The sequence below is a fragment of the Variovorax sp. 770b2 genome, assembly GCF_900115685.1.
In the GTDB taxonomy this organism is placed as follows: Bacteria; Pseudomonadota; Gammaproteobacteria; order Burkholderiales; family Burkholderiaceae_C; genus Variovorax.
Genome location: NZ_FOXJ01000007.1, coordinates 1 through 56928 on the forward strand (window position 1 = coordinate 1; position 56928 = coordinate 56928).

Sequence of the window (56928 nt, forward strand, 5' to 3'; positions counted from 1 at the left end):
AGACCGACCTGATCGTGCTGCACTCGATCAGCCTGCCACCCGGCGAATACGGCGGCGATGCGGTGCAGCGGCTCTTCACCAACCAACTCGACTGGGATGCGCACCCCTACTTCCAGTCGATCCGCGGCATCGAGGTGTCCTCGCATTTCTACGTGCGCCGCAATGGAGACCTTTGGCAATTCGTGAGCTGCGACGAACGCGCGTGGCATGCGGGCGTGTCGTCGTGGCGCGGCCGCGGCAACTGCAACGACGACTCGATCGGCATCGAGCTCGAGGGCCTCGAGGGCCAGACCTTCGAAGCCGCGCAGTACGAGACGCTGGCCAGCCTGTGCCCCGCGATCGCGCAGCACTACGCCATCGCGCATATCGCCGGTCACGAGCACATCGCACCGGGCCGGAAACAGGACCCCGGCGCGGGCTTCGATTGGCGATTGCTGCACGCGCAACTGGGCTGGAAATCACAGATGTTTCCCCCATCTGTGATGGAGCGCTAATTTTTTCAATCGCGTGACGCCTCGCGATGCCCTGCCCTTCGGCCGCATCGCTCTCGAGAATGCAAATGTGAACCGCAGCAACCATGCGCCTTGCAGGCTCAAAAGAGCTCGCAAGCCACGTCCCATGCGGGTTGCGCGACCATAGGCCAGTATTCACGCGGCATCGCCAGCCATGGCCTATGCCTAGAGAGATACCCGCAGTAGGTGAACCACTCACAAAACACTACCTGTAGTGGCTTGTAGACCCCTGGCACCCTAGATATAGTGTCTTCCGTCCGGTCAACAACGCCGGCGCGGCGCCCAGCCAAGGCGTCGCCACCCAACAAGAATTGCCAACCGAGAGGAAGCGAATGCAAACAGCCCTGAACACCCCATCGACCCCGCGTGCCGTTCCCTCGACGCCACCGCAGCAGCAGCGAGACACCGCTGGCTCGCCCACTGGCCAGAACCTCGCGCACTACCAGATCATCCGCCGCAACGGCGCCGTCGTTCCCTTCGAGCCGAACAAGATCGCCATCGCGATGATGAAGGCCTTCCTGGCCGTGCACGGCACCCAGGGCGCGGCTTCGGCCAGCGTGCGCGAGACGGTCGACGTGCTCACGCAAGGCGTGATCCGCGCCATGGTGCGTTCGCGTCCGGGCGGCGGCACCTTCCACATCGAAGACGTGCAGGACCAGGTCGAGCTCGGCCTGATGCGCGGCGGCCACCATGAAATCGCCCGCGCCTACGTGCTGTACCGCGAACGCCGCACGCAGGAGCGTTCCAAGCAGGGCGAACACGAAATGCCCGCCGTGCAGACGCTGCACGTGCTGGACAACGGCGAGCGCGTCGAGCTCGACCTGAACCAGTTGAAGGGCCTGATCGAATCGGCCTGCGAAAACCTGGGCGACAGCATCACTGCCGCGCCCATCGTCGCCGAGACGATGCGCAACCTGTACGACGGCGTGCCGCTCGACGAGGTCTACAAGGCCTCGATCCTGGCGGCCCGCACGCTGATCGAGAAAGACCCCGACTACACCTTCGCCACCGCGCGCCTCTTGCTGCACACGATCTTCAAGGAGATCGTCGGCCGCGAAGTGATGCCGGTGGACCGTGCCACGGCCTATGCCGACTACTTCCCGCAGTTCATCAAGAAGGGCGTCGAGAACGAACTGCTCGACGAGAAGCTGCTGCAGTACGACCTGCCCCGCCTGGGCGCCGCGCTCAAGGCCGAGCGCGACCTGCAGTTCGACTACCTCGGCCTGCAGACGCTGTACGACCGCTACTTCCTGCACGTGCGCAAGGCCCGCATCGAACTGCCGCAGGCGTTCTTCATGCGCGTGGCCATGGGCCTGTCGCTCGGCGAAATCGACCGCGAAGCGCGTGCCATCGAGTTCTACGAAGTGCTGTCGTCGTTCGACTTCATGTCGAGCACGCCGACCCTCTTCAACGCCGGCACGCTGCGCTCGCAACTGTCCAGCTGCTACCTCACCACCGTGCCCGACGACCTGGACGGCATCTACGAGTCGATCAAGGAAAACGCGCTGCTCTCCAAGTTCGCGGGCGGCCTGGGCAACGACTGGACCCGCGTGCGCGCGCTCGGCAGCCACATCAAGGGCACCAACGGCGAATCGCAGGGCGTGGTGCCGTTCCTGAAGGTGGTGAACGACACCGCCGTGGCGGTGAACCAGGGCGGCAAGCGCAAGGGCGCGGTCTGCACGTACCTGGAATCGTGGCACCTGGACATCGAGGAGTTCCTGGAACTGCGCAAGAACACCGGCGACGACCGCCGCCGCACGCACGACATGAACACGGCCAACTGGATCCCCGACCTGTTCATGCGCCGCGTGATGGAAAAGGGCACCTGGACGCTGTTCTCGCCCTCCAACGTGCCTGACCTGCACGACCTGTTCGGCGCCGACTTCGAGAAGGCCTACGTCGCCTACGAAGAGAAGGCCGCCCGCGGCGAGATCAAGCCCGCGCGCACCATCCAGGCCTCGGACCTGTGGCGCAAGATGCTCACGATGCTGTTCGAAACCGGGCATCCGTGGATCACGTTCAAGGACGCCTGCAACGTGCGCTCGCCGCAGCAGCACGCGGGCGTCGTGCACTCGTCGAACCTGTGCACCGAGATCACGCTGAACACCAGCGACACCGAAACGGCCGTCTGCAACCTGGGTTCGGTGAACCTGCTGCAGCATCTGAAGGACGGCAAGGTCGACCAGGAGAAGCTCAAGCGGACGATCTCGACCGCGATGCGCATGCTGGACAACGTGATCGACATCAACTACTACGCCGTGAAGAAGGCGCGCGACTCGAACCTGCGCCACCGTCCGGTGGGCCTGGGCCTCATGGGCTTCCAGGACGCGCTGTACGAACTGCGCATTCCCTACGCCTCGCAGGAAGCCGTGCAGTTCGCCGACGAGTCGATGGAAGCCATCTGCTACCACGCCTACTGGGCCTCGACCGACCTGGCCAAGGAACGCGGCAAGTACTCCAGCTACAAGGGCTCGCTGTGGGACAAGGGCATCCTGCCGATCGACACGCTCGACCTGCTCGAGCAGGCACGCGGCGGCTACGTCGAGGTGGACCGCTCGGCCACGCTCGACTGGGACGCGCTGCGCCAGAAGATCAAGGCCGACGGCATGCGCAATTCGAACTGCGTGGCCATCGCACCGACGGCGACCATCTCGAACATCATCGGCGTGGACGCCTCGATCGAGCCGTGCTTCGGCAATCTCTCGGTCAAGTCGAACCTGTCGGGCGAATTCACCGTGATCAACCACTACCTGGTGCGCGACCTGAAGCGCCTGGGCCTGTGGGACGACGTGATGGTGATGGACCTGAAGCACTTCGACGGATCGCTGCGTCCCATCGACCGCGTGCCGCAGGACGTGAAGGCGCTCTACGCCACCGCGTTCGAAGTGGAAACCACGTGGCTGGTCGAAGCCGCCTCGCGTCGCCAGAAGTGGATCGACCAGGCGCAGTCGCTCAACATCTACATGGCTGGCGCATCGGGCAAGAAGCTGGACGACACCTACAAGCTCGCATGGCTGCGCGGCCTGAAGACCACGTACTACCTGCGCACGCAGAGCGCGACGCACGCCGAGAAGTCGACGGTGCAATCGGGCCGTCTCAACGCGGTGTCGTCGGGCAACGACGCACCCTCGGGCATGAGCGCACTCGAAGCCGCCGCTGCTGCAGCGAAGGCACAGATGAGCGCGATGCCCGCCACCGACATCGCCTTCTGCGGTGTGGACGATCCGACCTGTGAAGCGTGCCAGTGACACGCCGGTGCTCGCGACAAGAAAGAGTCAGTTGAGTCAGTGAGGTGCATGCGAAAGTCGTGCGACGTTCAAGCAATGAAGCCATTGACTGACATCGCGCGATGCATGCGAGCAACATAACAACCACATAAATGGAGCGCGATGTGAACGAGCACTTTGCAACTCACATCGTTACTCCGATAATTTGAGCATTGGATTTTTCTATGTTGACCTGGGACGAAGAAGTCAAGCCCTCCTTACCAAAGGATATGCAACAAGGATTGCAGCACCACAACGCATCGACCAGCGGCTTGCCCGCAGGCCGTTCGGTGGACGCTCCGACTTCGTCGATTGCACAACCCGCATCGTCTGCCCCGCGCACGCTCGATGACGGCGCCGCCGCACCGCTGCGTCAGGTTGCTCCCGCTTCGGTTCCCGTCGTGGCGCAACGCGTCAAGGCCTCCGACAAGCGCATCATCAACGGCCAGACCGACGTCAACCAGCTGGTGCCGTTCAAGTACAAGTGGGCCTGGGAAAAATACCTCGCCACCTGCGCCAACCACTGGATGCCGCAGGAAGTGAACATGACGCGCGACATCGCGTTGTGGAAAGACCCGAACGGCCTGACCGAAGACGAACGCCGCATCGTCAAGCGCAACCTCGGCTTCTTCGTGACCGCCGACTCGCTGGCCGCCAACAACATCGTGCTGGGCACCTACCGCCACATCACGGCCCCCGAATGCCGCCAGTTCCTGCTGCGCCAGGCCTTCGAGGAAGCGATCCACACGCACGCGTACCAGTACATCGTCGAGTCGCTCGGCCTGGACGAGAGCGAGATCTTCAACGCCTACAACGAAGTGCAGTCGATCCGCGAGAAGGACCAGTTCCTGCTCCCGTTCATCGACGCCATCAGCGACCCGCACTTCAAGACCGGCACGCACGAGACCGACCAGACGCTGCTCAAGTCGCTCATCGTGTTCGCCTGCCTGATGGAAGGCCTCTTCTTCTACGTCGGCTTCACGCAGATCCTTGCGCTCGGCCGCCAGAACAAGATGACCGGCGCCGCCGAGCAGTACCAGTACATCCTGCGCGACGAGTCGATGCACTGCAATTTCGGCATCGACCTGATCAACCAGCTCAAGCTCGAGAATCCCGGCCTCTGGACCTCCGAGTTCAAGGCCGAGATCAAGGACCTCTTCATGAAGGCCGTCGAGCTCGAATACAAATACGCCGAAGACACCATGCCGCGCGGTGTCCTGGGCATGAACGCCTCCATGTTCAAGGGCTACCTGCGGTACATCGCCAACCGGCGTGCACAGCAGATCGGCCTCGAAACGCTCTTCCCGAACGAAGAAAATCCGTTCCCCTGGATGAGCGAAATGATTGACCTGAAGAAAGAGCGCAACTTTTTCGAAACCCGCGTGATCGAGTACCAGTCGGGTGGTGCGCTCTCCTGGGATTGAATCTTTCCGATAAGAATTAATGAATTCAAGAATTGCCCTTGCCACCGATCGCGCCGAAGAGCGCGACATGGACTGGGGCTCAGGTGTTCATGGTGCTGGGGCTCAGATTCCAACGCCATGAATCGCTTCACGCTCCCAACGTGCGTGGAGTGCTTCAATAGGTTGATTTTTTCAACTTGATCAAGGAGAAATAGAAATGGCAACTGCAAAGAAAGCGCCGGCTAAGAAAGCCGCTGCAAAGAAGGCTCCGGCAAAGAAGGTCGCGGCCAAGAAGGCTCCGGCGAAGAAGGTAGCAGCGAAGAAGGCTCCGGCCAAGAAGGTTGCTGCCAAGAAGGCTCCGGCCAAGAAGGTAGCAGCGAAGAAGGCAGCTCCGGCCAAGAAGGCCGCTGCGAAGAAGGCTCCGGCGAAGAAGGCCGCTGCCAAGAAGGCGCCTGCCAAGAAGGCTGCGGCGAAGAAGGCTCCTGCCAAGAAGGCAGCTGCCAAGAAGGCCCCTGCAAAGAAGGCCGCCGCCAAGAAGGCTCCTGCGAAAAAGGCTGCGGCCAAGAAAGCCGCGAAAAAGCCCGCTGCCAAGCCTGCCGCTGCTGCCAAGAAGCCTGCTGCAAAGAAGGCTGCCAAGGCACCCGCCAAGGCTGCTGTAGCGCCTGCCCCTGCCGCGCAAACGACGCTGAATCCCCAGGCAGCCTGGCCGTTTCCTACGGCCAGCAAGCCCTGAGTTTCCAAGCGCCCTTGACGGCAAAAAACCCGGCACCTCACGGTGTCGGGTTTTTTTATGCGCGCTCGAAAAAGAGGCTTCTTACAGGCCCAGGGCCTTGCGGTCGACCTGGTAGTTCTGCGGGCCGCGCTGCGCGATCTTGAGCGCGCCGACGCGATTGCCCAGTGCCGCGCATTGCGCGAGCGGCCATTCCTTTTCCAGACCGAACAGCAGCGCGCCGCGCCATGCGTCGCCGCAACCCGTGGGCTCGACCACGGCGGTGGGCGTCACGCCCGGCACATGTTCGCGCTCGCCATCGATCCAGACTTCACAACCCTCGGCGGCCAGCGTGACCACCAGGCCGCGCACGCGCCTGGAGATCTCGGCCAGGCTCCAGCCGGTGCGCTGCGACAGCATCTTTCCTTCGTAGTCGTTGACCACGACCCAGCTCGCGAGATCGACGAAGTGCTTGAGCGCATCGCCGTCGAACATCGGCAGGCCTTGGCCCGGATCGAACACGAACGGAATGCCGGCGGCGGCAAATTGCTCGGCGTGCTGCAGCATCGCCTCGCGGCCATCGGGCGCGATGATGCCGACCTTGATGTCATCGCGCGCAGCCACCTTGGTGATGTGCGCCTGCTGCATCGCACCGGGGTGGAACGCGGTGATCTGGTTGTTGTCAACGTCGTTCATGATCATCGCCTGAGCGGTGAAGGTGTCGTCCAGCTGGCGCACGAACTCGGTGTCGATGCCCAGCGTGCGCATGCGCTCCAGGTAGTCGGCGCCGTCGCTGCCCAGCGTGGCCATCGGCAATGCCGTGCCGCCCAGCGCGTTCAGGCTGTAGGCGATGTTGCCGGCGCAGCCGCCGAAATCGCGGCGCAGGCTCGGCACGAGGAACGACACGTTCAGGATGTGCAACTGGTCGGGAAGGATCTGATCGGCGAACCGTCCCTCGAAAGTCATGATGGTGTCGAACGCGAGGGAACCGCAAATCACTGCTGCCATGGGTGGACCGTTTTCGTTGAGAGAAGATGGATGAAGGAAGGACGAGTGCTTGCGTGCAGGCGTCCGGCTAGGGATAGAAGGCTTCCACGCGGTAGCCCGCAATGGGCGGCAGTGCGGCCGCTTCGTTCGGCGACAGCGTCAACGGCAATGAAGCCGCGCGATCGGCGCGCGCCGCGAGCACCGACGGCGCGCCATAGTCCGCGGGCGTCAGCACGCGCCGCACCACGGCGCGCTCCTGCGTGTCGAGCAGCGACAGCTCGACGGCCGGCATCGCGAGCGGCACGGTGGCGCCGTTGCGCAAGGTGAAGCTCAGGCGGTAGTCGTTGCCGCCGCTCTTCTCGCGCGCGAAGGCGGCGCCCTCGATCATGATGTCGCCGATCTGGCGCAAGGCCGAGAGTTCGCAGCCGGTGTACTGGCACAGCGCCGCCATCGCAGGACGCAGGCCCGGCTGTCGCGCGACGATGCCATCGCGCTCATGGCGAACGATCTGCACGGCGAGCACGAGAACGGCCAGCACCGCCAGCAGGACGAGCAAGCGCCGAACGCCCTTGCGCTGCCAGAAGCCGGGCGCGTGGGCGTCGTGTTCCTCGTCGTCGGAGAAAACATGGTCCTCCTCGCGCTCCGCGAACATCGGCGGCAGCGAGGCGGCGTTCTCCGGCTCGCTCGCCTCCCGGACCATCGAGGACGACGCGGCCCTGGCCGCGGCCCTCGCTTCGCGCGACTTGTTGGCGCTCGCGATCTTGGCCGACTTGATGCGTGCCCGGCGCAGCGCCTTCTGCATCTGCACCTGGTCGTGGTCCTCTTCTTTTTCTGCTTTTTCTTCAGCGCCGTCGTCGAGGGTGGGCTCGACCAGTCCGTGCACCTTGGCGCGCGGCACGGGCAGCGGGGGCACCGGAGGAGGCGGAGACGGCGGCGGCGGCGCGAGATTCAGGTCGATGTTCGGGAACGGCGGCAGCGAACTCGCCGGCGGTCGCCACGCGGGCTCGCTGACATCCAGGTCGGACCACGGTTCGTCCGCGACGATGCCGTGCGCGGGCAGCGAGAGCGCCGGGGGCGGTGGGGATGATGGTGCGGGCGGCGGCGCGGCTGCGACTTCCACAGCCTCGGGCTCTTGCGGTGCGGGCGGCCGATGCGCCCCTTCGGCCTGGGCGTGCTCCTCAGGCTCGTCATCGAAGAAGTCCGCATCTTCGGAGGCCTGGGAAGGCTGCGACGGCGCAGGCGGTGCATCGACCCGGCTCTCGGAGGAAGGCTCGACCAGCGCGGGCGAATAGGCTGTCGCCGACGACGGCGCGGGCGCCCCGTCGGACGATTCATGCAGGTCGAGCGTCGCATCGAACACGTGGCTGCAGCGGCCGCAGCGCACCCAACCGTCCGAAATGCGAAGCTGGTCGCGCACCACCTTGAAGGTGGTGGTGCAGGCGGGGCAACGCGTGACGAGGCTCATGACCGGGCGATTGTAGGGGTGGGCCCCCGCCGCACGAATGGCGCGAACGGTGCGCGGCAGCGCGAAAACCCGGCCGCGCTGCTCAGCAGCGTGCCGTCATGAGGATCCAGCCGTCCTCGCTGTCGCTGACTTCCAGGGCCGCATACGGTGCGTAGGCCCCTTTCAGCTCATCGGCCTGGCGCTCCAGGATGCCGGCCATCACCAGCGATCCGCCCGGCGCCACGTGGTTGCGCAGCAGCGGTGCGAGCACCTTGAGCGGCGTGGCCAGGATATTGGCGAGCACGGTGTCGTAGGTGCCCTTGGCCGCTTCCGGCTGGCCCGCGTTCAGGCTGACGCCGTTGGCTTCGGCATTCAACCGGGTCGAGGAGACCGCGGCTTCGTCGATGTCGACGGCATCGATGTCGAGTGCGCCGAACTTCGCCGCGCCGATCGCCAGGATGCCGGAGCCGCAGCCGTAGTCGAGTACGCGCTGCTTGCCGAAGGCGCCTTCGCCCTGCCTTGCGATCCAGCGCAGGCACATGCGCGTGGTGGGATGCGTGCCGGTCCCGAAGGCCAGACCCGGGTCCAGACGGATCACCTGCCTGGCCTGCGCCGGCGGCTCGTGCCAGGTCGGCACGATCCAGAACTCGGGCGTGATCTCGACCGGCGTGAACTGCGATTGCGTGAGCCGCACCCAGTCCTGCTCGGGCACCGGCGCGACGCCGAGCACCGCGCAGCCATCGAAGAAATCCTGCAGCGCGAGCACCGACGCGGCTTCGTTCGCGAGCGCCTCGTCGGGGAACAGCGCGATCACGCGCGAGCGCTGCCAGCCCTCCTTGGGCGGCGGCATGCCGGGCTCGCCGAACAGCGCCTGCTCGGCATCGGTCTGCGCATCGGCATCCTCGACAGAGACGCTCAGCGCATCGAGTGCATCGAGCGCGTCGCCGAGCATCTCGACCCGGTCTTCCGGTGCCATCAAACGAAGTTCAAACATCACAAGGTCCCTCTTCATAAGGAACACCGAGGAACCGGCTCTGCCGGGCCTCAGGTGTTGCCCCCTGCAAGGGGGTTGGCGCGCGCGACACGAAGTGCGCAAAGCCTGGGGGGTGTTCAGCGCTTGTGCGCCGCGAGCCACTCTTCCAGATAGTGGATGTTCGTGCCGCCGTTCATGAACTTGGCGTCGACCATCAGCTCGCGGTGCAGCGGGATGTTGGTCTGGATGCCTTCGATCACGGTCTCGTTCAGCGCCGTGCGCATGCGCGCCATGGCCTGTTCGCGCGTGTCGCCGTACACGATGATCTTGCCGATCATCGAGTCGTAGTTCGGGGGCACGAAGTAGTTCGTGTAGGCGTGCGAATCGACGCGCACACCGGGGCCGCCCGGGGGATGCCACATCGTGATGCGGCCCGGCGACGGCGTGAACTTCCACGCATCTTCGGCGTTGATGCGCACCTCGATGGCGTGGCCGCGCATCTCGATCTGGCGCTGGGTGAATGGCAGCTTTTCGCCGGCCGCCACCATGATCTGCGTCTTCACGATGTCGATGCCGGTGGTGAACTCGGTCACCGGATGCTCCACCTGCACGCGCGTGTTCATCTCGATGAAGTAGAACTCGCCGTTCTCATAGAGGAACTCGAAGGTGCCGGCACCGCGGTAGCCGATCTTCTTGCAGGCCGCGGCGCAGCGCTCGCCGATCTTCTCGATCAGCTTGCGCGGAATGCCGGGAGCCGGCGATTCCTCGATCACCTTCTGGTGGCGGCGCTGCATGGAGCAGTCGCGCTCGCCCAGGTAGACCGCGTTCTTGTGCTTGTCGGCGAGGATCTGGATCTCGATGTGGCGCGGGTTCTGGAGAAACTTCTCCATGTACACGGCCGGATTGCTGAAGGCCGCGCCGGCCTCCGCCTTGGTCATCTGGATCGCGTTGACCAGCGCCGCCTCGGTGTGCACCACGCGCATGCCACGGCCACCGCCGCCGCCCGCCGCCTTGATGATGACCGGGTAGCCGATCGCACGGGCAATGCGCTTGTTGGTGGCAGCGTCGTCCGAGAGCTCGCCCTCCGAGCCGGGCACGCAGGGCACGCCGGCCTTGATCATGGACTGCTTGGCCGAGACCTTGTCGCCCATCGTGCGGATGTTGTCGGGCGTCGGGCCGATGAACTGGAAACCGCTCTGCTCCACGCGTTCGGCGAAGTTGGCGTTCTCGCTCAGGAAGCCGTAGCCGGGGTGGATGGCTTCGGCATCGGTCACCTCGGCGGCCGAAATGATCGCCGGCATGTTGAGATAGCTCAGCGCCGAGGGCGCCGGGCCGATGCAGACCGCTTCCTGCGCCAGCTTGACGTATTTGGCGTCGCGATCGGCTTCGGAATAGACCATCACGGCCTTGATGCCCATCTCGCTGCAGGCGCGCTGAATCCGGAGGGCAATCTCCCCCCGGTTTGCAACCAGGATCTTCTTGAACATGGTCACTCGATGATGAACAGCGGCTGGCCGTATTCGACCGCCTGCCCGTTTTCGCCGAGGATCTGGGTGATCGTGCCGGACTTGTCCGCTTCGATTTCGTTGAGGATCTTCATCGCTTCGATGATGCAGATCGTGTCGCCCTCGTTCACCTTGCTGCCGATTTCGACGAAGGCGGCGGCACCGGGGCTGGACGAACGGTAGAACGTGCCGACCATCGGCGACTTGACCGCGTGGCCAGCCGGTGCGGCTTCGACGGCGGGGGCGCTTGCGGCGGCCGGCGCAGCGGCTGCGCCGGCGACCGGGGCGGCAGCGGGCGGCGCTGCCAGGGTTTGCACATACTGCACCGGGGCGGCGCCGCCGCCCTTCACGATGCGAACCTTGCCTTCGGTTTCGGTGATCTCCAGTTCGGAAATATTCGATTCGGACACCAGATCGATCAGTGTCTTGAGTTTGCGCAGATCCATGGGACTCCAGTGCCGGCTTTGCCGGTCATTCGGATATAACTTGGCTGAAAATCGGCGATTTTCAGCGTTTGGTGGCTAACGCCAGCTTGGGCGGCCGATTCTAACCATGAACAAGTTCACGCCGCCAAGTCTCCAGATCGGCGGTTTCGAGCTTGCCCATTTTACGAGCTGCAACCGAACCGTTACCGTTGAGGACCAATGTGAACGGCAATCCGCCGCCGGTGTTGCCGAGATTCTTGACCAGTTCGGTGCCTTGCAGGCCTGCCAAGCCGGTCGGATAGGTGACCGGCGTGCGCTGCAGGAACTTGCGCACTGCACTGGGCTGATCGATAGCCAATCCAACCACTTGCCAGCCATTGGCACCATTTTGACGAAAAAAGGCATCGATCATCGGCATTTCTTCGACACACGGCGGACACCACGTGGCCCAGAAGTTGAGCAGCAGCGGCTTGCCGCGCAAGCTCGAGAAGGCCAGGTCACCACCCTCCGGCCGTTCGAATTTCTGGGCCCAGAAGCTCGCGTCCAGTTGCTCGCCACCCCCCGCATTGCTGCCGGCGCTGCGTTCCCGCCACCAGGCGCCACCCACCCCGGCAGCGGCGGCCACCGCCGCCACGCCGCCATAGAGCATGCCGCGTCGTGTCGGCGAAGAAGTCATTCACTTGTCCTTTTCTCTTTCAATCAGTCGGCGCAATGCAGGCAGGTCGCCGCGCGGCGTGCGGCCCTGGGCATCGGGCTTCAGGGCCCCGCGCAGGTCGTCCAGGTCGTAGACCAAGAGGTGCACGCCGATTTCCTCGCCGAGTGCGCGGCTTGGCGCATGCACGCTCAAGGCCTCGACCTGCTCGCCATGAAAGCCGGTGACCATGCGCGGCTCGTAGTCCACATGGTGGTCGATGAGGGCAATCTCGGCGGACTTGGAATCATCGCAGAACATCTGGATGTAAATGTCCGACAGCCGGGTGGCAGTGCCGTGCCACACGGCGCCGCCGAGGTGCGGGCGGAAGGCGGCCATCCGCTCCATCCATTCCAGCGCCAGCAAGCGCAGCGCATGCAATTCCCGCGGCTGGGTGTCGGCACAGAAGAGTGCGATGTAGTCGCGCACCTCAGCCTCGACTTCGTCGTTGTTCGGCAGCGATGTGCGCGCCGACAGGCCCAGGTCACGCAAAGCCCGCCGTTTGGCCGGCCCATATTCCAGCCCTTCCTCGACGACAAGGCGGGCTGCGGTGGCGGCGATTTCACGCTTGGACGTGTCCATCGGGGCATTTTGCCCGCAGTAGCCGCCACGCACACGAAATCAACACGAAGCTCGGGGCGAAGGCAGGGCTCGCGCGGCGAGCCCCGCATTCCGCCTCCCTAGAATCGCCCGATGCACATTCATATTCTGGGTATCTGCGGCACGTTCATGGGCGGAGTGGCAGCCTTGGCGCGCGAAGCGGGCCACCGGGTCACGGGCTGCGATGCCGGCGTGTACCCGCCGATGAGCGACCAGTTGCGCGCCCTCGGCATCGACCTGATCGAGGGATTCGGCGCCGATCAGCTCGCCCTCGCACCCGACGTGTTCGTGGTCGGCAACGTGGTTTCGAGGGCGCGCCTGCCCGACGGCAGCCCCAAGTTCCCGCTGATGGAGGCCATCCTGGACGCCGGCAAGCCCTACACCAGCGGCCCGCAATGGCTGGCCGAGCACGTGCTGCTGGGCCGCCATGTGCTGGCCGTGGCCGGCACGCACGGCAAGACGACGACCACCTCGATGCTGGCCTGGGCGCTCGAGCAGGGTGGCAAGGCGCCGGGCTTCCTGGTGGGCGGTGTGCCGCTGGACTTCGGCGTGTCGGCCCGGCTGGGCGATGGCGCCGCCTTCGTCATCGAGGCGGACGAGTACGACACCGCCTTCTTCGACAAGCGCAGCAAGTTCGTGCACTACCGGCCGCGCACCGCCGTGCTCAACAACCTCGAGTTCGACCACGCGGACATCTTCGATGACCTCGCCGCCATCGAACGGCAATTCCATCACCTCGTGCGCACCGTGCCGGGCACCGGGCGGCTGGTGGTGAACGCCACCGAGAAAAGCCTGCAGCGCGTGCTGTCTCAGGGTTGCTGGAGCGAGCTCGCACGTTTCGGCGCGGGCGGCGAATGGCAGGCCCGCGGCTCGCACGACGCTTTCGACGTGCTGCGACAAGGCGAGGTGGTCGGCCGGGTCGAGTGGGAACTCTCGGGCCTGCACAACCAGATGAATGGGCTGGCCGCCATCGCGGCCGCCGACCACGTCGGCGTTGCGCCGGCCGATGCGGCGCGCGCGCTCGGCAGCTTTCGCAACGTGCGCCGGCGGATGGAACTGCGCGGCACGGTGGGCGCCATCACCGTCTACGACGACTTCGCCCATCACCCCACCGCCATCCGCACCACGCTGGAGGGCCTGCGCAAGAAGCTCGACGACGCGGGCAAGCAAAGTGAGCGCATCCTCGCGGCCTTCGAGCCGCGCAGCAACACGATGAAGCTCGGCGTCATGGCCGCGCAGTTGCCGTGGAGCCTGGAATCGGCGGACCTCTCGTTCTGCCACACGGCCGGACTGGACTGGGATGCCGCCGCGGCCCTCGCGCCGATGGGCGACCGCGCGCAGGTTGCCGGGGCCGTCGAGCCGCTGGTCGCGCAGATCGTGGCGGCGGCGCGGCCGGGCGATCACATCGTCTGCATGAGCAACGGCGGCTTCGGCGGCGTGCACGACAAACTGCTTGCGGCGCTCCGCAAGGCCGTCGCATCATGACCGCCCTGCGTGCCCGGGAACTGATCGACAGCCTGAAGCTGCAGCCCCATCCCGAAGGCGGCTGGTACAGCGAGGTGTTCCGTTCGTCGGCCAGCGTCGCGCCGGCCGATGGTCGCGCACCACGCAGCGCGCTCACCAGCATCTACTTCCTGCTCGAGGCGGGCCAGCATTCGCGCTGGCACCGGGTGCTGTCCGATGAAGTCTGGGTGCACCTGGAAGGCGTGCCACTGGCGCTCTGGACCTGCGATGCCGCGATGCGCACGGCGCCGGCCCACGTGCGGCTGGGCCCGGTCGACGCGCACGGCACGCGCCCCCAGCATGTGGTGCCGGCCGGCCAGTGGCAGACGGCGCGTCCGATTCAAGGCCACACCTCAGGCGACTACACGCTGGTCGCCTGCATGGTCGGTCCGGGCTTCGACTTCGCCGATTTCTCGATGGTGCCAGCCGACAGCGACGAGGCGGCGTCGATGCGGCACCACTGGCCCGAGTTGGCCGGGATGCTGTAGCCCCTTTTTCAGCCGCGGCGAGTCTTGACGGCCTGCGACAGCGTCTCGAGCACCTGCACCGAATCGTCCCAGCCGATGCAGGCATCGGTGATGCTCTTGCCGTATTCCAGGCCCGAGAGCTGGTCCTTGCCGGGCGTGAACTTCTGGGCGCCGGCCTGCAGGTGGCTCTCGACCATCACGCCGAACACGCGGTTCGAGCCGCCGGCGATCTGGCCGGCGATGTCCCTGGCCACGTCGATCTGCTTCTGGTGCTGCTTGGAGCTGTTGGCGTGGCTGCAGTCGACCATCAGCGTGGGCGGCAGCTTGGCGGCTTCCAGGTCCTTGCAGGCGGCTTCGACGCTGGCGGCGTCGTAGTTCGGCGCCTTGCCGCCGCGCAGGATCACGTGGCAGTCGCGGTTGCCGTTGGTCTGCACGATCGCGACCTGGCCGTTCTTGTGCACCGAGAGAAAGTGATGGCCGCGCGCCGCTGCCTGGATGGCGTCGGTGGCGATGCGGATGTTGCCGTCGGTGCCGTTCTTGAAGCCGATGGGGGCCGACAGGCCCGAGGCCAGCTCGCGGTGCACCTGGCTTTCGGTGGTGCGCGCGCCGATGGCGCCCCAGGAGATCAGGTCGCCGATGTACTGGGGCGAGATCACGTCCAGGAACTCGCTGCCCGCCGGCAGGCCGATGCGGTTGATATCGATCAGGAGCTGGCGCGCGATGCGCAGGCCCTCGTCGATGCGGAAGCTCTCGTCCAGGTACGGATCGTTGATCAGGCCCTTCCAGCCGACGGTGGTGCGCGGCTTCTCGAAGTACACGCGCATCACGATCTCGAGCGTGCCGGCGTATTTTTCGCGCTCGACCTTCAGGCGCCTGGCGTATTCGACGGCGGCGGCCGGGTCGTGGATCGAACAGGGCCCCATGATCACCAGCAGCCGGTCGTCCTTGCCGGCCATGATGTTGTGGATGTTGCGGCGGGTGCCCTGGATCAGCGTTTCGACCGGCGTGCCGCGAATCGGGAAAAAGCGGATCAGATGTTCAGGAGGGGGCAGCACGTTGATGTCCTTGATGCGTTCGTCGTCGGTCTTGCTGGTTTTTTCGACGCTCGCATACCAGCTGTCGCTGGCCGGGGCAGTGTTCGTGCTCATGGTTTCGGTTCCTTGTTGGAGTGAATATCGTCAGGGCATAAAAAAACCGCCGGGGCTTGAGGCGCCGGCGGTTTTGGGAGGGTGTTCGTTTGCTTTACGCGCTCGCCTCTCGTCCGCCGGAAACCGGGAACCAAAAGTAGGCAAAGAAATAAGCGCGGAGGGCGGACATAGGGGCGGAATGTAGCACGGAAAATAAAGACCCGGTCCAGCGGCCGGGCCTCGGGCGATTTACCGGTAGCCCGATTCGTTGGCGTTGTGAATGATCCAGATCAGGTTGCCGCTGCTGTATTCACCCATGCCGCCGCCCGCGAAGATCAGCCTGCCCTGGCCCTTGTAGGTCATCTCGAAACGATGGCGGTCGCTGCCGAAATAGAACGGGATGAAAGCCTTGCCCGTTACATACGCGCCCTGGTCGGTCGGCGCGCCGGCGATGTCGGTGACCTGCTTGGCGCTCATGCCGATCTGCAGGCGGGTGAATTTGCTGTTGCGCGCCGGGTTGCCGGTGATCTCGCCTTCGTAGCCGTTCAGGCCCTTGACCGTGCGGCCGCTGCCGGCTTCGACCTTGGAGGAATCGGTCACGTTGCCACGGCCATCCATGCCGGCGCCGGAACCGCTGCGAGCCGGTGCCGAGGGTGCGGGGGCCGGTGCCGCTGCGGGCTGGCCGGCGCTCGATGCGCCACGCGATGCACAACCGGCGCTCGCAAGCACGACCACGGCAGTTGCGGCCCACAGAGCCGCAGAAGAATTGATCCTGATCCTGATCCTCATCGAATGCTCCTTCCTTGTTTGTGAAGGAGCGCAGCTTAACAAGCCTTCAGGCCGTTCCGCCCACGGTCAGCCCATCGATCCGAAGGGTCGGCTGGCCGACGCCCACGGGCACGCTCTGGCCTTCCTTGCCGCAGGTACCCACGCCCGAATCGAGCTTCATGTCGTTGCCGATCATGGTCACGCGGGTCAGCGCATCGGGGCCGTTGCCCACGATGGTCGCGCCCTTCACCGGGTACTGGATCTTGCCGTTCTCCACCCAGAAGGCCTCGCTGGCCGAGAACACGAACTTGCCGCTCGTGATGTCGACCTGCCCGCCGCCGAAGTTGGTGGCGTACAGGCCCTTCTTGATGCTGGCCACGATTTCCTTGGGGTCCTTGTCGCCGCCGAGCATGTAGGTGTTGGTCATGCGCGGCATCGGCACGTGGGCGTAGCTCTCGCGGCGGCCGTTGCCCGTGGGCTTGACCTTCATGAGGCGCGCGTTCATCGAGTCCTGGATGTAGCCCTTTAGGATGCCGTCCTCGATGAGCACATTGCGCTGGCTGGCGTTGCCCTCGTCGTCGACATTGAGCGAACCGCGGCGGTCGGCGATCGTGCCGTCGTCCAGCACGGTGACGCCCTTGGCCGCCACGCGCTTGCCGATGCGCCCGGCAAAGGCGCTCGAGCCCTTGCGGTTGAAGTCGCCCTCCAGGCCATGGCCGATGGCCTCGTGCAGCAGGATGCCGGGCCAGCCGGAGCCCAGCACCACGGTCATTTCGCCGGCCGGCGCCGGGCGGGCGTCCAGGTTGGTGAGCGCCGCCTTCACGGCCTGGTCGACGTATTCGGCAATCTGCTCGTCGTTGAAGTAGGCCAGGCCGAAACGCCCGCCGCCGCCGCCGGAGCCGACTTCGCGCCGGCCGTTCTGCTCGGCGATGACGGTGACCGACAGGCGCACCAGCGGACGAACGTCGGCCGCCAGCGTGCCGTCGGCGCGTGCCACGAGCACCACGTCGTATTCGCTCGCCAGGCCCGCCATCACCTGCGCCACGCGCGGATCGCGCGAGCGCGCCAGCTTCTCGACCTTTTCGAGCAGCTTGACCTTGGCGGTGCTGTCGAGCGTTGAAATGGGATCGACGCCGTTGTAGAGCGAGCGGCTCGAAGCGATCTTGCGGGCCGGCGTCTTCACGCGGCCGGTGCGGCCGGCGGAGGAAATCGAGCGGACCGTGCGGGCCGCATCCAGGAGCGATGCCTCGGAGATGTCGTCCGAATAGGCGAATGCGGTTTTCTCGCCGCTGACCGCGCGCACGCCCACGCCCTGGTCGATGCTGAAGCTGCCGGTCTTGACGATGCCTTCCTCCAGGCTCCAGCCTTCGCTGCGCGTGTACTGGAAGTAGAGATCGGCGTCGTCCACCCGGTGGGAGGTGATCTCGGCGAGGGCCTTGCTCAGGTGCGATTCGTCAAGGCCGAACGGCGTGAGAAGGAGCTGTTGCGCCGTGGCGAGGCGCTCGATGGTGGGTTCGCGAGAGATCATTCCTGATTATTGCTCGCCCCCAGCCCGGCGCGCACTTCGTGTCGCTTTCGCCTTCCCCCTGCCGGGGGCAACACCGGGGGCCCGGCAAAGCCCGTTCCCCGGTGTTTCCGGAATCAGTTCTGCGCAAGTTTCCGGGCGCGCGCGATCGACATCAGGATGCCCAGCCCCAGCCCCAGCGTCACCATCGCCGTCCCGCCGTAGCTGATGAACGGCAGCGGCACCCCCACCACCGGCAGGATGCCGCTCACCATGCCCATGTTCACGAAGGCATAGGTGAAGAAAATCATCGTGACCGCCCCCGCCAGCAGCCGCGAGAAAAGCGTCGTCGCGCTGGTCGCGATGGCCAGCCCGCGGAAGATCAAGAGGATGAAGGCCGAGATCAGCGCCAGGTTGCCCACCAGCCCGAACTCCTCGGAATAGGCGGCGAAGATGAAGTCGGTGGTGCGCTCGGGGATGAATTCCAGGTGCGTCTGCGTGCCCTGCATGAAGCCCTTGCCGCCGACGCCGCCCGAGCCGATGGCGATCATCCCCTGGATGATGTGGAAGCCCTTGCCCAGCGGGTCCTTGCTCGGGTCGAGCAGCGTGCACACGCGCTGCTTCTGGTAGTCGTGCAGCACGCGCCAGTCGACGCCGTCGGCGCACAGCTTCGATTCGAACCCCACGATCAGCGTCACCGCCACCGCACCGATCAGCACCGGCGGCACGATCAGTTTCCAGGGCAGCCCGGCGAAGAAGATCACCGCCATGCCCGCGGCCAGCACCAGGAGCGAGGTGCCCAGATCGGGCTGTTTCATGATGAGGCCGACCGGCACCGCCAGCAGCACCGTGGCCACCACGAAGTCGAGCGGCCGCAACTGGCCTTCGCGCCGCTGGAACCACCAGGCCAGCATCAGCGGCATCGCGATCTTCAGTATCTCGCTGGGCTGGATCACCACGCCGATGTTGATCCAGCGCTGGGCGCCCTTCTTGGTGATGCCGAAGAGCGCCACCGCGATCAGGAGCGCCACCCCGGCCGCGTACAGCGGCACGGCGAACATCATCAGCCGCTGCGGCGGCACCTGCGCCACCACGAACATGATGAAGCCGGCCAGCAGCATGTTGCGGCCATGGTCGACGAAGCGCGAGCCGTGGTCGTAGCCCGAGGAATACATGGTCAGCAGCCCGGCAAAGGCGAGCAGCAGCACGGCGAAGGCCAGAAAGCCGTCGAAGCCCTGGAAGATGGGCGCGATACGGCGCGCCAGGGAGGGCTGATTGAACACGGCAGACATGGGGGCGGATTATCCGCGCCCCCCAACCCGTTTCAGCCAAAAGCCAGTTGAACGACCGTGCACCCCGGTCGGCTTTCGACCGACAGCCGCGCGCCGATGGCGCCGGCGCGCTCCCACAGGGCCCTGGGGACCTGCGAGGCGTCAAAGCCCCGGCCGTTGTCTACAACCCGCAGCCGCACCGTGGCGCCCTGCATGTCGGCCTCGATCCGCAACACGCTCGCCTGGGCGTGCTGCAACACGTTGGAGATGGCCTCGAACAGCAGGAACTGCAGCTGCCGCATGGCATGCGCATCGAGCAGTTGCACCGGGCCGACCTCGTCAACCGCCCATTCGAACTCGATGCCCGCCGCCGCCAGCCGGGGTTCCAGCCGGTAGCGCAGCGCCGCCAGCAAGGCGCCGACGTCGCCCGGCGGCAGGTGGATCGAGTCGATCGACAGCTTCAACTGGTCGAGTGAGTCGCGCAGCGTGCGCAGCAGTTCTTCGGAGCTGGTCTGCCCCGACTGCAGTTGCCGGATCGCCGAGCTGATGTGCGAACCCACGCCGTCGTGCATGTCGCGCAGGATGCGCTCGCGCTCATGGGTGCGGGCCTGGTCGCGCGCCACCTGTTCGAGCTCGGCGTACGTCAGCGCCAGTTCGCGCTCGCGCTGCGCCACCCGGTCGGCCAGCGCCGCGACCCATCCGCGCGCCTGCGTGCTCACGGCGTGAAAGCGCCGCAGCACGATCAGGAGCAGCGCGATGCCGAAGAAGATCGACGAATAGCGCACCCAGGTGGTCTCGCCGTAGGCGTCGCTCAGGCGGATCACCAGCCAGTCGCGCATGCCGAAGGCCACCGTCACGAGCGCCGCGATGGCCACCAGCATCCGCTCGGTGCTCGGGTGGCGCACGGTGGCCACCACGAAGCCGCCCACGAAGACGCCGATGATCACGATCTCGACGGCGAGCCAGCCGGTGAGCCACACCGGTTGTTCGCGCTGCAAGGCCAGCGTGCTCGCCACCACCGTTCCCGCGACCACCGCGGCCAGCGGCCAGCGCAGCCACTGCAGCCGGGGATTCCGGGCCCACCCCGCCAGGTGGTAGCAGAACATCATGGCCGACGCCGCCCAGCCCGCATAGCAGGCGGCCATCAGCACGCCCCAGGGCACCCAGGGCAGCGGTGGCTCGGCGATCACGCCGTCGGCCACGCGGATCGCCCAGCAGAATTCGGCAAGTGCCGCCCAGAAATAGATGCCGTCGCGCCGGTGCCGCCCCACCGCGCCGGTGTCGACCTGCGTCAGCCAGAGCGCCAGCGCGATGCTGCCGACGATCAGGCTGAAGGCCGTCAGCAGCACCGAGCCGGTGAAGCGCCAGGCATAGGCGCTTTCGAAGAGCTCGGTGCGCACCGGCGTGGCGGGCCCGACGACGACGCGCGAGAGCCCGGCGCGCCGGGCGCTGTCGGCGCGCAGGTGGATCTGCAAGTGGTTCTCGCCGGCTTTCAGCAGGCGCCCGGGCACGGGCACGTAGATGGGCGCCTTGGCGTAGTCGGTGTCGTTGCCCACGCCCAGGTCGCCATAGACCTGCAGCAGCGCCCCGTTGAGCTGCACCTCGAAGACATTGCCGACCCGGGGAATGAAGATGCCCCAGGGCGTTTCCGGTGCGTCCGCGAGGGTGAACGGCAGGTCGAAGCTCGCCAGGCCGGGCCGACCCCGGTGCTGGCGGTCCCAGTGGTAGGAGAGTTCGACCGGCCCGGTGCGGGTGATGCCGTCGATCGACGTCGTGACGGTGCCCCGGCGCAGTTCGATCGAGCCGTCGGCGGCCTGGAGCGTCCCTGCCGCCGCGGGCCCCATGCCCGCAGCGCCCGCCATCAGCACGGCCAGCCAGAGCGAGAGCAACGAGAGCAGCGACACCAGCCTCGCCAGCATCCGTCCTCAGCCCGGGTGAGGCAGCAGGCCCAGGCGCGTGGCCTCGAAGACCGCCTCGCTCTTGGAATGCACCGCGAGCTTGCCGTAGAGGTTCTTGATGTGGGTCTGCACCGTGTGCACGCTCAGGCCCTTGAGCCGCGCGATCTCCGCGTACGAGAAGCCGCGCGCGATCAGCGTCAGCACTTCGTGCTCGCGCGCCGAGAGCAGCCCGCGCTCGTTCTCGTCGAAGACGGCCTCGGGCGCGGCCGTGCCCGGGCCGAGGATGCTGGCCGACTGCAGGCTGCGGTACTTGGCCAGCACCCGCCGCGCGATCATGGGCGAGATCGGCGATGCGCCGGCCTTCATTTCCACGATGGTCTGCGCGATGTCCTCGGGGGCGGCGTCCTTGTGGATGTAGCCCACGGCGCCGGCCTCGATGCTGGCGAGCACGTTCTCCTCGTCGCCGAAGACCGACACCACCAGCGGCTCGCAGCCGGGAAAGCGCGCGACGGCGTCGCGGATCACGTCCAGGCCCGTGCCGTCGGGCATGCCCAGGTCGACCAGCAGGACATCGGGAATCGTCGTGGTGCGGGCGAGCCAGCCCAGCGCCTCCTGCACCGTGCCCGCGCTGCCGAGCCAGAAAAGACGCGGGCTGCGCTGCACGCTCGCCTCGAAGAAAGCGCGCGCGCGACTGTCGTCCTCGACCACGAGCACGCCCCATCGGCGCAGCGTCCCGTCATCCAGTGCCTCTGTGTTCATGGGCAGAAGCATAAGCCTCGATGCCTATCCGAATGCCTTGCAGGCATACCCCTTTCATGGGATGCGCGCCGCGAACCGCATCCCGAGAATCGGGCGTTTTCCTTTTTCTTTCTGCAGCTGGTTCACCGCCGCGCGTGCGACGGCGGCAACGAGGAGCAGCCCATGAATACTTTCGAACTCCGGCCGGATGGCCGATGCAGGGCCCAGGCCGGCGAGGTGTTCATGCGGTGTAAGTCGTTATGAGTTATCGCTTTCCCCAAGAACCCCTCGCTGCAGGGTTTTTGAATGCCGCAAGCCGTTTTGCGGGTACCGACCTCATGCAAAATTACCGCGCTTGCGCCAGCGAGGTGCGGCGTTCGCACCTCCCCGCCCTTCCCCCCATGGACCCGCAAACCACCCACCTGCTGTACCTGCACGGCTTCCGCTCCTCGCCCCGTTCGACCAAGGCGCGGCTCGTGGCGCAGCGCGTGGCGCAAGAGCATCCGAACCTGGAATGGTGGTGCCCGCAGCTGCCGCCTTCGCCACACGACGCCATCGACATGGTGATGAAGGGCATCGCGCACTGGCCGCGCAAATCGATGGCCGTGATCGGCTCGTCGCTGGGCGGCTTCTATGCCACCTACGTCGCGGGCATGACGCGCTGCCGCGCGGTGCTGCTCAACCCGGCCGTGCATCCGGCGCGCGACCTCACGCGCTACATCGGCGACCAGACCGTCTGGCACGACCCGGCCGAGCATTTCTATTTCCGGCCCGAATACATCCACGAACTGCGTGCCATGGAAGTCGGCTCGCTCACGCGGCCCGAGCGCGTCTTCGCCGTCATCGCCAAGGGCGACGAGGCGCTCGACTGGCACGAGATGTCGGCCCGCTACCCGGACAGCAACGTCAAGCTGCTGGAAGGCGGCGACCATGCGCTGTCCGATTTCGAGACCGCGCACCTGGACGACATCATGGCGTTCATCAATCCGGTCTGAATTCCGGGAACACCGCGGATGCGGCGTCGCCGGGCCGCAGGTGTCGTCCCCCGGCCGGGGTTGGCGGCCACACGCAGTGGGCAAGCCTGGGGAAGAGCCCCATCCCCCGCATGGGACAATCGCCGGATGTTTGTATTGTTTGAAGAAGCCGGCAAGTACCTCGGCGGCCGTGTCCTGTCGGAGGCCGAAGCCTCGGCGCAGGTCGAGCTCGAGACCGGCAAGCGCGTCAAGGTCAAGGGCGCCAACATCGTTCTGCGTTTCGAGAAACCGTCCCCGGCCGAGCTGATCGCCGAGGCGCGCACGCTCGCCGCCGCAATGGACCTCGATCTGGCCTGGGAATTCGCCGCCGAAGGAGAGTTCGGCTTTGCCGACCTGGCCGCCGACTATTTCAGCGACAAGCCCTCGCTCGCCCAGCAGGCCGCCGCGCTGTTCGCCCTCTTCGAGGCGCCGCACTACTTCCGCCGCGCGGGCAAGGGACGCTTCAAGAAAGCGCCCGCCGAAATCGTGCAGCAGGCGCTCGCCGCCATCGAGAAGAAGAAAGCCGTCCAGGCGCAGATCGTCGAATGGGCCGGGCAACTGGCCGAGGGCGTGTGCCCGCCGCCGATCCGCGAGCAGCTTTACAAGATCCTGTTCAAGCCCGACAAGAACGCCCCCGAATACAAGGCCGTGGTCGATGCCGCGCGCGCCACGCAGCGCCCGCCGCTCGACCTCCTGGAGCGCGCCGGCGCCATCGATTCGCCCTACCAGTTCCACTGGCGCCGCTTCCTGTTCGAGAACTTCCCCAAGGGCACCGGCTTTCCCGCGCTCGCGGCGCCGGCCATCGTGGACGAACTGCCCGTCGCCACCGGCGTCCAGGCCTTCTCGATCGACGATTCGCAGACCACCGAGATCGACGACGCGCTCTCCGTGCAGGGCCTGGGCACGGGCACCGTCACGGTGGGCGTGCACATCGCGGCGCCGGCCCTGGCGCTCACGCCGGGCAGTGCCATCGACAACGTGGCGCGCGCGCGCATGTCGACGGTCTACATGCCGGGCTACAAGATCACGATGCTGCCCGACGACGTGGTGAACACGTACACGCTGCTCGAAGGCGCAGACCGCCCGGCCGTATCGCTCTACGCACGCTTCGACGAAGCCACGCTGGAGTTGCAAAGCACCGAGACGAAACTCGAACGCGTGCCGATCGTCGCCAACCTGCGCCACGACCAGCTCGACAGCGTCGTCACCCAGCCCTGGCTCGAAGACGCCGCGGTCACGAGCCCCGACACGCCCGAAGCCGCCGCCAACCTGCGCGCGCCGCTCTCCTTCCTGTTCCGCCTGGCCAAGCAATTGAAGGCGCAGCGCGAAGTGGTGCGCGGCAAGCCCGAGAACTTCAACCGGCCCGACTACAACTTCCGCCTCGTCGGCAACGACGGCAACGAGCCCACCGGCAACGAGCAGGTGCAGATCACGACGCGCCAGCGCGGCGCGCCGCTCGACCTGATCGTCTCGGAAGCGATGATCCTGGCCAACAGCAGCTGGGGCGGCTGGCTGGGCGAACTGGGCGTGCCCGGTCTCTACCGCAGCCAGGCGAGCCTGGCGCCCGGCATCAAGGTGCGCATGGGCACGCGCGCGCTGCCGCATGCGGGCCTGGGCGTGAAGAGCTATGCGTGGAGCACCTCGCCGCTGCGCCGCTACACCGACCTGGTGAACCAATGGCAGATCATCGCGGCGGCCCGCCACGGCAAGACCGCCGCGCTGGCCGCGCCCTTCAAGCCGAAGGACGCCGACCTGTTCTCGATCCTCTCGGGCTTCGATGCGGCCTATGCCACGTACAACGGTTACCAGGGCGGCATGGAACGCTTCTGGACGCTCAAGTACCTGCAGCAGAACGGCATCACCGAGCTCGAGGCGACGGTCATCAAGGACATCCCCAACGGCGCGCTGGTGCGTGCCGATGCGCTGCCGCTGGTGTTCCCGGTGGCCGGCCAGCAGGAACGCGGTGCGCGCCTTCGCGTGAAGCTCGGCGAGATCGACGAAATCGCGCTCGACGTGAACGGCACCGTGCTCGAACGCCTCGACACGCCGAAGGCCGATGCCTCGGCCGAGGACGAGAACGGTGAGGACGAAGAAGAAGTCGCCGGCCCGATCGCCATAGCCGTCGACCTGAGCGACAGCGAGGCCGCGCCGGAAAACACACCTGCATGAACTTCGGCGGAACGTCCGGAGAAGTGCGCCCCCTGGAGGAGTTTCGAGAATGAACTTCAAGGACCTCAGCACGCTGCAGATTGCACTGGGCGTGTCGGTCATTGCGCATGCCGTGCTGCTGGCGGTGCGCTTCGTCGATCCCGAATCGTTCAACCGCGCGTTCACCGACACGCCGCTCGAGGTGATCCTGGTCAACAGCAAGACCAAGGAGCGGCCGGACGCCAATGCCAAGCTGATGGCGCAGACCTCGCTCGCGGGCGGCGGCGACCTCGACAAGGGGCGCGCGACCAGTCCGCTGCCGCCGTCGAGCTTCACCGCCATCGGCGATTCATTCGAGGACGCACGGCGCCAGGTCGATGCCCTGCAGGCCGAGCAGATGCAGATGATCACGCAGCTCAGGCGCGACATCGCCGCCATGCCGGTGCGCGATCCGCGCAACGCGGGCGACCCGACCGAAGCCGCGGCGCAGGAAGAAAAGCGCCGCCAGATGGTCGAACTGCTGGCCCAGATCGAGCGCCGCGTGAACGAGGAAAACTCGCGCCCCAAGAAACGCTACATCAGCCCGTCCACGCGCGAAGCCGCCTTCGCGGTGTATGTCGACACCATGCTGCGCCGCGTCGAGACCCGCGCCGCGGAAAACTTCCCCGAGCTGGCCGGCAAGAAGCTGTACGGCGAACTCAAGATGACGGTGACCGTCAACTTCGACGGCAACGTGCTCGCCACCGTGGTCGACCAGAGCTCGGGCAACATCGCGCTGGACCGCCGGGCGCAGGCCATCGTTCGCAGCACCGGCAACTTCGGCAAGTTCACGACCGCGATGCGCCAGGAGCAGGCCGACCAGATGGTGATCCAGGGCACGTTCCGCTTCGCGCGCGACGGCACGATGGAAATTTCCCAATAACCGGCAAGGCGCAGCCATGGACCTGTACTGCGTCATGGGCAACCCCGTCGAGCACAGCCGCTCGCCGCGCATCCATGCCCGCTTCGCCGAGCTCTGCGGCCAGCAGATGGACTACGGCCGCCGGCTGATTCCGCTCGGCGCCTTCGCCGAAGGCATTGCCGCGTTCCGCCGCGAAGCCGCCGAGCGCGGCGACAGCGCGCGCGGCTGCAACATCACCGTGCCCTTCAAGTTCGAGGCCGCCGCGCTGGCGCAGCACACGAGCGCGCGCGCCACGCTTGCGCAGGCGGTCAACACGCTGCGCTTCGAGGCCGACGGCAGCATCCACGCGGACAACACCGACGGTATCGGCCTGGTCAACGACATCGTGCGCAACGCGGGCGTGCCGCTGGCAGGCAAGGCGCTGCTGCTGATCGGTGCCGGCGGTGCCGCCGCCGGCGTGCTGGGTCCGCTGCTCGATGCGGGCGCCTCGCGCATCGTGGTAGCCAACCGCACCGTCGACAAGGCGGTCGCGGTGGTCCGGCGCCATGCCGCGCTCGCGCTCGGCCATGGCGCCACGCTCGAGGCCTGGGCGCTCGACGAGGTGCCGGGCAGCTTCGACGTGGTGGTCAACGCCACCGCCTCCAGCCTCGCCGGCGATGCGGTGCCCGTGAGCGCCAAGGTGCTGCGCCCCGGCGCGCTCGCCGTCGACATGATGTACGGCCCCGCGGCCGCGGCCTTCATGGCCTGGGCCCAAGCGCATGGCGCGGTGCCGCGCGACGGGCTCGGCATGCTGGTCGAGCAGGCGGCGGAATCGTTCGAGATCTGGCGCGGCGTGCGCCCGCCGTCGGCACAGGTGCTGGCCGAGTTGCGCGCGTCGCTCGCCGCCGGCCACTGAAAAAATGAAGGCCGTGCTGCGCCTCGTCGCCTGTCTCGTGGTGGCGGGCCTCGCACTCGAGTTGTTCTTCGTGGTGCGCATCGCGGCCATGGCGGTGATCGATCCGCAGAGCACCGCATTCCAGCGCTCCGAGGCCTGGCAGGTCGCCATCCACAAGGGCAGCGAGGGCGGCTGGCGCCAGGAGTGGGTGCCGTATGCGCAGATCAACGACACGCTCAAGCGCGCGGTGATCGCGAGCGAAGACGCGGGCTTCGTCGATCACAACGGCGTGGAGTGGGAAGCCATCGAGCGCGCGCGCCAGCGCAACGTGAAGGCCGAAGAGCTCGCGGCCAAGCGCGCCGCCCGTGCCGCGGCGCGCGGCAAGCCGGTGCAGCCGGTGCGCCTGCGCGGCGGCTCCACCATCACGCAGCAGTTGGCGAAGAACCTGCTGCTCTCGGGCGAGCGCACGATGCTGCGCAAGGGCCAGGAGCTGGTGCTCGCGACGCTGCTAGAGGTGTTTCTGGACAAGCGCCGCATCCTGGAGATCTACCTGAACAACGTCGAGTGGGGCGAAGGCGTGTTCGGTGCCGAGGCCGCGTCGCAGTACTACTTCAAGAAGCCCGCCTCGCGCCTGGGGGCCAACGAGGCCGCGCGGCTCGCGGTGATGCTGCCGAGCCCGAAGTTCTTCGAGCGCCGGCCCGGCTCGCCGTACCTCAGTGGACGGGCGTCGACGGTCGTGGCGCGGATGCCGTCGGCCGAGCTGCCCTGACCCCGAACTTCGCGCGCAGTGCTTCGAGGGCCAGCACGGCCGCGAAGCCGATCGTGTAGGCCGCCACGTCCCACCAGTCGGCCGTGCTGCCCAGCACGATGCGCAGGGCCCGGTTCGGAATGTGCAGATGCCATGCCGACGCGAGGAACTGGCCCAGCTCCACCGCGCAGCCCACGCCCAGCGCGGCCAATGCGAGCGGCAGGACGCGCGCGGCGATGAAGGTCTTGAAGACGAAGTAGACCCACACCACCGCCAGCACGTCGCCGAAGAAACTTCGCAGCCACCCCCAGCGCGCGCCGACGGTGGCCAGCAGCACAAGAACAATGAACAGGGCCACCGCCCACACCAGTGAAAGAGGATCGAATCGCCATCGCATGGCCCGTATCATCGCGCCCATATGCTGGCAAAGCTCACAGGTTGGTTGTTGTTGGGAATCGTCCGGTTGCTCACCGGCGCGCAGGCGCGCTGGTACGGCTGCCCACCGAAGGCCGAGCAGCGCATCTATTTCGCCAACCACCAGAGCCATGCCGACCTCGTGATGATCTGGGCCGCCCTGCCCGAGGAACTGCGCAGCATCACCCGGCCGATCGCGGCGCGCGACTACTGGGCCAACACGCCGGTCAAACGCTGGATCACGACGGAGGTGTTCAACGCGGTGTATGTGGAGCGGGCGGCCACGGCGCCTGCTGCTGCAGCTGCTGCGCCCGAACCGGTGCAGGCCGGGCCGGCGCCCGAACCTGCTGTAGTTGCGGCGCCGGCCGAGCGCATCGAGCCGTCGATGGAACCGCTGCTGCCGGCCGCGCCGCCCGTCGCCGAAACCGTGAATGAACTGCAGGGCGAACTCGACCTTCCGGCACCACCACCGCCACCGCCACCGCCGCCCCCACCCGTCGCGCCGCCGCCATTCGTTGCGCAGCCGACGCCGCCGGCCGAACCCGTGCCGCCTGCATCCGACCCTCTCGCGCCGCTGGTCGAGGCGCTGCGCAGTGGCGACTCGATCATCATCTTTCCCGAGGGCACGCGCGGCCACACGGGCGAGCCGCAGAAGTTCAAGTCCGGCCTCTACACGCTCGCGACGATGTTCCCCGACGTGGTGCTCGTGCCGGCCTGGATCGACAACGTGCAGCGCGTCATGCCCAAGGGCGAGATCGTGCCGGTGCCCATTCTTTGCTCCGTGACCTTTGGCGCCCCGATCCGGGTGGAAGACAACGAAGAGCGCCGCCCTTTCCTGGATCGCGCGCGTGCCGCGGTGATCGCATTGCGCGACGTCTGACGACATGAACCAGTTCCTGCGCAGCCTCACCCCGACCCAGCAGGTCGCGGCCCTGTTCCTCATCGTCTTCGGCGTGCTGGTGATCATCAGCACCGCCGCCTTCTTCCTGAGCTTCCGGGAGAAGCGCAACCCGGTGCACGACGCCACCTGGCAGGCCGAGCTCGCGCACTACCGCGCGCTCCTGGGCACCACCTGGTTCATGGTGGTGATCTTCTGGGTCGGCTGGGCGCTCGGCGAGACGGTGGCCACCGTGCTGTTCGCGCTGATCTCGTTCTTTGCGCTGCGGGAATTCATCACGCTCTCGCCCACGCGGCGCGGCGACCACCGCAGCCTGATCCTGGCGTTCTTCGTGGTGCTGCCGATCCAGTTCTGGCTGGTGGCGACGGCGCGCTTCGATCTCTTCACCGTGTTCATCCCGGTCTACGTGTTCCTCGCGATGCCGGTGGCGAGCGCGCTGGCCAACGACCCGAGCCATTTCCTGGAGCGCAACGCCAAGCTGCAGTGGGGCATCATGGTCTGCGTCTACGGCATGAGCCATGTGCCGGCGCTGCTCTTGCTGAGCTTTCCGGGCTACGAGGGCAAGAGCGCGTTCCTCGTGTTCTTCCTGGTGTTCGTGGTGCAGACCTCGGTGCTGGTGCAGCACGTGATTTCGCGCCGCACGCAGCGTGCGCCGTTCGCGCCCAACGTGAGCCGCAGCTTCAACTGGACCAGCTGGGGCATCGGCATCGTGGTGGCCAGCCTGGTGGGCGCGCTGTTCTCGTTCATCACGCCGTTCAAGTTCGGACAGGCACTGGCGGTGTCGGTCATCGCCTGCATCGCGGGCTCGATGGGTCACCTGGTGATGAAGGCGCTCAAGCGCGACCGCGGCATTCCGAACTGGGGCAAGAAGGGCGTGGGCGTGACCGGTGCGAACGGCCTCCTGGACCGCGTCGATGCGCTGTGCTTCGCGGCACCCATCTTCTTTCACTCGATCCGCTGGTACTTCAACGCCTGACCCATGCGAATCCTCGGCATCGACCCCGGCTTGACGACCACCGGCTTCGGCGTGGTGGATGCGGACGGCCATGCGCTGCGCTACGTCGCGAGCGGCACCATCAGCACGCGGCACCTGGGCACCGGCAACCTGCCGGCGCGCCTGAAGGTGCTGTTCGACGGCATCGCGGAAATCGCCGCGCGCTACCAGCCCGATGCGTCGGCGGTCGAGATCATCTTCGTCAACGTCAATCCGCAATCGACGCTGCTGCTGGGACAGGCGCGCGGGGCGTGCGTGACCTCGCTGGTGAACAGCAACCTCACGGTGGCCGAGTACACCGCACTGCAGATGAAGAAGGCGGTCGCGGGCCACGGGCAGGCTGCCAAGGCGCAGGTGCAGGAGATGGTGAAGCGCCTGCTCGACCTGCCCGGGTTGCCCGGCGCCGACGCGGCCGACGCATTGGGCATCGCGATCACGCATGCGCAGGTGGGGCGGTCGATGGCGCGGCTGGCCCAGGCGGCGGAACTGTCGAAGACCCATGCCGGCACCTACCGGCAAGGGCGATCGCGCTGACTACCTGCGGAAGTCCAGCCGCCCGTTCGTCCAGCGTCCGTCGATCCGCCGGGTGTCCGCGATCCGGCCGACCCACGGGCGCGTGATGTCCGGGCTGCTCAGGTTGATGTAGCGGCCCACGAGCGTGTCGGGTGCGATGTAGCGGACATCGAGCAATGCATGGCGTTCGCCGCCGCCCCAGTCGAACAACAGGTAGAAGCGGCCACCGGCCACCTCGACCATCGCCTTGCCTTCCTTCCAGGCCTCTGCGCTGTCGCCGGAGAGGCTCGGATCCACGCCGCCGTTCCATCGGCTGGACCACGCGCCCGCGATCGAGTCCGGGAATTCATCGAGCACCGCGCCCCATCGCTGCGCATTCGGATCGTCGTTGCCGCCGCCGAGCTCCACGCTGTCCGCGAATTCGTCCACATCGGGGCCGTCCGGGTCCGGGGCATCCTGGACGCCGAACGGGTTCCTCGTGGGTTGTTCAGGGTGTGTGTTCATGGCGCCATCGTGCGCCTGCGCGCGGCGCACGGCATGCCGTTTCCGGACATGCGAACGGGGAAGAAACTAGGCCACGCGCTCGGCGATCAGCACCGCGAAGAAGCCGAACGCTGCGAGCAGCGTCCACTTGAGCACGATCCAGCCGACGCGCCGGTACCTGGCCTGTCCGGTGCCCGCATAGAACGCGAACGACACGCCGGCCACCAGCAAAAGCAGCAGGATGGCCCAGCGGAAGAGAAGCATCGTGGGGGCAGTACCGGCGGAGCTCGCCTACCAGGCCCGCGCCACTTCGCCGAACCCGCGCGGTGCGCGCTTTTCGTCTTCGAAGGTCACGACCTCGTAGGCATCGCTGTGCGCGAGCAGTTCGCGCAGCAGCTTGTTGTTGAGCGCATGGCCCGAGCGGAACGCGGTGTAGGCCGCGAGCAGCGGCTTGCCGATGATGTACAGATCGCCCATGGCATCGAGGATCTTGTGCTTCACGAACTCGTCGTCGTAGCGCAGGCCGCCGGCATTGAGCACCTTGGTGTCGTCCATCACGACCGCGTTGTCCAGGCCGCCACCGAGCGCGAGGCCCTTGGTGCGCATGTACTCGACGTCCTTGGTGAAACCGAAGGTGCGTGCACGCGCGATGTCGCGGCTGTACGAATCGGTGCCCAGGTCGAACTCCACGCGCTGGCCGGTGGAATTGACCACGCGGTGATCGAAGTCGATCTCGAAGCTCAGCTTGTAGCCGTGGTACGGCTCCAGGCTCGCCCATTTCTCGTTGGCGCCCTCGCCTTCGCGCACCTCGACCTTGCGGGTCACGCGGATGAAGCGGCGCGGCGCCTTCTGCAGTTCGATGCCCGCGCTTTGCAGCAGGAACACGAAGGACGAAGCCGACCCGTCCAGGATCGGCACTTCGTCGGCGGTGATGTCGATGTAGAGGTTGTCGATTCCGAGGCCCGCACAGGCCGACATCAGGTGCTCGACCGTCTGCACCTTCGCGCCGCCGGTGGAGACCGTGGAGGCGAGGCGCGTGTCGGTGACCGCTTCGGCGGTCATGCGGATTTCAGCCGGCTCGGGCAGGTCGACGCGGCGAAACACGATGCCCGTGTCGGCCGGGGCCGGTCGCAGGGTCAGTTCCACGCGTTGCCCGCTGTGGAGCCCCACGCCCACGGCGCGGCTGATCGACTTGAGGGTTCGTTGTTGCAGCACGCCGGGGATTTTAGGCGCGCCACGGGCGTGACGGCCTAATCCCCTCGCTATGGCAGCGATAGACATCGGTTCTATGCAATCCCGGCGATGGACGCAAAGGGCACGAAGTGAACGCAGCGCCTAGAGCCAGCGGAAGTCCCTTTCAGGTCTTCCCTGTACCCCTTGCGAACCTTCGTGCCCCGAGCGTTCGGTCGCCTTCCGTCAGTCGGCCTGACGGCGCAGGAAAGCGGGAATTTCGAAATCGTCCATGCCACCCGACGACAGCGCATCCACCTTGGCCGCGGCCATCGTGCGGTTGGTGCGCCACACGCTGGGAACCGCCATGCCGTCGTAGTTCGGCTGGCTGCCGCCACTCGTATGGCCCGTGCCACCCATGGTGGGCACGTTGAACGGGATGTTGTCGGTGCCGGTGCGAATGACTTCCAGCGTCGGCGCCTGGCGGCGTGCGTCGGCACGCGAGAGGCCCGTGGCCACCACGGTCACGCGCATCTCGTCGCCCAGGGCTTCGTCGTAGGCGGCGCCGTAGATCACATGCGCGTCGGGCGAGGCATAGGCACGGATGGTGTTCATCGCGAGCTTCGACTCGTTCAGCTTGAGCGAACCCTTCGACGCCGTCACCAGCACCAGCACGCCCTTGGCGCCCGAGAGGTCGATGCCTTCGAGCAGCGGGCAGGCCACGGCCTGTTCGGCGGCGATGCGCGCGCGGTCCGGGCCCGCGGCCGCGGCCGTGCCCATCATGGCCTTGCCCGGCTCGCCCATCACGGTGCGCACGTCTTCGAAGTCGACGTTCACGCCGCCGTACTCGTTGATGATTTCCGAGATGCCGCCCACGGCGTTCTTGAGCACGTCGTTGGCGTGCGCGAAGGCTTCGTCCTGGGTGATGTCTTCACCGAGCACGTCGAGCAGCTTCTCGTTGAGAACAACGATCAGCGAATCGACATTGGCTTCGAGTTCGGCCAGGCCGTCGTCCGCGTTCTTCATGCGGCGGCCGCCTTCCCAGTCGAAGGGCTTGGTCACCACACCCACGGTGAGGATGCCCATTTCCTTGGCGATGCGCGCGATCACCGGCGCAGCGCCGGTGCCCGTGCCGCCACCCATGCCGGCGGTGATGAACAGCATGTGCGCGCCGTCGATGGCCGCACGGATCTCGTCCACCGCGAGTTCGGCGGCTTCACGGCCCTTGTCGGGCTTGCTGCCGGCGCCCAGGCCGCTGGTGCCCAGCTGGATGATCTTGTTCGCATTGCTGCGGGTGAGCGCTTGCGCATCGGTGTTCGCGCACACGAACTGCACGCCCTGCACACCACGCTCCATCATGTGGGCGACTGCATTGCCGCCACCGCCGCCCACACCGATCACCTTGATCTGCGTGCCTTGATTGAATTCTTCGACTTCGATCATTTCGATGGTCATTTCTAACTCCTTGAATATTGCAGTTGCCGTTTTGTATCTATGAATAATTCTTTTGCCGTGACGTGTTCAACGAGAGCATCGTCACGATGGTGGACCTGTTCGTCGCCATCGCTCGTTGAAATGCAACGGAGGACTGCCGCGTGCGAGCCAGAGTGGGGAGTGGTTCATGGTCAGAAGTTCCCCACGATGAAGTCCTTGAAACGTCCGAACGCAGTCTTTACCGACCCGTTCTTCTGCGCGACCTTGAAGCCGCGCATGCGTGCGAAGCGCGCCTCTTCGAGAAGACCCATCACCGTAGCCGCACGGGGCTGCGCCACCATGTCGGACAACGCGCTCGAATACTTCGGAATGCCCCGGCGCACGGGCTTCAGGAAGATGTCTTCCCCCAGCTCGACCATGCCGGGCATCACCGCGCTGCCGCCGGTGAGCACCACGCCCGAAGAGAGCACCTCTTCGTAGCCCGATTCCCGCACCACCTGCTGCACGAGCGAGAAGATCTCCTCGATGCGCGGCTCGATCACGCCGGCCAGCGCCTGCTTGCTCAGCATGCGCGGGCCGCGGTCGCCCAGGCCCGGCACTTCCACTTGCTGGTCGGGGTCGGCCAAGAGTTGCTTGGCATAGCCGCTCTCGACCTTGATGTCTTCCGCGTCCTTGGTGGGCGTGCGCAGCGCCATCGCGATGTCGCTGGTGATGAGGTCGCCCGCGATCGGGATCACCGCCGTGTGGCGGATCGCGCCGTTGGTGAAGATCGCCACGTCGGTCGTGCCCGCGCCGATGTCCACCAGCACCACGCCCAGTTCGCGCTCGTCCTCGGTCAGCACCGCCTGGCTGGAGGCCAGCGGGTTCAGCATCAGCTGGTCCACTTCCAGGCCGCAGCGGCGCACGCACTTGATGATGTTCTCGGCCGCGCTCTGCGCGCCGGTCACGATGTGCACCTTGGCTTCCAGGCGCATGCCGCTCATGCCGATCGGCTCCTTCACGTCCTGGCCGTCGATCACGAACTCCTGCGGCTCCACCAGCAGCAAGCGCTGGTCGCTGGAGATGTTGATCGCGCGCGCGGTCTCCACCACGCGGGCCACGTCGGCGGGCGTCACTTCCTTGTCCTTCACCGCCACCATGCCGCTCGAATTGATGCCGCGGATGTGGCTGCCGGTGATGCCGGTGTAGACACGGCTGATCTTGCAGTCGGCCATGAGCTCGGCCTCCTTGAGCGCCTGCTGGATGCTCTGCACCGTGGCGTCGATGTTCACCACCACGCCGCGCTTCAGGCCATTGCTCGGCGCAATGCCGAGCCCGGCGAGCTTGAGCTCGCCGCCGGGCAGCACCTCGGCCACGACCACCATCACTTTGGCGGTGCCGATGTCCAGTCCTACGACCAGGTCTTTGTATTCTTTGGGCATTGAGATATGTCCTCGATTTCTCGCTGTGCGCTACTTGATTCTTCTTGGGGTCTCGGGCGAGACCGTGGTGACGCCGCGCAGCCGCAATGCATACGCGTCGTTGTGGCGCAGATCGGCGCCTTCGACGTCGGCCACCGTGCGGTGGTACTGGCCCGCGACCTGGGTCACGGTCTTCAGGAAGCGCTGCAGCCTGGCCGACACCTCTTCGCTCTGCCCGCGCCCCAGCTCGATCTGCGCGCCGCTGTCCAGCACCACCTTCCAACTGCCGCGGCTGGACAGCGTGAGCTCGTCGATGCCGAAGTCGTAGGGCTGGAACTGCGGCGCAAGCACGCGGTACATGCCCAGCACCTGCCCGGCCTGCTCGATCGGACCGTCCAGGCGCGGCAGGTTCTCGTCCACCTCGGCCACGTTGGCTTCGAACACGTCGCCGAAGCCGTTGATCAGCTTGGAGCCCGCCTCGTCGCCCCAGCTGGCCACGGGCACCTGCTCGGTCAGCGTCACGCGCAGCTTGTTCGGGAACTCGCGCCGCACCACCGCGCTGCGCACCCAGGGCACCGCCTCGAAGGCGGTGCGCGCACGCGCGAGATCGATGGTGAAGAAGTTGCCCGAGAGCTGCGGCGCCACGTTGGCGCGCAGCGTGACCGCGTTGTTGTGCGTGACCTCGCCGTCCACCTTGATCCCCGCGAGCGGGAAGAAAGGCTGGCGCAGCACCCACCACGCGCCCGCGGCAAGCAGCATGAGCGCCACCGCCACGAACGCGAGGTTCGCCACGATGTTCATGAGCTTGACGTCGAAGGGCGCGGGGATGCTGTCGGCCATGGCTATTGCGCGCCTCCCTTTGCATCCAGCGAGGCGGAGGCCAGCACGCGCAGGCACAGCTCTTCGTAAGGAATGCCGGCCGCGCGCGCGGACATCGGCACCAGCGAATGGCTGGTCATGCCGGGCGAGGTGTTCATCTCGAGCAGGAAGGGCTTGCGGTCGCTGGCGCGGATCATCACGTCGGCGCGGCCCCAGCCGCGGCAGCCGAGCGTGTGGTACGCGGCCAGCGTGATGCGCTGGATCTCGTGCTCCTCGTCGGCCGGCAGGCCGCTCGGGCACTGGTACTTCACGTCGTCGGTGAAGTACTTGTTCTGGTAGTCGTAGGCGCCCTCGGGGGCGGCGATGCGCACCACCGGGAGCGCGCGCGCGTCGAGCCCCTGGCCGAGCACGGCACAGGTCACTTCCTCGCCTTCGATGAACTCCTCGCAGAGCACGTCGGCGTCGTATTTCGCGGAGAGCGTGACGGCGTCCTGCATCTGCGAATACCCCTCCACCTTCGTCACGCCGATGGACGAGCCCTCGCGCGGCGGCTTCACGATCAGCGGCAGGCCCAGCACGTCGGGCACCACCATGACCTGCTCGCGGCTTTGCTGGTCGAAGGCCAGGCGCACGTACTTGGGCGTGGGCAGGCCGTCGGCCTGCCAGATGCGCTTGGTCATGACCTTGTCCATCGCCACGCTCGATGCCATGACGCCAGAGCCGGTGTAGGGAATGCCCAGCAGCTCGAGCGCGCCCTGCACCGTGCCGTCTTCGCCGTGGCGACCGTGCAGCGCAACGAAGCAGAGCGCAAAGCCTTCGCGTTTCAGTTCGACCAGTTCGCGCTCGGACGGATCGAAGGCATGCGCATCGACGCCGCGCGAACGCAGCGCTTCGAGCACGCCGGTGCCCGACATCAGCGAGACCTCGCGTTCGGCCGAACTGCCGCCGAACAGCACGGCGACCTTGCCGAAGAGTTTTGGATCCTGAAGGCTCACGATGCCCTCCCCTTGCGCGAGGCGCGCTGCGATGTTGTTGACGATGGTGCGGCAGTCGATGCCGCTGCCGGTGCGGCCGCGCCGCCGAGCTCGACCACCTTGCCCGGCACCGCGCCGATGGAGCCTGCGCCCATGGACAGCACGACGTCGCCCGCACGGGCGTTGTCCAGGATGGCCTGCGGCATGGCCACGATGTCGTCGACGAACACGGGCTCGACCTTGCCGGCCACGCGCAGCGCGCGCGCCAGCGTGCGGCCGTCGGCCGCCACGATGGGCGCCTCGCCCGCGGCATAGACCTCGCCGAGCAGCACCGAATCGGCCGTGCCGATGACCTTCACGAAGTCCTCGAAGCAGTCGCGGGTGCGGGTGTAGCGGTGCGGCTGGAAGGCCAGCACCAGCCGGCGGCCCGGGAACGCGCCGCGCGCGGCGGCAATGGTGGCCGCCATCTCGACCGGGTGGTGGCCGTAGTCGTCGATCACGGTGAAGCTGCCCGCATCGCCCGGCACGCGCACTTCGCCGTAGCTCTGGAAGCGGCGGCCCACGCCCTTGAAACCGGCCAGGCCGCGTTGCACCGCCTCGTCGGGAATGCCCAGCTCCACGGCCACCGCGATCACCGACAGCGCATTGCGCACGTTGTGCTCACCGGGCAGGTTCAGCACGATGGGCAGGTCCGGCAGCGTCACGCCGTTGCGGCGCTGCGCGGTGAAATGCATCTGGCCGCCGACGGCGCGCACGTCGATCGCGCGCACCTGCGCGTCCTCGCCGAAGCCGTAGCTGGTGACTGGGCAGGTGACGTCGGCCACGATGTCGCGCACCGCCGGATCGTCGGTGCAGAGAATGGCCACGCCGTAGAACGGCATGCGGTGCAGGAAGTCGACGAAGGCCTTCTTGAGCTTCGCGAAGTCGTGCCCGTAGGTCTCCATGTGGTCGGCGTCGATGTTCGTGACCACCGCCATCACGGGCAGCAGGTTCAGGAACGAGGCGTCCGACTCGTCGGCCTCCACCACGATGTAGTCGCCGCTGCCCAGTTGCGCGTTCGCGCCGGCGCTGTTCAGGCGCCCGCCGATCACGAAGGTCGGGTCGAGCCCCGCCGCGTCGAGCACGCTCGCCACGAGGCTGGTGGTGGTGGTCTTGCCATGCGTGCCGGCGATCGCGATGCCTTGCTTCAAGCGCATCAGCTCGGCCAGCATCAGCGCGCGCGGCACGACCGGAATGCGCTTCTCGCGCGCGGCCAGCACCTCGGGGTTGTCCGACTGCACCGCGGTGGAGGTGACGACCGCGTCGGCGCCGTCGATGTGCGCGGCCGCATGGCCCACGAAGGTGCCGATGCCCAGGCCCGCGAGCCGGCGCAGCGTGGCGCTGTCGGACAAATCGGAGCCGGTGATCCTGTAGCCCAGGTTGAGCAGCACCTCGGCGATGCCGCTCATGCCCGAGCCGCCGACGCCGACGAAATGAATATGGCGGATCGCATGCTTCATACGCGGCCTCCATTCATCGGCGATGAGAATTGCGTGGCGAGCGCAGCGAGGCCCGTTCGTGAGACACCGCGGAACCGGCTTTGCCGGGCCGGTGGTGTCGCCCCCGGCGAGGGGGTTGGCGAAGCGACACGAAGTGCGCGAAGACTGGGGGAGTGCGTCATCTTGCAAGCTCCTCGCAAGCGCGGACCACCGCTTCCACGGCTTCGGTCTTCTGCATGGTCTTGGCCTTGGCGGCCTTCTCGATCAGCGCGGGGCGCTCGGTTTTCTGTAGCAAATCAGCCAGCAATTCAGGAGTGAGGTCGGCCTGCTGCACCAGCCAGCCGCCGCCCGCGTCCACGAGGAAGCGCGCGTTGGTGGTCTGGTGGTCGTCGACCGCCGAGGGGAAAGGCACGAACAGCGCTGCTGCGCCGACGGCCGCGATTTCTGTGACGGTGCTGGCACCGGCGCGCGCGACGATGATGTCCGCGTCGGCATAGGCCTGCGCGGTGTCTTCGATGAACGGCGTGAGTTCGCCTTCGACGCCCGCGGCCGTGTAGTTGGCGCGCAGCTCGTCGATCTGCTTGCTGCCGCTCTGGTGCAGCACCTGCGGGCGCGTGGCCGGCTCGATGCGGGCCAGCGCCTGCGGCACCACGGTGTTGAGGCCGCGCGCGCCGAGGCTGCCGCCCACGACGAGCAGCTTGAGCGGACCGGTGCGGCCCGCGAAACGCGTGGCCGGATCGGGCTGCGACGTGAACGCCGCGCGCAGCGGGTTGCCCACCCATTGCGCCTTCTTCAGCACATTGGGGAAGGCGGTGAACACGCGGTCGGCCACGCCCGCCAGCACCTTGTTGGCCAGGCCCGCGACCGAGTTCTGCTCGTGCAGCACCAGCGGCTTGTTGAGCAGCACGCCCATCATTCCGCCCGGAAAGGTGATGTAGCCGCCCAGGCCCACCAGCACGTCGGGCTTCACGCGGCGCACCACGCGAAAGCTCTGCCAGAAGGCGCGCAGCAGCTTCAACGGCAGCAGGAGCAATGTGAGCGGGCCCTTGCCGCGCACGCCGCCGAACTGCACCGGCTCGAACGCGAAGCCACGCGGCGGCACGAGCTTTTCTTCCATGCTGCCGGGCGCGCCCAGCCAGTGCACGCGCCAGCCGCGCTCGCGCAAGGCCTCGGCCACGGCAAGGCCCGGGAAGATGTGGCCGCCGGTGCCGCCGGCCATGACGAGTGCGGTGCGCCCAGTCATACGCGGCCTCCGCGCATGAGAACCCGGTTCTCGTAGTCGATGCGCAGCACGATCGCCAGCGCGATCATGTTCATCAGGATGGCCGAGCCGCCGAAGCTCATCAGCGGCAGGGTCAGGCCCTTGGTCGGCAGCGCGCCGAGGTTCACGCCCATGTTGATGAAGGTCTGGAAGCCCAGCCACACGCCGACGCCTTGAGCGACCAGGCCCGAGAACACCCGGTCCAGCGCGATTGCCTGGCGGCCGATGTGCATGACGCGGCGGGTCAGCCAGAGGAAGAGGCCGATGATCAGCAGCACGCCGACGAGGCCGAACTCCTCGCCGATCACGGCGAGCAGGAAGTCGGTATGCGCCTCGGGGAGCCAGTGCAGCTTCTCGACGCTGCCGCCCAGGCCCACGCCGAAGATCTCGCCGCGCCCGATGGCGATCAGCGAGTGCGACAGCTGGTAGCCCTTGCCCAGCGCGTGCTCCTCGCTCCACGGGTCCAGGTACGCGAAGATCCGCTCGCGGCGCCACGGGCTGCTCGCAACAATGGTGCCGAAGGCCACCACCACGAGCGCCGCGATCACGAAGAACATGCGCGCGTTCACGCCGCCCAGGAACAGGATGCCCATGGCGATCACCGCGATCACCATGAAGGCGCCCATGTCGGGCTCGGCCATCACCAGCATGCCGACCACCACCACCGCGATGCCCATCGGCAGCACGGCGCGGAAGAACCGCTCCTTGATCTCCATCTTGCGCACCATGTAGCTGGCGGCGTAGAGCACCATCGCGAGCTTGGCGAGCTCCGAGGGCTGGAAGCGCATGAAGCCCATCGGCAGCCAGCGGCGCGCGCCGTTCACGTTGATGCCGATGTGCGGAATGAGCACCGCCACCAGGAGCAGCAGCGAGGCCACGAAGAGCCAGGGCGCGGCGCGCTCCCAGGTCTTCATCGGGATCTGGAAGGCCAGCAGCGCGGCCATGAACGCGAACGCCACCGAGGCCGCATGCCGCGTGAGGAAGAACGAGGCGCTGTAGCCGGCGCGCGCGAAGCGCGGGTTGTCGGGCAGCGCAATGGAGGCCGAATACACCATCACCAGGCCCCAGGTCAGGAGCGCGACGGTGACCCACACCAGCGCCTGGTCGAAGCCCAGCACGCGCATCGGCGTGGCCTTGGTCTGCGAGATGCCGGCGCCGCCCAGGCGCACGGGCAGGTGCACGGGCAGCGAATCGATGCCGCTGCGGGCGCGCCTGAACCAGCCGCCGAAGCGGCTCGTGCGGGTGTCTGGCGTGGCGCCTGCAGCAGCGGAGTTCACAGCGTTTCCTCCGGGGACGAACCGTCGATCGACATGCCGCGCGGGTTGTCCGCGAGCGCCTGCACGACTTCGCGGAACACTTCCGCGCGGTGTTCGTAGTCGTTGAACATGTCGAAGCTCGCACAGGCCGGTGACAGCAGCACGGCATCGCCCGGGTTGGCGCGCGCGGCGGCGAGCCTCACGGCCTCTTCCATCGAGGCGGCATGCATCAGCGAGACACCGGTGTTCGCCAGCGCGGCTTCGATCAGCGGCGCATCGCGGCCGATCAGCACGACGGCGCGCGCGTGCTGGGCGACGGGCGCTGCGAGCGGCTCGAAGTCCTGGCCCTTGCCCTCGCCGCCGAGGATGACGACCACGCGGCGGTCTTCGCCCAGGCCATTCAGCGCGGCGACCGTCGCACCGACGTTGGTGCCCTTGCTGTCGTCGAAGTACTCGACGTCGTCGATCAGCGCGATGGGCTCCACGCGGTGCGGCTCGCCGCGGTATTCGCGCAGGCCGTAGAGCATCGGGCCGAGCGGGCAGTCGGCGGCGCTGGCCAGCGCGAGCGCGGCCAGTGCGTTCATGGCGTTGTGGCGGCCGCGGATGCGCAACGCGTCGGCGGGCATCAGGCGCTGGAAGAAGATTTCTTCCTCGACCACGGCGCCACGCTTGCGCTTCTGCGTTTCGTCGGCTTCGAGCGCGCGCACGAGCCAGGCGACGCCGTTGATGCGCTCGATGCCGTAGTCGCCCGGGCGCAGCGGCATCGTGCCGCCGAAGGTGACGTGCGCGCGGATCAGCGGGCGCTGCAGCTTCACGCGCACCGGCGGCGGCAGCATCGCCATCACGCCGGCGTCGTCGCGGTTGAGCACCAGCAGGCCTTGCGCGCCGAAGATGCGCGCCTTGGCCGCCGCGTAGGCCGGCATGTCGCCGTGCCAGTCGAGGTGGTCCTGCGTGAGGTTGAGCACGGTGGCGGCGGTCGGCTCGAAGCCCTGCACGCCGTCCAGCTGGAAGCTGGAGAGCTCCAGCACCCAGACATCGGGCAGCGTCCGGGCATCGATGTGCGCGGCCAGCGTGTCCAGCAGCGTCGGGCCGATGTTGCCGGCGACAGCCACGCTTTTGCCGGCGCGCTCGACCAGTTGGCCGGTGAGCGCGGTGACGGTGGTCTTGCCGTTGGTGCCGGTGATGGCGAGCACCGCGGGGGTGTAGCCCTTGGGTGCGGGCGGCTCCTCGATCGGCACCAGCGGGAGCTGGGCCGTCGGCTCTTCTTCCACCGCGGCGGACGCCGGGTTGGTGGCGGAGAGTTCGGCGATCTTGGCGACGAAGTCGGCGGCCTCGCGGGCGGCCGTGGGGACGTAGGGCTTGCCGGTAGCTGGCAGCCTGGAACCCGTGGCGGGTGCAACTGCCGGCGCCGATGCCGTCGATTCGGGTGCGGCGTCGGTCGCTTCGGCGGCCGGTGCGGCTGTTTCGGCGGCGGAGGCGGATTCCTCCGCGGGCGGGGAAAGCGGAACGCTCAGCGAGGGATCGCGCGGCATCGCCTCCGCCATCGCCGGGACTGTGGGCTCGGGTTCGGCGTCGGTCGCTTCCGTGCTTTCGGGTGCAGCAGCGGGCTCGGCAGCCGGCGCGGGCACTTCCGCCGTTTCCGTCGTTTCTGCGGCTTCGGGCACTTCGGTCGCGGCAGGCGCGACCGCGTCGGCTTCTGCCTGTTCGGTGACGGCGGGCACTTCGGGGGCGGCCGGGATTTCGGCCACTTCGGCAGCATCGGCAGGCGTGGCTTCCGTCGGCTCGACGGTCAAGGCCAGTTCAGCCTGCGCGTCGGGCAGCACGGGCTCAGGTTCTGCGGGCGTTTCCGCCGCCGGCGCTTGCGCCGCTTCGGGCTCGGCCTCGGCGATTTCCACTACCGGCACTTCGACCGTCCGCAAATCCAGCAGCGCGCGCGCGAAGAGATCCAGCTCGCCGCCGACCGTGAGGCCCACGGCCCGCGCCGCGTCGACGACCGGCGCAATGGTCGCGGGCGCGAGGCCCGGCGAGCGGTACACCGCGCGAATGGCCGTGCCTTCGATCAGCGCGGCCGAGAACGGCCCGCCGATGAACGTCACCCCGGGCAACTCCGCCTGCAGCGTCACGAGCGCGGCGGGCGCCTCGCGCGTGTCCGCCACGGTCACGACCGCACCGTGGCGCGCGCACCAGCGCGTCATCGCCAACCCGGACGCACCGAGGCCGAGGATGAGGACGGGGAGGTCTTTCAGATGCCGCATGTGCTTTTTCTTCTCACCGCAGCTTCAGCGTCGAAAGGCCCACGAGGCACAGGAGCATCGTGATGATCCAGAAGCGCACCACGACCTGCGTCTCGCGCCAGCCGCTCTTCTCGAAGTGGTGGTGCAGCGGTGCCATCTTGAGCACGCGCCGGCCCTCGCCGTAGCGCTTCTTCGTGTACTTGAAGTACATGACCTGCGCCATCACCGAGATCGCCTCGACCACGAAGATGCCGCCCATGATGAAGAACACGATCTCCTGGCGCACGATGACCGCGATGGTGCCCAGCGCGCCGCCGAGCGCGAGCGCGCCCACGTCGCCCATGAAGACCTGCGCCGGATGCGTGTTGAACCAGAGGAACGCCAGGCCCGCGCCAGCCATCGCCGAGCAGAACACCAGCAACTCGCCCGAGCCCGGGATGTTGGGGAACAGCAGGTACTTGGAGTACACCGCGCTGCCCGTGACGTAGGCGAACACGCCCAGCGCCGAGCCCACCATCACCACCGGCATGATCGCCAGGCCGTCCAGGCCGTCGGTCAGGTTGACCGCGTTGCTCGCGCCCACGATCACCAGGTATGTGAGGATCACGAAGCCGATGCCGCCCAGCGGATAGCTCACTTCCTTGAAGAAGGGGACCAGGAGGTTGATCTTGGGCGGAAAGTCAAGGTCGAACCCCGACTGCACCCAGGCGAAGAACAGCTGCAGCACGCGCCAGTTGGAGCTTTCTGAAATGCTGAAGAGCAGGTAGAAGCCCGCGAGCAGGCCGACCACCGACTGCCAGAAATACTTCTCGCGCGAGCGCATGCCCTCGGGGTCCTTGCGCACCACCTTGCGCCAGTCGTCGACCCAGCCGATGGCGCCGAAACCCATCGTCACCCACAGCACGATCCACACGAAGCGGTTGGAAATGTCGAACCACAGGAGCGTGGCGAAGGCGATGGCGAACAGCACCAGCACGCCGCCCATGGTGGGCGTGCCGCTCTTGGTGAGGTGCGTTTCCATGCCGTAGCCGCGAATCGGCTGGCCGATCTTGAGCGCGGCGAGGCGGCGGATCACGTAGGGGCCGGCCACCAGGCCGACCACGAGCGCGGTCACCGCAGCCATCAGCGCGCGGAAGGTGAGGTACTGGAAGACGCGCAGAAACCCGAACTCGGGCGAGAGCGTCTGCAGCCATTGGGCGAGGGTCAGCAGCATGGTGTATCGCGCGGCTCATGCGTCATGACCGGCCTCCTTTTGTTGTTTTGGGGTGTGACTGGGCGAGATCGCCAATCGCCTGCACCACGCGCTCCATCTTCATGAAGCGCGAGCCCTTCACCAGTACGCTGCCGACCAGCGGCAGGCGCGCCAGCACGGCGGCGTGCAGTGCGTCGTAGTCGCCGAAATGACGGCCGTTGTCCGCATCCCCGAAGGCCGCGACGGTGTGCGCGGTCTCCGTGCCGAGCGTGTAGACGGCCTCGATGCCGCGCTGCCTTGCCCAGGCGCCGACCTCGGCGTGGAACTCGGGCGCGCGGTCGCCCACCTCGCCCATGTCGCCGAGCACCAGGAGACGCGGACCGGGCAGGCCCGCGAGCACGTCGATGGCGGCGATCACGGAATCGGGGTTGGCGTTGTAGCTGTCGTCCACCAGCGTGAGCGTGTGCTTGTTCGACAGCACGACTTCGCTGGCCCTGGAGCGGCCCTTGACCGGCTCGAAGGCCGACAGGCCGATGGCGATGCGCTCGATCGGCACGCCCGCGGCGAGCGCGCAGGCGGTGGCCGCCAGCGCGTTGCCCACGTTGTGGCGGCCGGCGATGTGCAGTTGCGCGTCGAAGGCGCCCAGCGGCGTGCGGATGCGCACGGCCCAGGCGCCCTGCTTCCATTCGGCGCTGTCCAGCGAGATGTCGGCGCCCGCGTCTTCGCCGAAGGTCATGCAGCGGCGGGAACCTCCGTCGTGCGCCATGTCGGTCCACAGCGGCGTGAAGGTGTCGCCATACGGGAAGACAGCCGTGCCGTCGTCGGGCAGCACCGCGAACACGGCGGCGTTCTCGATGGCGACCGCCTCGACGGTGGCCATGAATTCCTGGTGCTCGCGCTGGGCGTTGTTGACCAGCGCGATGGTCGGGCGCGAGATGGCGGCCAGCCGCGCGATCTCGCCCGGATGGTTCATGCCCAGCTCCAGCACCGCGTGCTGGTGGCGCGCCCGCAGGCGCAGCAGCGTGAGCGGCACGCCGATCTCGTTGTTGAAGTTGCCGGCCGTGGCCAGCGCGCGGTCGGCACGGAAGGCGACGAGGATCGCCGCGATCATCTGCGTGACGGTGGTCTTGCCGTTGCTGCCGGTGACGGCGATGAGCGGCAATTCGAACTGCGCGCGCCAGCCCGCGCCGAGCGCGCCGAGCGCCGCCAGCGAGTCGGGTACTTCGAGGCCCGCGAGGCCGGCGGCTTCGAGGCCGTGATGGGCGATGGCCGCGACTGCGCCCTGCTCCCTGGCCTGCGCCAGGAAATCGTTCGCGTCGAAACGTTCGCCCTTGAGCGCGACGAACAGGTCGCCCTGCGCCAGCGTGCGGGTGTCGGTGTGCACGCGCGCGATGACCGTCGCCGGGTCGCCCACGAGGCGCGAACCGGGAATCCATTGCTGGGCCTGGGCGAGCGTCAGGTCGAGCGGCGTCATATCGCTCATGCCGCACCTCGTTTCGTCAGCGCATCCATTGCATGGGCCCTGTCGGAGAACGGCAGGCGCTGGCCCGCGATTTCCTGCCAGGCCTCGTGGCCCTTGCCGGCGATCAGCACCACGTCTTCTGGCGCGGCCTGCGCGATCGCATCGGCGATGGCGGCGGCGCGGTCGGGCTGCACCTGGGCAGCGTCGGAGCGCGAGAAGCCGCGCAGCACCTGGCTGATGATCGCGTCGGGCTTTTCGCTGCGCGGGTTGTCGCTGGTCACGACGACGTGGTCGGCCTGGCGCTCGGCGACGGCGGCCATCATCGGGCGCTTGATCGGGTCGCGGTCGCCGCCGCAGCCGAACAGGCACCAGAGCGCGCCGCCGCGCTGCTGCGCCAGCGGGCGCAGGCCGGCGAGCGCCTTGTCGAGGGCGTCGGGCGTGTGCGCGTAGTCGACGACCGCGAGCGGCGCATGGCCGCCGATGCTCACGCGCTCCATGCGGCCCGGCACGCTCGTGAGATTGGCGCAAGCCGCCACCGCCTGCGACAGCGAAAGCCCCAGCGCGCGCAGCGTACCCAGCACGCCGAGCAGATTGGCCACGTTGTACTGGCCGATGAGGCCGGTGGACAGACGCTCGACCGACGCGGTGCCGTGCTCGGCCACCGAGAACTGCAGGCCCTGCGCGTCGTAGCCGATGTCGCGCGCCACGAGGCGCGCCGCCTTGCCGCCGGCTGACACCGTCCAGACGTCGAGCGCGCCGATGCCGGCGTCCACGAGGTTGGCGCACAGGCTGGCGCCGTGCATGTCGTCGATGTTGATGACCGCGGCGCGCAGGCCCGGCCAGCGGAACAGCTCGGCCTTGGCTTCCCAGTAGGCATCCATGCTGCCGTGGTAGTCGAGGTGGTCCTGCGTGAAATTGGTGAAGACCGCGACCGCGATCCGCGCGCCGTCGAGCCGGCGTTCGGCGATGCCGATCGACGAGGCCTCGATGGCGCAGGCGCCGAAGCCGTGCGCGACCATGTCGCGCAATGCGCCCTGCATCATCACGGGGTCGGGCGTGGTGAGGCCGGTGTAGGTGAGCTCGGGCGGCACGCCGATGCCCAGCGTGCCCATCACGGCGCAGGGCGACGGCGCACCGCGCTCCATGGTGCCGTCGGGCCGCATCGCGCGAACGCCGCCGGCCGCACGCAGCGAGGAAAGCGATTCGGCCAGCCACCACGCGGTGGAGGTCTTGCCGTTGGTGCCGGTCACGGCCAGCACGTCGAGCAGCGCGGAGGGGTTGTCGTGGAAGGCCGAGGCGATCGGGCCGGTGGCCGCCTTCAGGCCCGGGTAGGCCGCGATGCGGTCGCTGTATTCACTTTGATCGAAGCCGAAGGCATCGACGCCTTCGTACTCGACCAGGCAGGCCGCGGCGCCCTGCGCCAGCGCGGCGGCCACGTGCTTGCGCCCGTCGGTCGCGGCACCGGGCCAGGCGATGAAGCCATCGCCCGCGCCCACCGGCCGGCTGTCGGCATGCAGCGCACCCTGCACGCGCGCCTTGAGCCACTGCGCGGCCAGTTGGGGAGATGTGAGTGTCAGCATGCTCAGAAGCTCTCGTCGACGCCCTGCGTCATCACAAGGGGTTTGACCGCCAGATCGGGCGCGACGTTCATCATGCGCAGCGTCTGCTGCACGACTTCGCTGAACACGGGCGCCGCGGCGACGCCGCCGAAATACTGGCCGTCGCTGGGCTCGTCGATCATCACCGCGACGATGATGCGCGGCTTCTCGATGGGCGCCATGCCGGTGAACCAGGCGCGGTACTTGTTGCTCGCGTAGCCCTTGCCGACCTGCTTGTGGGCCGTGCCCGACTTGCCGCCGACCGAGTAGCCGACCGTCTGCGCGCGCGTGCCGGTGCCGCCGGGGCCGGCGGCCATCTGCAGCATCTTGCGCACGGCCAGCGCGTTGGAGGGCGAGAACACCCGCACGCCGACCGGCGCCTCGGTGGTCTTCAGGATGGTGACGGGAATGATCGAGCCGTCGTGCGCGAACGAGGTGTACGAATGCGCCATCTGGAACAGCGACGCCGACAGGCCGTAGCCGTAGGCCATGGTGGCCTGCTCGACCGGCTTCCAGGTCTTCCACGGGCGCAGCCGCCCGGTGACCGCGCCGGGGAACTGGATCTGCGGCTTCTGGCCGTAGCCGAGCGCGGTGTAGGTGTCCCACATCTCGTGCGGGGTCATCTTCTGCGCGATCTTGAGCGCGCCGACGTTGCTCGACTTCTGGATCACGCCCTCGACCGTGAGCGTGCCGTAGTTGTGGGTGTCGCTGATGGTGAAGCCGCCGATCTGGTAGCGGCCGGGGCCGGTTTCGATGAGCGTGGAGGGCTTCACGCGGCCGGCTTCCAGCGCCATGCCGACGGTGATGGGCTTCATCGTCGAGCCGGGCTCGAAGGTGTCGGTGACGGCGCGGTTGCGCAGCTGTTCGCCGGTGAGATTCTGGCGCTTGTCGGGCACGTAGCTCGGATAGTTGGCCAGCGCCAGCACCTCGCCGGTGATGGAGTCGAGCACCACCACGCTGCCGGCCTTGGCCTTGCGCGCCGTCACCGCGTCGCGCAGCTTCTGGTAGGCGAAGAACTGCACCTTGCTGTCCACGCTCAGCTGGATGTCCTGGCCATCGAGCGGCGGCACGATGTCGCCCACGCCCTCGACCACGCGGCCCAGGCGGTCCTTGATGACGCGGCGCGAACCCGCCTTGCCGGCCAGTTCCTTGTTGAACGCAAGCTCGATGCCTTCCTGCCCGCTGTCTTCCACATTGGTGAAGCCGACCACGTGCGCGGCCGCCTCGCCCTCGGGGTACTGGCGCTTGTATTCCTTGCGCTGGTAGATGCCCTTCAGGTTCATCGCGGCGATCTGCTTGGCGATGGGCTCGTCGACCTGGCGCTTGATCCAGACGAAGGTCTTGTCCTCGTCCTGCAGCTTCTTGTCGAAATCCTTCTGCGGCATCTCCAGGAGCTTGGCCACCTGCTTGAGCTTGGCGCGCACCTCGGGGTCGTCGCGCTCGATGTCTTCCGGAATGGCCCAGATGCTGGGTGCCACCACGCTGGAGGCCAGGATGAGGCCGTTGCGGTCCAGGATGCGGCCGCGGTTGGCCGGCAGCTCCAGCGTGCGCGCAAAGCGCACCTCGCCCTGCCGCTGGAAGAAGCTGTTGTTGAAGACCTGCACATAGGCAGCCCGCGCCGCCAGCATGACGAAGCCGAAGGCGATGCCCGCGACAATGAACTTGCTGCGCCACACCGGCGTCTTGCTCGCGAGCAAGGGGCTGGTGGTGTAGCGCACGCTGCGGTCGCTGCGGCTCATCGTGCAGCCCCCCTGGCGGTGGTGGCGGCCGGCTTGGGCGGCGTCACCGGCGGCAGCGGCGCGACGGCCGGGATCACCGAGCCGTCCGGGCGCACGTACTGCGTGATGGCCGGCGTGGTGGTGCGCATCTGCAGCTGCTCCTTGGCGAGCTTCTCCACGCGCAGCGGGGTGGCCTGGGCGCGCTTCTCGACCTGCAGGCGGTCGTGGTCGGTCTCCAGGCGGCGGGCCTCCTGCTGCACGCGGTCCAGCTCGGTGTAGAGCTGGCGCGAGCGGTACTGCGTATGGACGAGATAGAGCGACGTCGCGATGACGGCCATCAGCAGGAGCAGGTTCAGGCGGGCCATGTCAGTTGGCCTCGGTGCGTTCCGCAACGCGCAGGATGGCGCTGCGCGAGCGCGGGTTGCCGCGCACTTCGTCTTCGGACGGCTTGATGCGATCGAGCGCGTTGAGCTTCATCACCTTGGGGGCAGCAAAAGGCGCCCGGCGGTCGTAGACCTCCTTGGAGTGCTTGGCGATGAACTGCTTGACGATGCGGTCTTCCAGCGAGTGGAAGCTGATCACCGCGAGCCGGCCGCCGGGCTGCAACACGGACAGGCTCGCCTCTAGCGCCTGTTGCAGCTCTTCAAGCTCGGCGTTGATGAAAATCCGAAAAGCCTGAAATGTGCGCGTTGCAGGGTTCTGGCCCTGCTCGCGGGTTTTGACCGTGCCAGCCACGAGCTCGGCCAGTTCGGTGGTGGTTGAAATTGCGCCCCGTTCTTGTCGGCGAGCAACAATCGCCTTTGCAATCTGAACAGCAAACCGTTCTTCGCCATAGTCACGGATCACCTCTGCAATCTGCTGAAGTTCGGCCGTTGCCAGCCAATCGGCCACGCTCTCGCCGCGCGTGGTGTCCATGCGCATGTCGAGCGGGCCGTCGAATCGAAAACTGAAGCCGCGCACCGGGTTGTCGATCTGCGGCGAACTCACGCCCAGGTCCATCAGCAAGCCGGCCACGCTGGCGTCGGGCAATTCGCCCAGCGAACGGAATCCCTGGTGCCGGATGGAAAAACGCGCATCCGAGATGCGCGCTGCTTCGGCCACCGCTTCCGCATCCTTGTCGAACGCGATCAGCCTGCCTTCCGGCGCCAGCCGCGCGAGGATCGCCCGCGCGTGTCCTCCGCGGCCGAAAGTTGCATCGACATAGGTGCCGGCGGCCGCCGCGCTGCCGGAAAGAAGGGCTTCCACCGCTTCGTTCAGCAAGACGGTCGTATGGGTCCATGGGGTGTTCACGTGGGTCCTCAGAACGCGAAGTCCTGAAACACATCCGGCATCTCGCCCTGGGTGGCCTCGGCCTCCTTGGCCTCGTAGGTGGCCTTGTCCCAGAGTTCGAAGTGGTTCCCCATGCCCAGGAGCAGCGTGTCGCGCGCGATGCCGGTGGCGGCGCGCAGCTCGGGCGAGACCAGGATGCGGCCGGTGCCGTCCATCTCCACGTCCATCGCGTTGCCGAGGAAAACGCGCTTCCACCATTGCGCCGACATCGGCAGCGCGGCGATGCGATCGCGGAATTTTTCCCATTCGGGACGGGGGAACACCATGAGGCACCCGTGCGGATGCTTGGTGATCGTGAGCTGGCCGCCTGCCGTCGCGCTCAGGACGTCACGGTGCCGGGTCGGCACGGAGAGCCGCCCCTTGGCATCCAGACTGAGCGATGAAGCGCCTTGAAACACGACCACGAACCCCTGTGTTGGGAGGTGCTGCAATACCCGAAAGGGGCACTATCCGCACTTTTTCCCACTTAACTGCACTTTTTTGCACTGTAGCAGGAAACACTTGGGGCGCAACTGGCCGTTGGTGGTATTTTTTGTAATGGAATCAACGACTTAGCGCCGATTCCAAAACCTCGGAATCGGCGAATTTCGTTGAAAATGAAGTACTTAGCTCACGCAGTGAAAGTAATGCGTGAAGCATTCCCCCGTTACAGGGGGAAGAGAAGCGGCTTCAGAGGATGAAGCGCGAAAGGTCTTCGTCGTGACTTAGTGCCGCGAGGCGCTCGTCGACGTAGGCGGCATCGATGCGGATCGTCTGACCCTCGATGCGGGCCGCGTCGAAGCTTACCTCATCGAGCAGGCGCTCCATCACGGTCGACAAACGGCGCGCGCCGATGTTCTCGGTGCGCTCGTTCACTTCGAAGGCAATGCTCGCCAGGCGGGTCACGCCATCGGGCTGGAAATCGAGCGTCACGCCCTCTGTCGCGAGCAGCGCCTGGTACTGCTTCACGAGCGATGCGCGGGTCTGCGTGAGGATGCTCTCGAAGTCCGACACCGAGAGCGACTGCAGCTCCACGCGAATCGGAAAGCGCCCCTGCAGCTCGGGGATCAGGTCGCTCGGCTTGCTCAGGTGGAACGCGCCGCTCGCGATGAACAGCATGTGGTCGGTGCGCACCACGCCGTACTTGGTGGTCACGGCCGTACCCTCCACCAGCGGCAGCAGGTCGCGCTGCACGCCCTGGCGCGACACATCGGAGCCCTGCGCTTCGCTGCGCGTGGCGACCTTGTCGATCTCGTCGATGAAGACGATGCCGTTCTGCTCGGCGTTGGTGATGGCCTGCGCGCGGATCTCGTCCTCGTTGACCAGCTTGGCCGCCTCCTCGTCGATCAAGAGGCGCAGCGCCTCGGCGATCTTGAGCTTGCGCGTCTTGCGCTTGCCGCCGCCCATCTGGCCGAACATGCCCCGCAGTTGCTCGGTCATCTCCTCCATGCCGGCAGGGCCCATGATCTCGAGCGGCGTGCGCGTTTCGGCCAGGTCGAGCTCGATTTCCTTGTCGTCCAGCTGGTGCTCGCGCAGCTTCTTGCGGAAGGCCTGGCGCGTGGGGTTGGGGGCGTCCAGCGCAGGCGTTGCGCCATCGGCGCCGCGCGCCGGGGGCAGCAACACGTCGAGGATGCGGTCTTCGGCAGCGTCTTCGGCGCGCGCACGCACCTTGGCGCTTTCGGATTCGCGGGTCTGCTTGACGGCGATTTCGGCGAGGTCGCGAATGATCGAATCGACGTCCTTCCCGACGTAGCCCACCTCGGTGAACTTGGTCGCCTCGACCTTGATGAAGGGCGCATCCGCCAGGCGCGCGAGGCGGCGGGCGATCTCGGTCTTGCCCACGCCCGTCGGGCCGATCATGAGGATGTTCTTCGGGGTGATCTCGCTGCGCAGCTTCTCCTCGACCTGCTGGCGGCGCCAGCGGTTGCGCAGGGCGATGGCCACGGCGCGCTTGGCGGCCGGCTGCCCGACGATGTGGTTGTCGAGCTCGGAGACGATTTCCTGGGGGGTCATGGACATGGTCAGAGCGCTTCCACCGTGTGGTTCATGTTCGTGTAAATGCAGATTTCTCCGGCGATCGCCAGCGATTTGCGCACGATCTGCTCGGCCGAAAGGTCGGTGTTGTCGAGCAGCGCCTTGGCCGCCGACTGCGCATACGCACCGCCCGAACCGATGGCGATCACGCCGTCTTCGGGCTCCAGCACGTCGCCGTTGCCGGTGATGATGAGCGAGGTGGTGGCGTCCGCCACGGCCAGCATGGCTTCCAGCTTGCGCAGCACGCGGTCGGTGCGCCAGTCCTTGGTGAGCTCGACCGCCGCGCGGGTGAGGTGCCCCTGGTGCTTTTCGAGCTTGGCCTCGAAGCGCTCGAAAAGCGTGAAGGCGTCGGCGGTGGCGCCGGCAAAGCCGGCCAGCACCTTGCCGTGATAGAGCCGCCGCACTTTGCGCGCCGTGCCCTTGATGACGATATTGCCGAGAGTGACCTGCCCGTCCCCGCCGATGGCGACCTGATCGCCTTGGGGGGTCTTGCGGCGCACGCTCACGATGGTGGTGCCGTGAAACTGTTCCATCGCAGCCATCTGGGGATGGCCGATGGCAATGCAACCCCGAAACAGGGCGGTTTCAGTTCTTTCGAACGGCTACGGTTGCGTGGTCCGCAATGCCCACGAGGCCGAACAGCGCGGCGATCAGCCGATGCGCATCGACGAACTGCACCCGCTCGCCATTGGCGTCCCGCGCCCGCACCCAGCTCAGCAGCGTGCCGGCGGCCGCCAGGTCCATGCGCAGCAGCGCAGCGCACGAAATGACGGGCGCCGTGGTGTGCCGCAGGTCCGTGTCCAGCCGCTGCCAGGAGGACAGCGATTCGCCCCGCAGGTCGCCCGCCAGCGCGGCAAAGCCGGTGTCGTGCGAAGGGAAGCTCTCGGATTCGGCGCTCGACAGCAGCGACCACACCGAACCGCCGCGGCTCGGCGGCGGCGCGGCGAGCGCAGTGCATTCGCCCTGCGGGTCCTGCCAGGACGGCGGCGACACCTCGTAGGTGATGCAGTAGTTGAGCGCCACCAGCTCGAAATCGTCGGGCAGGTGCATCACCCGCAGCGCGGCCAGGTGCAACTGCCACCACACGTCGTCGGTGCCGCGCTCGTTGTTGGGCGCCGCCTCGGCCAGCACCGCCAGCAGTTGCGCGGTGCCGATGAAGCGCAGCTTGACCGGCGAATCGGCCCAGTGGGTCAGCAGCACGCGCAAGGGCGCAGCCGCTTCGAGTTCGATGGCGGTCAGCGAGCGCCAGTCGAGCGTCCAGACCGAACCGGCCTGCGACAGCGCGCGCGTGAGGCTCATCAGCCCGTCGCGAGCCAGGCGCGCGGGGCTGTTCCAGTCGGCCAGGGCGCCGCCGTCACCGCCCTGCTCGGCGTCTTCGCTGGCGGTCACCGCCTTCACGCTGCGTGCCAGCTCTTCGAGCGAGACCCAATCGGGGCCCATGCGCTTCATGCGCTGCGCGTAGCGCATGCGGGCGGCCGCGAACTTGGCGGCGTCGCCGGTGGCGCGGTACAGGTCGAACAGGGTGCGCCAGCGGCTGTCGTCGCGCTCGGCCGCGGCGTCGTTCTCGCCTTCGGTGCCCGGCGGGGTGTCGGAGGCCAGGGCCTGTAGCAGGATGGCCTCGGCGCCCGCATCGTCGCCGTGCGCGAAGCGGATCACCGCCTCTTCCATCGCGCCGTCGTGCGCGAGCCGGGAGGACAGCAGCGGCGGCGCACCGCCGGTGCCTGCGGCCGCACCCGCGGCTTCGACGGGCGCCACCGCCGCCACCGCGCGATGCACGGGAGGCGGCTGGAGCAGATCGTCCACATGCACGGGCGGCAGCGTCTCGGCGCCGGCATCGGGCGGCGGGTTGACCAGCGTTTCGCCGTTCGGGCCGCGGCCCTTCCACCATTGCTGCGACATCTGCTCTTCGATCTCGTCGATCTTCTTGAGCGTGAGCGCGCGGCCCTCGGACTTTTCCGAGGAGCTGTTGATGTTGAACGACGAGGGCGTGACCGTCGCCTCGAAGGCGTGGGCCGCCGCCTCGCGCTGGCGCAGCTTGCGCAGCATGTCGAACTCGCGCCGGCGCACGAAATCGTTGCGCTGGCGCCGCTCGATCATCTCCTTGAGCATCTCCCGGCTGTAGGTCTGCTCGGGCAGCGAGGAGTCCGACGTCGCGGCGGAAGGCGCATCCAGCTCCGACCAATCCTTGAGCGGATTGCGGACAAACTTGGCCACCTTCGAAAAAAGGCGGCCCGATTCTTCCTTTGGCATTCGGCGAAGACTATCGAGCGGGCTGGTTTTTATCTACCGCGATGGCGTTCAATCCCCAAACATTTTCTGCTTGAGCTCGCGGCGCTGTTGCGCCTCGAGCGACAGCGTGGCAGTCGGGCGGGCCAGGAGGCGGCCGACGCCGATGGGCTCGCCGGTCTCGTCGCAGTAGCCGTAGTCGCCGGCGTCGATGCGCTGGATCGACTGCTCGATCTTCTTGAGCAGCTTGCGTTCGCGGTCGCGCGTGCGCAGTTCGAGGGCGTGTTCTTCCTCGATGGTGGCGCGGTCGGCCGGATCGGGCACGACCACGGTGTCCTCACGCAGGTGCTCGGTGGTCTCGCCGGCATTTTCCAGGATGCCGCGCTTGAGTTCGACGAGCTTCAGGCGGAAGAACGCCATCTGCTTTTCGTTCATGTACTCGGTGTCGGGCATCGCGATGACTTCGGCATCGGTCAGCTCGGCGGGCGACTTGGTCTTCCAGTTGTTCGCGAGCTTGGGGTCTTTCTTGACGGCCAGCGGCGGCGGCGGCACCAGCGCGGTGGACGGTGCTTGCGAGAAGCTGGACTTGGCGGCAGTCGACGCCACGGACTGCGGCATCGAGGGGACGGTCAGTTGCGACAGCCGGGACACACGGCCCCCACGCGCGGCGGGTGCGGGCGTGGCGGTTTGAGCGGGCATCGAGGGTGTCGCCGGGGCGGAAGAGGAGGCGGCAGCCGTTTTTTTCATGGGGATCGGGGGAGCGGAAGGAACGGCAGCAGGGCGGCCGACGGGTTTGGATGACGATGGACCCGTGCCTGCGGTCTTGGTTGCGGTTGCAGGCTTGGCGGGCTGGACGGACTTCTTTGTCGCAGCAGCAGCAACGGCCTTGACCGGTGGTGCTGCGGGCTTTTTGGACGCGCTTTTCTCCTTCGTTGCAGGCGCTTTCGCGGTGGCGGAAACCTTTTTCGCCGCGGGTACAGCCTTCGCAGCCGGCGCCTTCTTTGCGGCGGGCTTGGATGCTGGCGTGGCCTTGGCGGCGGGTTTCTTCACGGTGACTGGCTCCTTGGACGAACTGGAACGCGCTTTCACTGGGTGTCTCCTCCCATGGGAACCACTCGCAGCTTTCGTGCCGCGCGGGCTCCACGTTGTCGGGGTGCTCGCGAGTTGCGAACCCCGGGGTTATACCCCCGAAAGCCCTGCAGAAACCCGCGGCGCCCCGTGCCGGAAGTCACATCTCGTCCATCGAACGGGCTATGGCCACCGGAACAGGCGCGCGATTGTATAGAGAACTCGAATGCGCGGGCGATGTGTCTGCGTGACGTTCGCGTCCGTTAGCATCGGCCGGCGTCGCCGGAGGGGGTGACGCGAGGCCCGCCTTGCCCCTGGTCGGCGCGGGCCCATCCGATCATTCGATAAAAGAAAGCAAGCCTTGAGCAAGAAAGCAGTTCTGGGAGCCGTGGCCGCGGCCATCGTCGTCGCCTACGGGGGGAGCACCTGGTGGACCGGATCGAAGGTCCGCTCGATCTACGAAACCGCGCTCGACGAGATGCCCAGGCAGACCGCATTCGTCCGCGTGACCGAGCGCAAGTACGAGCGCAGCTTCTTCGGTGCCGTGAGCACCGTCACGATGGAAATCGGCTGCGCGGCCGATGCCGCCGCCGTGGCGCAGGCGCCCGCCGCCAAGCCCGCGGAAGGCGAGGAGCCCGAGGAGGAGGAAGACCGCGACGAGACCCAGGCCAAGCCGCCCAAGCCCCTGCGCATCACCATCCGCGACACCATCCACCACGGCCCGATCGCCGGCGGCACGCTCGCGGCGGCCACCATCGACAGCGAGCTGGTGCTCGACATCAAGGCCCAGGCCGAGGCCGAGAAGCTGTTCGGCAAGGCCAGGCCGCTGACGGCATTCACCAAGGTCAACTTCGACGGCAGCTACGCCATCGACATGGCCGTCGCGCCCGCCAGGCTGGCCGAGGAAGGCAAGGGCGTGCTCGCCTGGCAGGGCGCGCACGCCCACATCGAGGTGAACGCCGGACGCACCAAGGCGCGCTACGACATGACGATGCCCGGCCTGGACTTCAACGACGCCGCCAAGGGCGTGCAGGTGAAGATGGGCAAGCTCACCGCCAAGGCCGACATGGACAACAGCGCGGGCTGGATCCTGGCCACGGGCAAGACCGAAGGCCGCCTGGAGTCCTTCGAGCTCTCCGCCACCAAGGGCCTTGCCGGCGGCGCCGATGCCGACGCGCCGGCCGGCACGCACAAGCCCGTGAAGGTGCTGCTGCAGAACATCGACCTGACGGGCGACGCCAGCATCAAGGACGGCCTCTACGCCTCGGACGCCACCCTCAAGGGCCAGGGCAAGATCGGCGAGACGAGCATCGACAAGTTCGAGATGAGCAGTGGCGCGCGCCGCATCCACGCCGCCGGCTACAAGAAGCTGGCCGACGCGTACCTGCAGTCCAGCGCCGCCGCCGGTTGCGGCAAGAGCAGCAAGGCCACGCAGGCCGCGATGAAGGCACTGGCCGACCAGCTCGCCCCGGACCTGAAGGCCATGGCCAAGTACAGCCCCGAATTCGGGCTGGACAAG

At 67.2% G+C, this 56928-nt stretch carries 51 protein-coding genes (1 of these 51 only partly in view); 15 read left to right on the forward strand and 36 right to left on the reverse strand.

Features of this window, described 5'->3' with window-relative positions:
• The 4 genes from ampD to BM133_RS27800 form a co-directional block, all read left to right on the forward strand.
• On the forward strand, positions 1-494 hold a 494-nt coding region (gene ampD / locus BM133_RS27785), incomplete at its 5' end, for a 1,6-anhydro-N-acetylmuramyl-L-alanine amidase AmpD (RefSeq protein ID WP_093441271.1).
• Between the two features lie 350 nt (positions 495-844).
• Entirely contained in the window at positions 845-3760 is a 2916-nt protein-coding gene (locus BM133_RS27790) for a ribonucleoside-diphosphate reductase subunit alpha (RefSeq protein ID WP_093441273.1), read from the forward strand.
• Between the two features lie 203 nt (positions 3761-3963).
• Positions 3964-5202 (forward strand): ribonucleotide-diphosphate reductase subunit beta, encoded by a 1239-nt coding sequence (locus BM133_RS27795; protein WP_093441276.1) that lies wholly within the window; start codon positions 3964-3966, stop codon positions 5200-5202.
• Between the two features lie 196 nt (positions 5203-5398).
• Positions 5399-5914: a histone H1-like DNA-binding protein gene (locus BM133_RS27800; RefSeq protein ID WP_093441278.1), complete on the forward strand. Its 516-nt coding sequence runs from the start codon at positions 5399-5401 to the stop codon at positions 5912-5914.
• Between the two features lie 81 nt (positions 5915-5995).
• Here BM133_RS27800 and BM133_RS27805 read toward each other — a convergent pair whose 3' ends face one another.
• From BM133_RS27805 to BM133_RS27835, 7 genes are all read right to left on the reverse strand, one after another.
• Positions 5996-6898, reverse strand: coding sequence for a carbohydrate kinase family protein (locus BM133_RS27805; RefSeq protein WP_093441281.1), 903 nt, complete (start codon positions 6896-6898; stop codon positions 5996-5998).
• A gap of 67 nt (positions 6899-6965) precedes the next feature.
• Positions 6966-8342 (reverse strand): zinc-ribbon and DUF3426 domain-containing protein, encoded by a 1377-nt coding sequence (locus tag BM133_RS27810; protein ID WP_093441283.1) that lies wholly within the window; start codon positions 8340-8342, stop codon positions 6966-6968.
• A gap of 82 nt (positions 8343-8424) precedes the next feature.
• Complete coding sequence (gene prmA / locus BM133_RS27815; protein ID WP_093441286.1) at positions 8425-9315, reverse strand: 50S ribosomal protein L11 methyltransferase; 891 nt, start codon at positions 9313-9315, stop codon at positions 8425-8427.
• Positions 9316-9431: 116 nt separating this feature from the next.
• Positions 9432-10781: an acetyl-CoA carboxylase biotin carboxylase subunit gene (gene accC, locus BM133_RS27820; RefSeq protein ID WP_093441288.1), complete on the reverse strand. Its 1350-nt coding sequence runs from the start codon at positions 10779-10781 to the stop codon at positions 9432-9434.
• A 2-nt stretch (positions 10782-10783) separates the two neighbouring features.
• Entirely contained in the window at positions 10784-11245 is a 462-nt protein-coding gene (accB, locus tag BM133_RS27825; protein ID WP_093441291.1) for an acetyl-CoA carboxylase biotin carboxyl carrier protein, read from the reverse strand.
• A gap of 100 nt (positions 11246-11345) precedes the next feature.
• Complete coding sequence (locus tag BM133_RS27830) at positions 11346-11900, reverse strand: TlpA family protein disulfide reductase (protein ID WP_093441293.1); 555 nt, start codon at positions 11898-11900, stop codon at positions 11346-11348.
• Positions 11901-12497 carry a hypothetical protein gene (locus tag BM133_RS27835; RefSeq protein WP_093441296.1) on the reverse strand — a complete coding sequence of 199 codons (597 nt, stop codon included), beginning with the start codon at positions 12495-12497 and terminating at the stop codon, positions 11901-11903.
• A 111-nt stretch (positions 12498-12608) separates the two neighbouring features.
• Between BM133_RS27835 and mpl the strand changes: the two genes are divergently transcribed.
• Together mpl and BM133_RS27845 are read left to right on the forward strand one after the other, a co-directional pair.
• Positions 12609-14000 (forward strand): UDP-N-acetylmuramate:L-alanyl-gamma-D-glutamyl-meso-diaminopimelate ligase, encoded by a 1392-nt coding sequence (gene mpl / locus BM133_RS27840; RefSeq protein WP_093441299.1) that lies wholly within the window; start codon positions 12609-12611, stop codon positions 13998-14000.
• Positions 13997-14506 carry a cupin domain-containing protein gene (locus BM133_RS27845; protein ID WP_093441301.1) on the forward strand — a complete coding sequence of 170 codons (510 nt, stop codon included), beginning with the start codon at positions 13997-13999 and terminating at the stop codon, positions 14504-14506. The genes mpl and BM133_RS27845 overlap by 4 nt, the downstream gene beginning before the upstream one ends.
• A gap of 8 nt (positions 14507-14514) precedes the next feature.
• Here BM133_RS27845 and BM133_RS27850 read toward each other — a convergent pair whose 3' ends face one another.
• The 6 genes from BM133_RS27850 to BM133_RS27875 form a co-directional block, all read right to left on the reverse strand.
• A complete protein-coding gene (locus BM133_RS27850) occupies positions 14515-15633 on the reverse strand; it encodes a 3-deoxy-7-phosphoheptulonate synthase (RefSeq protein ID WP_093441304.1) in 1119 nt (372 codons plus the stop codon).
• Between the two features lie 228 nt (positions 15634-15861).
• Positions 15862-16401: a hypothetical protein gene (locus BM133_RS27855; protein WP_093441306.1), complete on the reverse strand. Its 540-nt coding sequence runs from the start codon at positions 16399-16401 to the stop codon at positions 15862-15864.
• A gap of 46 nt (positions 16402-16447) precedes the next feature.
• Entirely contained in the window at positions 16448-17908 is a 1461-nt protein-coding gene (gene tldD / locus BM133_RS27860) for a metalloprotease TldD (protein ID WP_093441309.1), read from the reverse strand.
• 113 nt (positions 17909-18021) lie between these two features.
• Positions 18022-19176, reverse strand: coding sequence for a rod shape-determining protein RodA (rodA, locus tag BM133_RS27865; protein WP_093441312.1), 1155 nt, complete (start codon positions 19174-19176; stop codon positions 18022-18024).
• 32 nt (positions 19177-19208) lie between these two features.
• Entirely contained in the window at positions 19209-21074 is a 1866-nt protein-coding gene (locus tag BM133_RS27870; RefSeq protein WP_093441314.1) for a sensor histidine kinase, read from the reverse strand.
• A 6-nt stretch (positions 21075-21080) separates the two neighbouring features.
• Positions 21081-21824: a response regulator transcription factor gene (locus BM133_RS27875; protein WP_093441317.1), complete on the reverse strand. Its 744-nt coding sequence runs from the start codon at positions 21822-21824 to the stop codon at positions 21081-21083.
• Positions 21825-22192: 368 nt separating this feature from the next.
• On the opposite strand from BM133_RS27875, the gene BM133_RS27880 reads away from it, so the two are divergent.
• The 5 genes from BM133_RS27880 to BM133_RS27900 all read left to right on the forward strand — a co-directional run bounded on the left by BM133_RS27880 (position 22193) and on the right by BM133_RS27900 (position 27496).
• A complete protein-coding gene (locus BM133_RS27880) occupies positions 22193-22786 on the forward strand; it encodes a YqiA/YcfP family alpha/beta fold hydrolase (RefSeq protein ID WP_093441319.1) in 594 nt (197 codons plus the stop codon).
• A gap of 126 nt (positions 22787-22912) precedes the next feature.
• Positions 22913-24973, forward strand: coding sequence for a ribonuclease catalytic domain-containing protein (locus BM133_RS27885; protein ID WP_093441322.1), 2061 nt, complete (start codon positions 22913-22915; stop codon positions 24971-24973).
• 49 nt (positions 24974-25022) lie between these two features.
• Positions 25023-25874, forward strand: coding sequence for an energy transducer TonB (locus BM133_RS27890; protein WP_093441324.1), 852 nt, complete (start codon positions 25023-25025; stop codon positions 25872-25874).
• Positions 25875-25890: 16 nt separating this feature from the next.
• Entirely contained in the window at positions 25891-26748 is an 858-nt protein-coding gene (aroE, locus tag BM133_RS27895; protein ID WP_093441326.1) for a shikimate dehydrogenase, read from the forward strand.
• Between the two features lie 4 nt (positions 26749-26752).
• Positions 26753-27496: a transglycosylase domain-containing protein gene (locus BM133_RS27900; RefSeq protein WP_093441329.1), complete on the forward strand. Its 744-nt coding sequence runs from the start codon at positions 26753-26755 to the stop codon at positions 27494-27496.
• On the opposite strand, the gene BM133_RS27905 is transcribed toward BM133_RS27900, so the two are convergent.
• Complete coding sequence (locus BM133_RS27905; RefSeq protein ID WP_093442002.1) at positions 27441-27884, reverse strand: ribosomal maturation YjgA family protein; 444 nt, start codon at positions 27882-27884, stop codon at positions 27441-27443. The genes BM133_RS27900 and BM133_RS27905 overlap by 56 nt on opposite strands.
• A 9-nt stretch (positions 27885-27893) precedes the next feature.
• Here BM133_RS27905 and BM133_RS27910 point away from each other — a divergent pair, with 9 nt between their 5' ends.
• Genes BM133_RS27910 through ruvC form a run of 3 tightly spaced genes read left to right on the forward strand, consistent with a single transcriptional unit; the run spans position 27894 to position 30315 of the window.
• The gene (locus tag BM133_RS27910) at positions 27894-28769 is read left to right on the forward strand and encodes a lysophospholipid acyltransferase family protein (RefSeq protein ID WP_093441330.1); all 876 of its coding nucleotides are present in this window, start codon (positions 27894-27896) and stop codon (positions 28767-28769) included.
• Between the two features lie 4 nt (positions 28770-28773).
• Positions 28774-29763, forward strand: a complete 990-nt coding sequence (locus BM133_RS27915) for a phosphatidate cytidylyltransferase (protein WP_093441333.1) — start codon at positions 28774-28776, stop codon at positions 29761-29763.
• Between the two features lie 3 nt (positions 29764-29766).
• Positions 29767-30315 (forward strand): crossover junction endodeoxyribonuclease RuvC, encoded by a 549-nt coding sequence (gene ruvC / locus BM133_RS27920; protein WP_093441335.1) that lies wholly within the window; start codon positions 29767-29769, stop codon positions 30313-30315.
• Here ruvC and BM133_RS27925 read toward each other — a convergent pair whose 3' ends face one another.
• The 22 genes from BM133_RS27925 to dksA all read right to left on the reverse strand — a co-directional run bounded on the left by BM133_RS27925 (position 30316) and on the right by dksA (position 55040).
• On the reverse strand, positions 30316-30798 hold the full coding sequence (locus BM133_RS27925; protein ID WP_093442005.1) for a hypothetical protein: 483 nt from the start codon (positions 30796-30798) through the stop codon (positions 30316-30318).
• A gap of 66 nt (positions 30799-30864) precedes the next feature.
• Entirely contained in the window at positions 30865-31041 is a 177-nt protein-coding gene (locus BM133_RS35250; RefSeq protein ID WP_177224960.1) for a hypothetical protein, read from the reverse strand.
• 27 nt (positions 31042-31068) lie between these two features.
• Entirely contained in the window at positions 31069-31992 is a 924-nt protein-coding gene (gene lpxC / locus BM133_RS27930) for a UDP-3-O-acyl-N-acetylglucosamine deacetylase (RefSeq protein WP_177224961.1), read from the reverse strand.
• A 201-nt stretch (positions 31993-32193) separates the two neighbouring features.
• Entirely contained in the window at positions 32194-33402 is a 1209-nt protein-coding gene (gene ftsZ, locus BM133_RS27935) for a cell division protein FtsZ (protein WP_093441340.1), read from the reverse strand.
• Between the two features lie 170 nt (positions 33403-33572).
• The gene (gene ftsA, locus BM133_RS27940) at positions 33573-34802 is read right to left on the reverse strand and encodes a cell division protein FtsA (protein WP_013539446.1); all 1230 of its coding nucleotides are present in this window, start codon (positions 34800-34802) and stop codon (positions 33573-33575) included.
• 30 nt (positions 34803-34832) lie between these two features.
• The gene (locus BM133_RS27945; protein WP_093441343.1) at positions 34833-35621 is read right to left on the reverse strand and encodes a cell division protein FtsQ/DivIB; all 789 of its coding nucleotides are present in this window, start codon (positions 35619-35621) and stop codon (positions 34833-34835) included.
• 2 nt (positions 35622-35623) lie between these two features.
• Positions 35624-36595 carry a D-alanine--D-alanine ligase gene (locus tag BM133_RS27950; RefSeq protein ID WP_093441346.1) on the reverse strand — a complete coding sequence of 324 codons (972 nt, stop codon included), beginning with the start codon at positions 36593-36595 and terminating at the stop codon, positions 35624-35626.
• Positions 36592-38073 carry a UDP-N-acetylmuramate--L-alanine ligase gene (gene murC, locus BM133_RS27955; protein WP_093441348.1) on the reverse strand — a complete coding sequence of 494 codons (1482 nt, stop codon included), beginning with the start codon at positions 38071-38073 and terminating at the stop codon, positions 36592-36594. The genes BM133_RS27950 and murC overlap by 4 nt, the downstream gene beginning before the upstream one ends.
• A 157-nt stretch (positions 38074-38230) precedes the next feature.
• Positions 38231-39295: an undecaprenyldiphospho-muramoylpentapeptide beta-N-acetylglucosaminyltransferase gene (murG, locus tag BM133_RS27960; protein WP_093441351.1), complete on the reverse strand. Its 1065-nt coding sequence runs from the start codon at positions 39293-39295 to the stop codon at positions 38231-38233.
• Positions 39292-40590, reverse strand: a complete 1299-nt coding sequence (gene ftsW / locus BM133_RS27965; protein ID WP_093441353.1) for a putative lipid II flippase FtsW — start codon at positions 40588-40590, stop codon at positions 39292-39294. The genes murG and ftsW overlap by 4 nt, the downstream gene beginning before the upstream one ends.
• A complete protein-coding gene (gene murD, locus BM133_RS27970; RefSeq protein ID WP_093441356.1) occupies positions 40587-42824 on the reverse strand; it encodes a UDP-N-acetylmuramoyl-L-alanine--D-glutamate ligase in 2238 nt (745 codons plus the stop codon). Before murD ends, ftsW begins: the two co-directional genes overlap by 4 nt.
• 13 nt (positions 42825-42837) lie before the next feature.
• Positions 42838-44016 carry a phospho-N-acetylmuramoyl-pentapeptide-transferase gene (gene mraY / locus BM133_RS27975; RefSeq protein WP_093441358.1) on the reverse strand — a complete coding sequence of 393 codons (1179 nt, stop codon included), beginning with the start codon at positions 44014-44016 and terminating at the stop codon, positions 42838-42840.
• A 22-nt stretch (positions 44017-44038) separates the two neighbouring features.
• Positions 44039-45478, reverse strand: coding sequence for a UDP-N-acetylmuramoyl-tripeptide--D-alanyl-D-alanine ligase (gene murF, locus BM133_RS27980; RefSeq protein WP_093441361.1), 1440 nt, complete (start codon positions 45476-45478; stop codon positions 44039-44041).
• Entirely contained in the window at positions 45475-47037 is a 1563-nt protein-coding gene (locus BM133_RS27985; RefSeq protein ID WP_093441363.1) for a UDP-N-acetylmuramoyl-L-alanyl-D-glutamate--2,6-diaminopimelate ligase, read from the reverse strand. The genes murF and BM133_RS27985 overlap by 4 nt, the downstream gene beginning before the upstream one ends.
• Positions 47038-47039: 2 nt before the next feature.
• Positions 47040-48794, reverse strand: a complete 1755-nt coding sequence (locus BM133_RS27990) for a peptidoglycan D,D-transpeptidase FtsI family protein (RefSeq protein WP_093441366.1) — start codon at positions 48792-48794, stop codon at positions 47040-47042.
• Positions 48791-49138 carry a cell division protein FtsL gene (gene ftsL, locus BM133_RS27995; RefSeq protein ID WP_093441368.1) on the reverse strand — a complete coding sequence of 116 codons (348 nt, stop codon included), beginning with the start codon at positions 49136-49138 and terminating at the stop codon, positions 48791-48793. The genes BM133_RS27990 and ftsL overlap by 4 nt, the downstream gene beginning before the upstream one ends.
• A 1-nt stretch (position 49139) precedes the next feature.
• Positions 49140-50063 (reverse strand): 16S rRNA (cytosine(1402)-N(4))-methyltransferase RsmH, encoded by a 924-nt coding sequence (gene rsmH, locus BM133_RS28000; RefSeq protein WP_093441371.1) that lies wholly within the window; start codon positions 50061-50063, stop codon positions 49140-49142.
• A gap of 8 nt (positions 50064-50071) precedes the next feature.
• Positions 50072-50500, reverse strand: coding sequence for a division/cell wall cluster transcriptional repressor MraZ (gene mraZ, locus BM133_RS28005; RefSeq protein ID WP_093442007.1), 429 nt, complete (start codon positions 50498-50500; stop codon positions 50072-50074).
• Between the two features lie 271 nt (positions 50501-50771).
• A complete protein-coding gene (hslU, locus tag BM133_RS28010) occupies positions 50772-52100 on the reverse strand; it encodes an ATP-dependent protease ATPase subunit HslU (RefSeq protein ID WP_093441374.1) in 1329 nt (442 codons plus the stop codon).
• Between the two features lie 2 nt (positions 52101-52102).
• The gene (gene hslV / locus BM133_RS28015; RefSeq protein WP_093442010.1) at positions 52103-52648 is read right to left on the reverse strand and encodes an ATP-dependent protease subunit HslV; all 546 of its coding nucleotides are present in this window, start codon (positions 52646-52648) and stop codon (positions 52103-52105) included.
• Positions 52649-52700: 52 nt separating this feature from the next.
• Complete coding sequence (locus BM133_RS28020) at positions 52701-54365, reverse strand: STAS domain-containing protein (RefSeq protein ID WP_093441376.1); 1665 nt, start codon at positions 54363-54365, stop codon at positions 52701-52703.
• A 48-nt stretch (positions 54366-54413) separates the two neighbouring features.
• Positions 54414-55040, reverse strand: a complete 627-nt coding sequence (dksA, locus tag BM133_RS35805; RefSeq protein ID WP_093441379.1) for an RNA polymerase-binding protein DksA — start codon at positions 55038-55040, stop codon at positions 54414-54416.
• Positions 55041-55770: 730 nt separating this feature from the next.
• Here dksA and BM133_RS28030 point away from each other — a divergent pair.
• Positions 55771-56928: the 5' portion of a YdgA family protein gene (locus BM133_RS28030; protein WP_256219376.1), read on the forward strand. It continues 342 nt past the right edge of the window; the window shows 1158 of its 1500 coding nt (coding positions 1-1158); it begins with the start codon at positions 55771-55773; the stop codon falls past the right edge of the window.

What these genes read in the sequence shown, in the direction of transcription:
- BM133_RS27790 (WP_093441273.1), top strand. Translation starts at nt 845, where the DNA reads ATGCAAACAGCCCTGAACACCCCATCGACCCCGCGTGCCGTTCCCTCG.
- BM133_RS27795 (WP_093441276.1), top strand. Translation starts at nt 3,964, where the DNA reads ATGTTGACCTGGGACGAAGAAGTCAAGCCCTCCTTACCAAAGGATATG.
- BM133_RS27800 (WP_093441278.1), top strand. Translation starts at nt 5,399, where the DNA reads ATGGCAACTGCAAAGAAAGCGCCGGCTAAGAAAGCCGCTGCAAAGAAG.
- BM133_RS27805 (WP_093441281.1), bottom strand. Translation starts at nt 6,898, where the DNA reads ATGGCAGCAGTGATTTGCGGTTCCCTCGCGTTCGACACCATCATGACT.
- BM133_RS27810 (WP_093441283.1), bottom strand. Translation starts at nt 8,342, where the DNA reads ATGAGCCTCGTCACGCGTTGCCCCGCCTGCACCACCACCTTCAAGGTG.
- prmA (WP_093441286.1), bottom strand. Translation starts at nt 9,315, where the DNA reads ATGTTTGAACTTCGTTTGATGGCACCGGAAGACCGGGTCGAGATGCTC.
- accC (WP_093441288.1), bottom strand. Translation starts at nt 10,781, where the DNA reads ATGTTCAAGAAGATCCTGGTTGCAAACCGGGGGGAGATTGCCCTCCGG.
- accB (WP_093441291.1), bottom strand. Translation starts at nt 11,245, where the DNA reads ATGGATCTGCGCAAACTCAAGACACTGATCGATCTGGTGTCCGAATCG.
- BM133_RS27830 (WP_093441293.1), bottom strand. Translation starts at nt 11,900, where the DNA reads ATGACTTCTTCGCCGACACGACGCGGCATGCTCTATGGCGGCGTGGCG.
- BM133_RS27835 (WP_093441296.1), bottom strand. Translation starts at nt 12,497, where the DNA reads ATGGACACGTCCAAGCGTGAAATCGCCGCCACCGCAGCCCGCCTTGTC.
- mpl (WP_093441299.1), top strand. Translation starts at nt 12,609, where the DNA reads ATGCACATTCATATTCTGGGTATCTGCGGCACGTTCATGGGCGGAGTG.
- BM133_RS27845 (WP_093441301.1), top strand. Translation starts at nt 13,997, where the DNA reads ATGACCGCCCTGCGTGCCCGGGAACTGATCGACAGCCTGAAGCTGCAG.
- BM133_RS27850 (WP_093441304.1), bottom strand. Translation starts at nt 15,633, where the DNA reads ATGAGCACGAACACTGCCCCGGCCAGCGACAGCTGGTATGCGAGCGTC.
- BM133_RS27855 (WP_093441306.1), bottom strand. Translation starts at nt 16,401, where the DNA reads ATGAGGATCAGGATCAGGATCAATTCTTCTGCGGCTCTGTGGGCCGCA.
- tldD (WP_093441309.1), bottom strand. Translation starts at nt 17,908, where the DNA reads ATGATCTCTCGCGAACCCACCATCGAGCGCCTCGCCACGGCGCAACAG.
- rodA (WP_093441312.1), bottom strand. Translation starts at nt 19,176, where the DNA reads ATGTCTGCCGTGTTCAATCAGCCCTCCCTGGCGCGCCGTATCGCGCCC.
- BM133_RS27870 (WP_093441314.1), bottom strand. Translation starts at nt 21,074, where the DNA reads ATGCTGGCGAGGCTGGTGTCGCTGCTCTCGTTGCTCTCGCTCTGGCTG.
- BM133_RS27875 (WP_093441317.1), bottom strand. Translation starts at nt 21,824, where the DNA reads ATGCTTCTGCCCATGAACACAGAGGCACTGGATGACGGGACGCTGCGC.
- BM133_RS27880 (WP_093441319.1), top strand. Translation starts at nt 22,193, where the DNA reads ATGGACCCGCAAACCACCCACCTGCTGTACCTGCACGGCTTCCGCTCC.
- BM133_RS27885 (WP_093441322.1), top strand. Translation starts at nt 22,913, where the DNA reads ATGTTTGTATTGTTTGAAGAAGCCGGCAAGTACCTCGGCGGCCGTGTC.
- BM133_RS27890 (WP_093441324.1), top strand. Translation starts at nt 25,023, where the DNA reads ATGAACTTCAAGGACCTCAGCACGCTGCAGATTGCACTGGGCGTGTCG.
- aroE (WP_093441326.1), top strand. Translation starts at nt 25,891, where the DNA reads ATGGACCTGTACTGCGTCATGGGCAACCCCGTCGAGCACAGCCGCTCG.
- BM133_RS27900 (WP_093441329.1), top strand. Translation starts at nt 26,753, where the DNA reads ATGAAGGCCGTGCTGCGCCTCGTCGCCTGTCTCGTGGTGGCGGGCCTC.
- BM133_RS27905 (WP_093442002.1), bottom strand. Translation starts at nt 27,884, where the DNA reads ATGATACGGGCCATGCGATGGCGATTCGATCCTCTTTCACTGGTGTGG.
- BM133_RS27910 (WP_093441330.1), top strand. Translation starts at nt 27,894, where the DNA reads ATGCTGGCAAAGCTCACAGGTTGGTTGTTGTTGGGAATCGTCCGGTTG.
- BM133_RS27915 (WP_093441333.1), top strand. Translation starts at nt 28,774, where the DNA reads ATGAACCAGTTCCTGCGCAGCCTCACCCCGACCCAGCAGGTCGCGGCC.
- ruvC (WP_093441335.1), top strand. Translation starts at nt 29,767, where the DNA reads ATGCGAATCCTCGGCATCGACCCCGGCTTGACGACCACCGGCTTCGGC.
- BM133_RS27925 (WP_093442005.1), bottom strand. Translation starts at nt 30,798, where the DNA reads ATGAACACACACCCTGAACAACCCACGAGGAACCCGTTCGGCGTCCAG.
- BM133_RS35250 (WP_177224960.1), bottom strand. Translation starts at nt 31,041, where the DNA reads ATGCTTCTCTTCCGCTGGGCCATCCTGCTGCTTTTGCTGGTGGCCGGC.
- ftsZ (WP_093441340.1), bottom strand. Translation starts at nt 33,402, where the DNA reads ATGACCATCGAAATGATCGAAGTCGAAGAATTCAATCAAGGCACGCAG.
- ftsA (WP_013539446.1), bottom strand. Translation starts at nt 34,802, where the DNA reads ATGCCCAAAGAATACAAAGACCTGGTCGTAGGACTGGACATCGGCACC.
- BM133_RS27945 (WP_093441343.1), bottom strand. Translation starts at nt 35,621, where the DNA reads ATGGCCGACAGCATCCCCGCGCCCTTCGACGTCAAGCTCATGAACATC.
- murC (WP_093441348.1), bottom strand. Translation starts at nt 38,073, where the DNA reads ATGAAGCATGCGATCCGCCATATTCATTTCGTCGGCGTCGGCGGCTCG.
- murG (WP_093441351.1), bottom strand. Translation starts at nt 39,295, where the DNA reads ATGACTGGGCGCACCGCACTCGTCATGGCCGGCGGCACCGGCGGCCAC.
- murD (WP_093441356.1), bottom strand. Translation starts at nt 42,824, where the DNA reads ATGCGGCATCTGAAAGACCTCCCCGTCCTCATCCTCGGCCTCGGTGCG.
- mraY (WP_093441358.1), bottom strand. Translation starts at nt 44,016, where the DNA reads ATGCTGCTGACCCTCGCCCAATGGCTGCAGACGCTCTCGCCCGAGTTC.
- murF (WP_093441361.1), bottom strand. Translation starts at nt 45,478, where the DNA reads ATGAGCGATATGACGCCGCTCGACCTGACGCTCGCCCAGGCCCAGCAA.
- BM133_RS27985 (WP_093441363.1), bottom strand. Translation starts at nt 47,037, where the DNA reads ATGCTGACACTCACATCTCCCCAACTGGCCGCGCAGTGGCTCAAGGCG.
- BM133_RS27990 (WP_093441366.1), bottom strand. Translation starts at nt 48,794, where the DNA reads ATGAGCCGCAGCGACCGCAGCGTGCGCTACACCACCAGCCCCTTGCTC.
- ftsL (WP_093441368.1), bottom strand. Translation starts at nt 49,138, where the DNA reads ATGGCCCGCCTGAACCTGCTCCTGCTGATGGCCGTCATCGCGACGTCG.
- hslU (WP_093441374.1), bottom strand. Translation starts at nt 52,100, where the DNA reads ATGTCCATGACCCCCCAGGAAATCGTCTCCGAGCTCGACAACCACATC.
- hslV (WP_093442010.1), bottom strand. Translation starts at nt 52,648, where the DNA reads ATGGAACAGTTTCACGGCACCACCATCGTGAGCGTGCGCCGCAAGACC.
- BM133_RS28020 (WP_093441376.1), bottom strand. Translation starts at nt 54,365, where the DNA reads ATGCCAAAGGAAGAATCGGGCCGCCTTTTTTCGAAGGTGGCCAAGTTT.
- dksA (WP_093441379.1), bottom strand. Translation starts at nt 55,040, where the DNA reads ATGCCCGCTCAAACCGCCACGCCCGCACCCGCCGCGCGTGGGGGCCGT.